The sequence below is a fragment of the Paenibacillus nuruki genome, assembly GCF_001721045.1.
Classification (GTDB): domain Bacteria; phylum Bacillota; class Bacilli; order Paenibacillales; family Paenibacillaceae; genus Saccharibacillus; species Saccharibacillus nuruki.
This window is the reverse complement of the sequence record NZ_MDER01000035.1, coordinates 1-57,671: the sequence shown is the minus strand read 5'-3', so window position 1 is coordinate 57,671 and position 57,671 is coordinate 1. Positions and strand designations below refer to the sequence as shown.

The following is a 57,671-nucleotide window of genomic DNA, read 5'->3' as shown; positions in this document are numbered from 1 at the left end:
ACGTCATGTACTGGGGCAAATGATTGGAACGATCTCTCAAGTACCCCCGATGTACTCTGCGATTAAAGTAGATGGTAAACGTCTGTATGAATTAGCACGAGAAGGCAAAACGATTGAACGCAAAGCACGAGAAGTAACGATCTATGAATTGGAAATCATTGATTTCAAAGCAGGGGATCATCCTGAAGTTTCTTTCCGAGCATTATGTTCAAAAGGAACTTATATTCGTACGCTTTGTGTAGACATTGGACGTGCTCTGCATGTACCTTCGGTGATGGTTGAATTGGTTCGCACACAATCAGCGGGTATTTCACTCGATCAATGTGTAACATTTGAACAAATTGCAGAAGCTGTAGAGCAAGGCGTATTAGAACAACATTTGATCAAGCCAGATCAAGCTATGTCTAATCTACCTTCTTATATAGTAGATGCTTCGGTATATAAGCATACACTACAGGGTAAACGTATCAGCATCGATGCGATTCAGCCACACGATGAATCACAACTTCTAGCTGATATGACAATAGAGTCACCTGTATTTAAATTGTATGCACCAGATGGGATTTTTATCGGTATTTTCCGTTTGGAACAACCCGCACAAGAAATTGTACCTGTTAAAGTATTTTTACCGTAACGAATCCATTGTGGAATTGCAGGTGATATCGTAATGAATACAGTACATTTATCTTATCCATGGCCTGAAGATGTAGTTAAACATGCTTCCAAACCACAAGTACTTGTGATTGGACAGTTTGATGGGCTTCATCTTGGACATGCAAGTGTGATTGATCACGGTATTCGTCTAGCTAGACGACTGGGTGTTCCTGCTTCTGTGATGACTTTCAATCCTCATCCCAAAGAAGTGATGGGAAAAGGCGATTATGAAGGTTATCTTACACCGCTTGCAATGAAGGAAGAATTGTTGCGTGCGATGGGTGTAGATACATTATATATCGCTGAATTCAATCATGCTTTTTCACAGGTCACACCACAGCAATTTTATGAACAAATGTTATGCCCATTACAAGTTCATACAGTAGTGGTCGGCTTTGATTTCCATTTTGGATACAAAGGCGAAGGGAATCCAGATCTACTACGTACATTGGGTGAAAATGTATTGTCTGTAGAAACAGTTCCTGCTTTTTTATTAGAAGGAAACAAAGTAAGCAGTTCGGCTATTCGTGGTGCTTTGCGAGAAGGCAATGTCGCTCATGCGTATAAGCTATTAGGTCGTCCTTACCAGATTCGTGGTAAAGTGGTCGATGGTGATAAGCGTGGACGTACGATTGGATTCCCGACCGCTAATCTAGAACTGGATGGAAATTATGTAGTGCCGTCTTCTGGAGTATATGCAGTTCGTGTACTTGCTGAAGGGGCTTGGCGTGCTGGTGTTATGAATATCGGATACAAGCCTACGTTCCAAACAGGAGAGACACGACCTAGTTTCGAAGCTCATATTCTTGATTTTCAAGGCGATCTCTATGGACAGCATCTAGCTGTGGAATTAATAGATTATATTCGTCCCGAGCAGAAGTTCAGCGGAATTGAAGAGTTAGTTACTCAAATTCGTAAAGATGCAGACGGTGCACGTTTATTATTATCGAATCTTGATTATGAATCATAAGAATACCGTTGATATTTAATATCGACTTATGCTATACTAATCAACGTTGTCATTCTAATAAATGACAGTCTTCAAAACCTTGGCTTGGTTATACGATCTCACCGTCGATAACGAGGCTAACGGTTATTATGAATTACACTATTAGGAGGTGAATAGGATGGCATTAACACAAGAACGCAAGCACCAATTGATCGAAGAGCACAGAACTCACGAATCCGATACAGGATCTGTTGAGGTGCAAGTCGCTATCCTTACTGAGAACATTTTGAATCTGCAAACGCATTTTCGTGCTCACAAGAAGGATCATCATTCCCGTCGTGGATTGTTGAAAATGGTTGGTCAACGTCGTAAGCTTTTGGCTTACATCAAAAAGACTGACGTTAAACGTTATAGTGCATTGATCGAAAAATTAGGTCTTCGTCGCTAAAATTAAAAAGTATGTCCAAAGCAGCCTGGTTGTTCAGCCGTATGGTCTTTTCGGAGCCGACGGTGACGGCCGGGTTGCTTTTTGTAAGTAGAGGTATTTTTGCAATTTTTATACTTATTAGTGATCATATAAGCATAAAGTCTAGCGGTGAGATTTCCTTGAAGCAGGGAATCATCACCTTTTTATAGAATACAAATAATGGACTTAAAAAAGGAGGAATTTCATGGAACAGCGAGTTGAAATGCAGCTCGGAGGAAGAACGCTGACATTTGAAACAGGTCGTTTAGCTAAACAAGCAAATGCAGCAGTTATGGTACGTTACGGTGATACAGCAGTTCTATGTACAGTAACGGCATCATCAGGTCCTAAAGACTTAGACTTTTTCCCACTTACCGTAAACTACGAAGAAAAATTATATGCAGTAGGTAAAATTCCAGGCGGATTTATCAAACGTGAAGGTCGTCCAAGCGAGAAAGCAATCTTGGCAAGCCGTTTGACAGACCGTCCTATTCGTCCGTTATTCCCTGAAGGTTTCCGTAATGATATTCAGATTGCGAATCTTGTTATGAGCGTTGAGCAAGATTGTGAGCCTCAAATTGCAGCAATGATCGGTACTTCAGCAGCATTGAGCATTTCTGATGTTCCTTTTAACGGTCCTGTAGGTAGCGTAGCAGTTGGACGCATCGACGGTCAGTTTATTGTGAACCCAACAGTAGCTCAACAAGAAGTAAGTGATCTTTATCTTGTGGTTGCAGGAACAAGAGAAGCGATCATGATGGTTGAAGCAGAAGCGAACGAAATGCCTGAAGACGTTATGTTAGAAGCGATCATGTTTGGTCATGACGAAATTCAACATATCGTAGCAGCGATTGAAGAACTTGTAAGCAAAGCCGGTAAACCTAAAATGGAAGTTAAACTTCATACGGTGGACAGTGATGTGAATGCAGCAGTACGTGAATATGCTCAAGCTCGTTTGGTTGACGCTGTACGTGTGGCTGAGAAACAAGCTCGTCAAGATGCTATTGATGTAGTTAATGATGAAGCTGTAGCCTTTTTTGAGGAGAAGTACATAGAGACTCCTGACCTCATGAAGGATGTTAAAGAAATATTGCATGATATCGTAAAAGAAGAAGTACGTCGTCTGATTACTCATGAAAAAGTACGTCCAGATGGTCGTGGTTTAGCTGAAATTCGTGCGATTGAATGTGATGTGAACTTACTACCAAGAACTCACGGATCTGGATTGTTTACTCGTGGACAAACTCAAGCATTGAGCATTTGTACATTGGGTGCACTTGGAGACGGACAAATCTTGGATGGTATCGCACCAGAATCTTCTAAACGCTTTATGCATCATTACAACTTCCCTCCATTTAGCGTAGGTGAAGCTCGTCCACTTCGTCCACCAGGTCGTCGTGAAATCGGTCACGGTGCTCTAGGCGAACGTGCATTGATGAAAGTTATTCCTTCTGAAAAAGAATTCCCATATACGATTCGTCTAGTATCTGAAGTATTGGAATCTAATGGTTCAACTTCACAAGCAAGTATCTGTGCAAGTACGCTTGCGATGATGGATGCGGGTGTACCAATTAAAGCTCCTGTAGCCGGTATTGCAATGGGTCTTATTAAAGATCAAGAGCATGTATCGATTCTAAGTGATATCCAAGGTATGGAAGATCATTTAGGAGATATGGACTTTAAAGTAGCAGGTACGGCTGAAGGTGTAACAGCTATTCAAATGGATATCAAAATTGATGGAATCAGCCGTCAAATTTTATCGGATGCATTGTCACAAGCACGTGAAGGACGTTTGTTTATTCTTAGCAAAATGATGGAAATCATTCAAACGCCAAGAACAAGCCTTTCTGCATATGCTCCGAAAATTATGATTATCAATATCAATCCAGACAAAATCCGCGATGTAATCGGACCGGGTGGTAAAATCATCAACAAAATTATTGATGAGACTGGCGTAAAAATTGATATCGAGCAAGATGGTCGCGTATTTATCGGTTCTTCGGATGAAGCGATGATCAAACAAGCTCAAACGATGATCGAAAACTTAGTACGTGAAGTGAAAGTTGGCGAAACGTATTTAGGTAAAGTAAAACGTATTGAGAAATTCGGTGCATTTGTAGAAATTATCCCAGGTAAAGATGGACTGGTACACATTTCTCAACTTTCTACAGAGCGTGTAGCTAACGTAGAAGATGTTATTGCTATCGGTGATTCGATTACGGTTAAAGTAACAGAAATTGATAATCAAGGTCGTGTAAATCTTTCTCGCAAAGCAGTACTTGTTGCTGAAGGAACAGCTAAAACACAATCTTAAGTTCATGTTTTGCTATTTATTTAGTAATACTGAGATAAAGTAAACAATTCAAAGAGCCAGAAGATTTTATTCTGACTCTTTTTTTGTAGCATTTTATTTTAAATACTAAAATGAGTACGTTAAAGATAGATCTACAAGCTCTGCACATATAGTGGAGTCTTGAGCGGTTTTTAAAAGTCTGGTAGGATAGGTATGCATTTATCGAATGGGAGGCCCTCGCATGGAACGAGTTCAACTACACAATGGTCTACGAATAGTTATGGAAAAAATGCCGACCTTCCGTTCTGTCACGATTGGGATCTGGATCAAAACAGGTTCACGTTATGAAAATTTAGTGACCAATGGAATTTCACATTTTATCGAGCATATGTTATTTAAAGGAACAGAGCGCTTTGATGCGCAAAAGATTGCTGAAGTATTTGACGGTATCGGTGGCGATGTGAATGCTTTTACCGCCAAAGAATATACATGTTTTTACGCTAAAGTATTAGATGAGCATTTATCCATCGCTGTCGATATTTTATCGGATATGTTTTTCAACTCATTGCTTGATCCGGAAGAATTGAAAAAAGAAAAAAATGTTATTCTTGAAGAAATTTCAATGTATGAAGATGATCCAGATGATCTGGTACACGATCTAGTCACGATGTCTTCGTATGGGGATCACCCATTAGCTTATCCTATTTTGGGAACCGAAGAACGTCTTCATCCTATGGGTAGTGAAGAGCTTAGAGCCTATATGAAAGAACACTATACAATCGAAAATACAGTGATCAGTGTCGCTGGTAATATAGACGACAGTGTGATTCCTTTGTTGGAGAAACATTTCGGTGCTTTTGATAATCATGGAACCAAGCAAGACTTAACCATACCTGCTTTTGCAGGCGGACAGATTTTTCATAAGAAAAAAACAGAACAAAATCATATCTGTATGAACTTCCCAGGTGGTAAAATAGATGATCCACGGTATTACGCTATGGTGCTTCTGAACAATACACTGGGCGGAGGCATGAGTTCACGTCTTTTCCAAGAGATTCGTGAAAAAAGAGGATTGGCGTATTCGGTCTATTCTTATTATACAGCTCATGCAGATAGTGGATTATTTACGATCTATGCAGGAACAGCACCGAAGCAGACCAAAGACGTTTTTGAATTGACACATGCTCTTTTACATGATGTCAAAGTCAATGGCATTACTGAACAAGAGTTATATCAAGGGAAACAACAACTGAAAGGCAGTCTTGTATTGAGTCTTGAAAGTACAAGCAGTATTATGAATCGTCTGGGCAAAAATGAAATTATGCTTGGCAAACACAATACAGTCGATCAGACATTACAGTATATTGAAGAAGTGACGATGGAAGATATTCGCTCGGTGATTGATGATATGTTTGCAGAGCCTTATGCGCTGGCAATGGTAGGTCATTCTGAACGAAGTCTTGCTCATGTTAGGAGAGATGAACTTGTCTATTAATGTTGAAATTATGGCTTTACCCGGCAGTGAAGGATTAGAATTACCCCGCAAAATGTCTGAACTGGCTTCTGGATTCGATCTGTATGCTGCGGTAACAGAACCGATGGTATTAGAACCAGGCAAAAGAGCATTGGTACCAACAGGACTAGCATTAGCGATGCCTGCTGGACTTGAAGCACAGATTCGCCCACGTAGTGGACTTGCGTATAAGCATGGAATTACATGCCTCAATACACCGGGTACGATTGACGCAGATTACCGCGGAGAGATCAAAGTGTTGTTGATCAATTTGGGTGAAGAAGCTTTTGCGATCGATCGTGGTGAACGTATAGCACAGATGGTATTCCAGATTGTACCTGAAGTGAATTTGATTGAAGTACAACAATTATCAGAAACAGTACGCGGTGCTGGTGGTTTTGGACATACAGGAACGAAGTAAAGCTTTACATGATTAAAATGTTTTTGCGAAAACAGTTGAAAGATGTAACAGGGAATGATATTATTTCTACAATTATTGCAGAACACTGAAATTATAATCCAGTGAAAGCTGGCTAAAAGTTGACGGTAGTCTTTGCGACTGCCGTTTACGTTTACATTCAGATGTAAATGAACTTTTTGAAATCGAAGGGGAGAGATATGCCAGATGTCTAATCAATCGTTTAATGTAGCTGTCGTAGGAGCGACAGGAGCAGTGGGTCAACAAATCGTAAGATTGCTTGAGGAACGAGATTTTCCGGTAAAAACATTGAAGTTATTGTCTTCTGCGCGTTCTGCCGGTAAAAAGGTGCTCTTTAAAGGTCAGGAAGTTACAGTAGAAGAAGCGACACCGGATAGTTTTGACGGTGTACATATCGCTTTATTTAGCGCAGGAGGAGATATCAGTAAGGCACTCGCTCCTCACGCCGTCAGACATGGCGCTGTATGCATTGATAATACAAATGCTTTCCGTATGGACCCTAATACCCCTCTCGTGGTTCCTGAGGTCAATAGTGACCGTATAGCAGATCATAACGGTATTATTGCCAACCCTAACTGCTCTACAATCCAGATGGTTGCAGCACTGAAACCACTTTATGATCGTTATGGTATCGATCGTATTATCGCTTCGACGTATCAAGCGGTATCTGGAGCAGGGAATCAGGCGATTGATGAATTGAAGCGTCAAAGCAAATCGGTACTTGAAGGCGAAGAAGTGACTCCGGATATTTTGCCTGTAGGCTCATTACCGGTCAAACACCAAATTGCTTTTAACGTGATCCCTCAAATCGATAAATTTCAGGACAACGGATATACATTGGAAGAAATGAAAATGGTAAATGAAACGAAAAAAATTATGGAAGATGAGTCGATCCATGTAACGACAACTTGTGTACGTGTGCCTGTTGTCTATGGTCACTCGGAATCTGTATATGTAGAATTAAAACAAGATTATGATCTAGATGAAGTGAAAACATTGTTGCAACATGCGCCAGGTATTACTTTAGTTGATGATCCAGCGAATCAAGCGTATCCACTAGCTACAGAAGCAGCTGGCAAAAATGATGTGTTTGTAGGACGTTTACGTCGTGATCTAGGTCATGAACGTGGTTTGAATATGTGGATTGTATCTGACAACTTGCTTAAAGGTGCAGCTTGGAACGCCGTGCAAATTGCCGAGATTATTGCAGCAAAAACACCAGCAATTAGCTAACGGAGGCGCATAGTTATTATGTCTACTGTGGTAGAAAAGCAAAATATTTTAGTGCAGAAATTTGGAGGAACTTCGCTGTCTACACCTGAAGCGAGAGTCCATGTACTTCGTCATATCAAACGCGAGCTTGCCGAGCAGGTCAAGCTCGTAATCGTAGTTTCAGCGATGGGACGTAGTGGTGATCCTTATGCCACCGATACATTGCTTGAAAGTACTGTGCTTAACGGCAGTATTCCTTCTCCACGTGAACGTGATTTGTTAATGGGATGCGGAGAAATGATTTCGGCAGTCACGTTAAGCGGTATTTTAAACAGTGAAGGAATCGCTTCGATTGTTCTTACTGGAGCACAGGCTGGATTTATTACCGATGATAATTTTGGAAATGCACGTATTCTTGCTGTACGTCCAGATCGTGTGAGTCGTGAACTGGATAGTGGCAAAGTCGTGATCGTTACAGGATTTCAAGGACAAAGTGAAGCAGGAGATCTCACCACATTAGGACGTGGTGGAAGTGATACTTCGGCTACAGCTCTTGGAGCAGCACTACATGCCGATATGGTTGATATCTATACTGATGTTAATGGTATATTGACGGCTGATCCACGTATTGTAGAAGATGCCAAGCCACTTGCTTATGTTAGTTATAACGAGATTTGTAATATGGCACATCAAGGTGCCAAAGTGATTCATCCTCGTGCTGTAGAGATTGCAATGCAAGCTCAAGTGCCTGTACGTGTACGTTCTACATTTGCAGATACAGAAGGCACACTTGTTACACAGTCTGAACGTTTTGCAGATACACCAACAGGTGTTGTTGATCGTCTGGTTACAGGAATCGCTTATGTGAATAACGTTACACAGATTACAGTCGGTCAACAAGAAGGTGTCGAACATCTTCAATTGAAAGTGTTCCAAGCCATGGCTGAAAATAGTATTAGTGTTGATTTTATTAATGTAACGCCATTTGGAGCTGTATATACCGTATTTGATAGCGAAGCAGAACGTGCACTTGCAGTATTAGAAGAAATGGGTCTGCAACCTACAGGATTATCAGGTTGCGCGAAAGTTTCTGTGATCGGTGGCGGAATCAATGGAGTACCTGGAATTATGGCTCGAATTGTAGCTGCTTTGACAGGACAAAATATTCCGATATTGCAATCAGCCGATTCGAATACAACCATATGGGTGCTTGTGAAAAAAGAAGATATGGTGCAAGCTGTTCGCGCACTACATTCTCAATTCCAATTGCATCTATAATCATGTGCTGAATACAGGTCATCGGATAGCTCCGTATTTGAAGGAGGAAATAGAGTGGTAGACTTTGGAAGATTAATGACAGCGATGATTACCCCTTTTAATGAACAAGATGAGATTGATTGGGATGCTACAGCAAGATTAATCGATTATTTAATTGATGTTCAAAAATCAGAATCATTAGTAGTATGTGGTACAACCGGTGAATCGCCTACACTTAGCGATGAAGAAAAACTGCAAATGTTTGAGTTTTCGGTTAAACATGCAGCAGGACGATGTAAAATTATCGCTGGAACAGGTAGTAATGAGACACGTCATTCGATACATTTGACTCGGGAAGCTTCCAAATTAGGCATAGACGGTGTATTGATTGTGGTTCCTTATTACAACAAACCTAATCAAGCTGGTATATATGAGCATTTTAAAGTGATTGCTCAAGCCACAGAACTTCCGGTTATTATGTACAATGTTCCAGGTCGTACAATTACAAGTATGTCTGTAACAACAACACTTAAGCTTGCCGAAATTTCGAATATTGTTGGAACCAAAGAATGTGCTTCAATTGAACAAGTTACACAGATTGTTGCTCATGCGCCAGAAGGCTTCCAAGTCTATTCAGGTGATGATTCTTCAGGTTTACCTGCTCTGGCTGTAGGGGCTCATGGTATTATCAGTGTAGCTAGTCATGTGGTAGGTGCAGAGATGACTGATATGATCGAAGCTTATCTTGCAGGTCGTCCTGTAGAAGCAGCTAAGCTGAATCAAAAGCTGTTCCCTATTTTCAAAGGGTTATTTGAAAGCCCTGAGCCGCTTCCTAATCCATCTGCGGTGAAATATGCACTATCTAAACGTGGCTTTGGTAATGGTAACGTTAGACTGCCATTATTACCGCCTACCGATCAAGAACAACAATTTATCGATCAATTATTTGTATAAAGTAGATGATCGATCATATAATCGTTCTAGACATAAAAAAGTTGCTCTTAATTAGGAGCAACTTTTTTATTTTTAAAGTGATAAATTTTTACGCATACATAAGAAGCTAGAAATAAAATATTGGAAATGAATAGATAAAATTTGAATGAAACAGGGCAGTTTATAAAGGCTTTAGCAGACTCAAGCAAACATGACTTGTGTTTTTGTTTTTTAATCATGTATAATAATCTCAAGTGACTGGGTGCGGTATAAAGAAATAGAGGTTTGCTGAATGGATACTTTGTCAGGCAGAGTATTTGTGCAACTCAGCAGACGGTCAACGAACCGATAAAGCTTTCGGGTGCTGATTCCTTGCGGAATCGAAACGGTTTGATAGATATCCGTTTTGAAAAAGGAACCCACCTTTATCGAAAGTTTTGTAATTATTGTATATACACATTAAATTTGTTTAAAAATATTTAGTAATACGTCCAATACTTATAGGAGGTCTAGATAACATTGTCGAAAAAAACGAATAACGAAAAACTGACGATCTTTGCTTTGGGCGGCGTTGGTGAAATTGGTAAAAATATGTACGTCATTCAATATGGTAATGACATTGTCGTAATTGATTCAGGTCTTAAATTCCCAGAGGAAGATATGCTAGGGATCGATATCGTTATCCCTGATATTTCATACCTTACAGAAAACCGTGACAAAGTACGTGCTATCATTTTGACGCATGGTCACGAAGATCATATCGGTGGTTTGCCATATGTATTGAAACATTTAAATGTACCTGTATACGGTACCAAATTAACGATTGGATTAGTGGAGAACAAGCTGAAAGAAGCAAATCTGCTTGGCGAAACTAAACGTATTCTGATCAATGAAGATTCAGAACTTAAATTAGGTAACACCCTCACTGCTACATTCTTCCGTACGAACCATAGTATTCCTGATTCTGTAGGTGTATGTGTCGCTACTCCAGAAGGTAACGTTGTACACACAGGTGACTTTAAATTTGATCATACGCCTGTAAATGGTGAATTCGCTAACTTGCAACGTATGGCTGAAATTGGTAGTAAAGGTGTTCTTGCACTACTATCCGATAGTACAAATGCTGAAAAACCAGGCTTTACACCTTCAGAACGCAATGTAGGTATTGTGTTAGAAGATATTTTCCGTAAAGCAACACAACGTGTAGTTGTCGCTACATTCGCATCTAACGTTCACCGTATTCAGCAAGTAGTTAACGCTGCTGCTGCAACAGGTCGTAAGATCACAGTTATCGGTAGAAGTATGGTAAATGTAGTAGGAATCGCTTCTGATCTTGGATATCTTGAAATTCCAGATGGGATGATTATCGAGCCAGAAGAAGTCAACAAAATGGCAGCAGATCGTGTAGTTATCCTGTCTACAGGAAGTCAAGGCGAGCCAATGTCAGCACTTACACGTATGGCCCGTTCGACACACCGCAAAGTCGATATTTTACCGGGAGATACTGTTATTATTGCAGCTACACCTGTACCGGGTAATGAAAAATATATCGGACGTACGATTGATGAATTGTTCCGCTTAGGTGCAAATGTTATCTACAGTGGTTCTAACTCAGGCGTCCATGTATCAGGACACGGATCACAAGAAGAGCTTAAATTAATGCTTAACTTGATGAAACCGAAATTCTTTATTCCTATTCATGGTGAACACCGTATGCAACGTAAACATGCTTTACTAGGTGAAGCTGTAGGTATTGCTCCAGAAGATATCTTTATGATTGATATTGGTGATACTGTTGAGATTCAAGGTGGAGTAGCACGTAAAGCCGGTAAAGTCACTTCTGGTAACGTGTTAATCGATGGATTAGGCGTAGGTGATGTAGGAAATATCGTTCTTCGTGATCGTAAACTATTGTCACAAGATGGTATCCTTGTTGTTGTCGTAACGCTTAGCAAGCAAGATGGACAGATTGTATCTGGACCAGACATCATCTCTCGTGGATTCGTATATGTTCGCGAATCTGAAGGATTGCTGGATGAAGCGAACCGCATCGTAACAAGCACATTGCAACGCTTAATGAGCGAACGTGTTAATGAGTGGGCTTCACTTAAAACAAGTGTTAAAGACTCTCTTGGTCGTTTCTTATATGAGCAAACGCGCCGTAGACCTATGATCCTTCCGATCATTATGGAAGTCTGAGTTCATGAAATATAGAATAAACGGGTAAGAGGCAACCAGTCGCCCCCGTTCATCACATGGTATATTGGACGGTCCCATGTGATGAACGGGGGTTTTGCGTTTTTTTTAGAGAGTGAAATCGTCTCAATTTGCTTGGTATATGATATAATAGTGCATCGGAGGTGGTGACAGATGGCGAAGCCTACAACAACCCAGAAATCCAAGTCAGCGCAAAGTTCACCACGAAAAAAAGTGGTGTCCAAAACTTCTTCAGCGACTCGGAAAACAACAACGACAACCAAGCGCAAACCTGTTGCTCGGAAGCGAAATACCAAAGCTAAAGTATCCGCTTGGGCGACATTAAAATATGAAGTCTATGGTATTATTTTGATTACATTTTCGGTGATTGCGTTATCCAGACAAGCCGCAGTGGGTGAATTTCTGCATTACATAACAGCCTTTATTTTAGGCAAAGTCTATTTCGTATTACCTCTGGTAGGTATTTATATTGGACTGGCTATTATGCTAAGACGAAAATGGCCACGAGGATGGAACGGCAGATTATCTGGATTGGTATTATTAACCTGTGCAGCTACACTGATCAGTATTTTAATGTATGTGCCAGCAGAACAATTAACTTCGTTGCCAGCAAGACAAACAGCAGGTGGTTATATTGGTGCTGTCCAGATGTGGTTATTTATGATGTTGTTTGGCGTGATCGGAACGAAACTTATTGCTACGGTTATGGTAATTATCAGTCTGATGCTGATTACTCAGTTGTCGGTCGCTGATCTAGTACAACGTATTCGTTTGCATGTTAGACAATTCTCTTCATGGAGTCAGGAAAAGATAGAACTGATGCAGATTGCCAAAGCAGAACGTCAAGAAGAACGTGAACTGCAAGCAGCAGAAGCAGCAGAGATGGAAGCTTATGAAGATGAGCTAGAAGACGAAGAAGAGGAAGCACCACGTACCAAGTCTAGTCTTTTTCCTTGGAAACGTAAGCGTCAAACCGAAGAAGCGGAAGAAAATCAATATGCTGCGATTGATGCACAGTATGAAGAAGCAGAAGCTAGACTTGCAACCGCATCTGTTGTGACTGCTATGCCTACTCGATCGAAAAGTCGATTATCTGCAAAAACCGAGCTTGATGAACAAGCTAATCTATCGACTTCACTTGCTGTAGCATCTACGCCAGAAAGTGATATTTGGGATAATGTAGATTCTGAAGGATCACTAGCTGAAAAGCCTCCGATTATCCGTGACTTTTTTGCACAAATGCAGTATGAACGTGGAGAGCAGAGTGAAGAAGAATACAATAGCGAACATGCGACTACAGATCATTTATCAACAGATATAGAAACAGAAGCTTTAACAGCTATTCTTCAGGCAGATCAGAATGAACAGGTAGTCACGCCGTTGCATCTGGTAGAAGAAGATCTAACCAATACAGATACAGAATCAATAGAATCTGAGACTAATAACGCTGTAGAAGATCAGCAGAGTTCGGGTATTGCTTCAGGAGCAATAGAAGGTAGCACGATCGTGCCTCCGCCTGTACCACAGCCTAAGCCTTACAAATTGCCTTCATTTGCTTTATTAGCGAAGCCGAAGAATATTAGTACTGCTAATGATCAAAATGACTATATGGTGATTGCACGTAAGCTAGAGACTACACTTGAAAGTTTTGGAGTACGTGCCAAAGTCGTTGAAGTCGTTCGGGGACCAGCAGTAACCCGTTATGAACTTCAACCTGATGTAGGTGTCAAAGTAAGCCGTATCGTAGGATTGACCGATGATATCGCATTAGCACTGGCTGCTAAAGATATTCGGATGGAAGCACCGATTCCAGGTAAAGCCGCTGTAGGGATAGAAGTACCGAATAACGAAGTGGCGATGGTTACTATGCGTGAAGTGATGGAAACTTCGATTTTCCAAGAGTCAGAAGCCAAATTGTCTATTGCTTTCGGACGAGATATCGCAGGACAGACGATTGTAGGGAACTTGGCTAAAATGCCCCATTTACTTGTAGCTGGAGCCACAGGTTCAGGTAAATCTGTATGTATTAATGGTATTATTACAAGCATCTTATACAAAGCGAAGCCAGATGAAGTCAAATTCTTAATGGTCGATCCTAAAATGGTAGAGTTGAATATTTATAATGGGATTCCGCATCTTTTAGCACCGGTCGTGACTGATCCCAAACGTGCTTCATTAGCACTGAAAAAGATCGTTGTCGAAATGGAAAAACGGTATGAGTTATTTTCCAAATCAGGTACCCGTAATATGGAAGGCTACAATAATCTGATGAAAGATAATCCAGCGGCTGTTTTACCCTATATCGTGGTGATTGTCGATGAGTTAGCCGATCTGATGATGGTTGCTGCTGGAGATGTGGAAGATGCAATTGCACGTTTAGCACAGATGGCGCGGGCAGCAGGTATTCATTTGATTATTGCAACTCAGCGTCCTTCAGTCGATGTTATTACAGGGGTCATCAAAGCCAATATTCCTTCACGGATCGCATTCGGTGTGTCTTCACAGATCGACTCACGGACTATTCTGGATATGGGTGGAGCGGAGAAATTGCTTGGTCGCGGGGATATGCTATTTATGCCTGTAGGTTCTTCCAAACCGACTCGTGTACAGGGAGCCTTTATGTCTGACGAAGAAGTAGAAGCGATTGTTGCCTACTGTCGTGGTCAAGGAGATGCCCAGTATGTAGAAGACTTGGTTCCTGAAATCGACGATACGGTGAATAACATGGATGAACAATTGGATGAATTGTATGATCAAGCTGTGCAGATTGTAGTAGAAGGTAAGCAAGCTTCGGTATCTCTATTACAACGACGCATGAGAGTAGGGTATACTCGTGCAGCACGTCTAATCGATTCTTTAGAAGCTCATGGAATTGTAGGTCCTTATGAGGGCAGTAAGCCTCGTGAAGTCTTGATTACGATTGAGCAATATCAGCAGAAGTTAGCTAGCAATTCATAATCGATGTAGAACAGGTAGTGCAAGAGGTGATCTATCCCAGAGTGGATTTATCATCTCATCTACCCTTAATAATAAATAAAAAGAAGCGCCACTCCTAAGTATTAGCGAGTAGCGCTTCTTTTTTATGCGTATTAGATGTTCAACGAACGAAATCTTATGAACCGTTGTAACGCTCTAAAATACTTGTTTTGTTGGAGCTATCATACACAAATCCATAAATCTTTTTGTTCATATTGCTATACGCGCTATCAATTTCTTCAGCAACGCTATTGAACAATGTATTGGTTTGGTATGAAGTTAATGAATTCCAATCACCTTTGTTAGCATAGATACGGAATACGATTTCTTCATCGTTGTCGTTAGACAATTCAATCGACAATTTAACACCTTTGTACGTACCAAAGTCGTTATTCAATGTAGTTTGAACTGTACTTAGATCAACATTTGAACCAATAATGATACTGTTACTGCTATTGGTTGAGAAAGTTAGCAACTTAACAGAGTTTTTGGTAACTACGGTTCCTGTTACTGTAGCTTCATCATAAGTGCTGTTGTCATGAATAGCATCTACGATATTTTGTAACAATGTTCTGCGGTTCGAAGTAGACAAATCGTTCCATACACTTTCAGTGACTTTGATATTCACTTTCAATTTGTCTGAATTACCTGTTAATTCAATATTAGCACTTGTACCTTTGTAATCAGCATAAGAATTGTTAAGTGTTGTTTGTAACTTATTCAATGTTGTGCTGTTTGAATTGGAGCTCGTATTATTGTTTTTCAAATCTGTAATTTGAGTGTTTAAGCTTGTGATTTGCGCTTGCAATTGAGCAATCGTTGTATCTTTTGTAGTGTTTTGCGCTGTTGCTGTATTCAATTGCAATTGTAGATTTTGGATTTGAGAATTTAACGTATCTACAGTTGTTTGAGGCACTTGAGTTGTTTTGTCAGCTACATTTACGATTTTGTTCGTATTGTCCCAAGTTACTTTTTTATCAAATACATCACCCATCATACGAAGTGGAATGTATGTAGTACCGTTAACCATGAATGGTTCTTGGCTAGCATCTACAGTCACTTCTTGGTTGTTGTAAATGACTTTAATGTTGTTGTACATCGCTTTGAGTTGCTTGGTCGCTTGAGAAGCATATGTGCTATTTACAAAAATACTGCCGGAAATAGCAAGAGCGGACACAGTAGCAATCATCACAGGTTTTTTTCTTAGTTTCATGTTGTTCGTCGAGCTCCTTTTTTTCTAGATTTGGAGATATACTTTTTTACTATACGCAATCTAAAGTATGGCCCCTTGATAATACTGCTTGTTTTGCCAGATAGACTGAGCATGACCATTCCTCATATAGTATGACGAAGTGTATCCAAAATATGTTGCTTTAAATCTGCTGATCTCCAGAAATTCGACATCAGACCGTCTATATTCCTTCATCAGAGACTAAATTTTATCACAGATGGAGGGGTGAAAGAAACCCAATGGCTTTTTTGAATACTTTGACTCATATAGCGCTATAACGAAATACCTGTCATCTCGTTTGCTTCTTGTATTTCGATTAGTATAAAATAAGTAGAGTTAGAGTATCACCAAATTGGCTTGATAAAGGAGTTTTGACGTTGAATAAGACCGGATTCGAACGCGGTGAAGTGAATGGAATACGTGTACATGTAATGCCAACGACACGATTCAAAACATTTGCCGTTTCACTTTATATGGGAACCCCCCTTGCAGAAGATACAGTTACTCCTACAGCTTTGATTCCTTTTATTTTGCGTAGAGGAACAGCCAAGTATCCAGAAACAACACAATTTCGTGAAGCTTTAGAAAATATGTATGGTGCAGGCTTTGGATTTGACGTATATAAAAAAGGCGATTATCAAATGGTGCAATTCCGTATGGATACGATCAATGATTCGTTTGTATCCGCAGATGAGTCGCTGTTAAAACAAAGTATTTCGTTTTTAGGCGATGCAGTGACTAATCCTGTGCTTGAAAATAATGCATTCCGTGAAAAATATGTGACTGCTGAGCGTGAGAATGTTCGTAAACGCTTAGAGTCTGTAGTGAATGACAAAATTCGTTATGCAGCTGAACGTTGTATTCAAGAAATGTGTAAAGATGAGCCTTACCGCTTAAATGCACTGGGTCAACTTAGTGATCTAGATCAATTGAACGGTGCTAACGTCTATGAACGCTACCAGCAATGGCTTGAAAATAGCACGATGGATCTGTATGTGGTAGGCGATACTACGTTAGATGAGGTTCTAGAGCTTGTAAGTAGTCAATTTGCTCGCAAAACCAATACCTTACATGCTTACAAAATATCTATTCCACGTTCTGCTGGTGCAGAAGTTAAACATATTGTTGAAAAAATGGAAATCAGTCAAGGTAAACTGAACATGGGATTACGCACACCGATTACTTATGGAGATAACCGTTATGCATCTGCATGGGTAGCAAACGGTATTCTTGGTGGATTCCCTCATTCCAAATTGTTTACCAATGTACGTGAAAAAGAAAGTCTAGCTTACTATGTCGGTTCACGATTTGATCCTTACAAAGGAATTACTACGATCCAATCAGGTATTGAAATACAGAACTTTGATAAAGCACTAAATATTATCAAAGAACAATTGGCTATTCTGCAAGCTGGTGAAATTAGTGAATCAGAGATCAGTCAGACCAAAGCAATGATTCGCAACGATTTGTTAGAATCTCGTGATTCTGCTTATCAAATGATCGGTTATGATTTCAATGGACGTTTTGCAGATAAAGATCGTCCGGTAGAGCAATTGTTGTCTGAAGTAGAATCGGTTACAAAAGAGCAGATCCAGACTGCGGCAAGTGTCTTGACACTGGATACGATTTATTTCCTTACGACAGAACAGAAGGAGGCATAATTATGGAAAGCATCCGCTATGAGCGTTTACAAGAAACATTATATTTCGAAACAATGGATAACGGACTACAAGTATATGTGCTTCCCAAAGAAGGATTTCAAAAAACATATGCTACATTTGCAACTAAATATGGCTCTGTAGATAATCATTTCCAAGTAGAAGGACAAGAAGAAGTTAAAGTACCTGATGGTATTGCTCACTTTTTGGAGCATAAAATGTTTGAAGAACCTGATGGTGTGGATGTATTTTCTAAATTTTCAGTTAAAGGAGCTTCTGCTAACGCATTTACTAGCTTTGAGCAGACTGTATATTTATTTTCAGCAACAGAACAGATTGAAGATAATCTAGAAACATTGTTGAATTATGTACAGAATCCTTATTTTACCAAAGAAAATGTAGATAAAGAAAAAGGTATTATCGGTCAAGAAATTCAAATGTATCAAGATAATGCAGACTGGCGTGTGTATTATGGATTGCTTGAAGCTATGTATCAAAAAAATCCATTACGCATCGATATTGCAGGTACGATTGAATCGATTAGTACGATAACTAAAGATACATTGTATGAGTGTTACAACACGTTTTATCATCCTTCGAATATGATGCTATTCGTAGTAGGTGGAGTTGATCCTGCTACAGTTATGGAGCAAGTACGTTCGAATCAAAAAGCGAAAGATTACCAACCACAAGGTGCAATCAGTCGTTTCTTTGAAGAAGAACCTGTAGCTGTAGGAGAAGCATGGCACGAAGTTCGCTTGCCTGTATCAGAGCCTAAATGTCTACTGGGTCTGAAAGAAGTCAAAAATGGTCTTACAGGTGAAGCTCTACAACGTCGTACATTAACAACCAAGCTTATGCTCGATCTATTGCTAGGAAACAGTACGCAGTTGTATCAGACTTTGTATGACGAAGAATTGATTTCAGATGATTTCGGAAGTGATTATAGCAGTACAACCGAATATGGCTATTCGATGATGGGTGGAGATACCCGTGATCCTAAGCTACTTGTCAAACGTCTGCAAGAAGAGATTAATAAAGTGGTTGCTACTGGCTTTAGTCAAGATGCATTTGATCGAGCTTTACGTAAAAAAATCGGTGGATACTTGCGAATGTTAAATTCTCCAGAAAGTATTGCACATGAATTTACACGTAATCGTTTCCGTGATAGTGACTTCTTTGATATTCTTCCTATCTACGAATCATTAACGGTTGAAGATGTAAATGCTCGTTTGCGTGAACATATGAACTGGGATCAGCTAGCTGTCTCGGTGGTTGTTAGTCCGTGAATCAGCCTCCATCTGTAGCAGCAAGTAGCAAGCCTTTTTCACAAATGACGGTCTTGGTTACAGGGGCAAGTAAAGGGATAGGGGCTGCGACAGCCAAACGGTTTGCGATGGCTGGAATGAATGTCGCTGTTCACTATCGCAGTTCGCATGAAGAAGCGAATGATGTAGCTCGTGTCTGTCTGGATTACGGTGTGAAAGTACTAACTATTGCAGCAGATTTACGTAGCATGGAACAGATTAAGCGGATGCGTGAAAAGTTGGAACAGCATGACATGTTGCCTGATATTCTGGTAAACAATGCAGGTATCGCTCATTATGGAATGTTGACTGATATGACAGAACAAGATTTCGATGATGTGATTGCTACCAATCTCAAAAGTGTTTTTCTTTGTACTCAAGCTTTTATGCCGCATATGATCCATCAACGGTATGGACGCATTATTAATGTGTCCAGTATCTGGGGGATTACAGGCGCTTCTTGTGAAGTGTTGTATTCAGCAAGTAAAGGTGGAATCAATGCTTTTACCAAAGCGTTAGCCAAAGAGCTAGCGCCCTCTGGTGTGACTGTGAATGCGATTGCGCCGGGTGTAGTGCGTACAGAGATGATTGCTCATCTGGAACCTTCGGAAATTGAATCGTTGGAAGAAGAGATTCCAGCAGGACGAATTGCTGAACCAGATGAAATTGCTTCGATGGTTTACTTTTTGGCGTTGCCTGAATCGGGATATATGACGGGACAAGTAGTCAGCCCGAATGGTGGATTTTTGACTTGAGATTGCTAAGAACGTAAGATGTTTAATACGATGAAGGAGCTTCTATATTTAGATATAGAAGCTCCTATTCATATCATGATATAATCGTGTAGTTTGAGTGATGACGAAGTTGTTACTGTCTGCTTCTTGCCTTTCTATTTTATTTTATATATCATTAACGTGTTAATGACTTTGCATTGAACAGCAGAAAAGGGTCGGAGTTCGTACAGACTATCTGCTTTGATGACTATATAGTAGCACCGTTGTAAAAATAAATGTTTGATCCATCGACATAGGATTCGAGCTATAAAGTATTCATGCGATAGAAAGGTTAGAGGTGAACGTGGAACTAAAACAGTGGTATTTGGAGTACAGGATACATAAAAATCGTCCTGGTCTATTGGGAGATGTGGCGTCTTTATTGGGTATGCTGAATGTTAACATTTTGACCATTAATGGTGTAGAGGGTAAGACCCGTGGTATGCTATTGGAGACAGATGATGATGAGAAGATTCGTTTGCTTGGCGATATGCTCGCTAAAGTGAGCAATATTACAGTGACGGCTTTGCGTCAACCCAAGCTTGTTGATATTCTAGCTGTACGTCATGGACGTTATATTGAGCGTGATTCGGATGACAAGAAGACATTCCGTTTTACAAGAGATGAACTGGGCTTGCTGGTTGATTTCCTTGGTGAAATATTTAAGCGTGAAGGCAATCAGATTATCGGTTTACGTGGAATGCCACGTGTCGGCAAAACAGAGTCGATTATCGCAGGTAGCGTATGTGCGATGAAACGGTGGACATTTGTATCTTCGACTTTGCTTAGACAAACGGTACGTAGTCAATTATCTGAAGAGGAGAACAATCCAAACAACATCTTTATTATCGATGGGATTGTGAGTACGATTCGTTCCAATGAACGTCATCACCAATTGCTTCAAGATATCATGGCGATGCCAAGTACTAAAGTGATCGAACATCCCGATATTTTTGTGCGGGAATCTGATTATGAGTACAGTGATTTCAACATTATTATTGAATTGCGCAACAATCCGGGAGAAGAGATCGTCTATGATACATTCACGGAAAGTTATGCGGATGATATATAAAAAAAGTCAAAAACATTATAACCAGGAGGTAATAGTATGTCAGATCTAGGTCGGCAGTTAAGGGATGCCCGCCTTGCGAAAGGTTTATCACTTGATGATGTGCAAGAAATGACCAAAATACGTAAACGCTATTTGGAAGCTATTGAAGCAGGAGATTTTAAAGTACTTCCAGGGAGCTTTTATGTACGTGCATTTATTAAAACGTATGCGGAAGCGGTAGGTCTTAGTGCGGACGAGTTGTTACAAGAGCATCAAGACGATGTTCCAGAGACCGAAACAGAAGCAGTGATGGAACCGGTAGTGCAACAAAGGCGAGCGGCAAGAAGAACATCTTCAGGATCAGGACGAAGCGGTAAATGGTTATCAACAACATTGATGTGGATATTCCCATTATTGATCGTCGTATTGGTCTACATTTTCGTAGTGCGTACAGATAACGGTGCTCCTGAAGTGGCAACAAATAACAAAGGTCAACAACAAGAGACAACACAACCAACGACCACGACACCACCGGCAACAACTAAACCGGAAACAACAACGCCAACAACAACTCCAGAAAGTACAACGACAACACCACCGACTGGAGCAGGTACAGATCAAGAACAATCTACACCTGAAGCAACGGGTACGGATGAAGAAGCTACAGATCCTACAACGACTACAGATACAGCTTCTCAACCTGTGATTACACAAGCAGGTAAAGAAGGCAGAAACACTATTTTTAATGTGAATTACACAGGTACGACACCGCTTAAAGTAAGTATCAAAGCAACGGGTCAAAGTTGGCTTGAAGTATACAAATCAGCAGATTCTAGCGGAGAACGTTTATTTTTCAATAATACGGAAAGTGGACAAGACCTTTCTTACGATCTAGCGGATACAGGATTATATATCAAGTCTGGTAATTCTCCAGCTACCGATATTACAATCAATGGACAACCGATCACAGATGGTAAAGCAACTTCACGTATTGTTTTGAAATTAGTGAAAGAAGCTCCGGCTACAGAAACTACGGATTCTACGGGTACATCGACAGATTCTTCTACAGATGCGACAACAGATGAATCGACGACTACAGAGACAAGCGGAAATTAATGGTTAGTCACACAAAAAAGGACATACCTTCAAGCTGCCATTAGACAGCAGATTAAGGATGTCCTTTTTGTGCCATTAGACTTGTAACAACATATATTCTATAATTTTACCTAAAAGGGGGAAATCACATGGCAGAGAGTTCATTCGATATTGTCTCGAAAATGGATATGCAAGAGATGACAAATGCGATTACGCAAACAGAGAAAGAATTAGCAAGTCGTTTTGATTTTAAAGGAAGTAAAAGTACTCTAACGTTAGAAAAGGAAACATTAGTTGTGGTTTCTGATGATGATTATAAGTTAGGTGCTTTGATTGATATTTTGCAATCCAAAATGCTCAAAAGAGGATTGCCTATCAAAAATATAGACTATGGAACAATAGAGTCTGCGTCGATGGGAACGGTTCGTCAACGACTCAAATTAAAACAAGGTATTGATCAAGAAAACTCCAAAAAAATCAATACGTTAATCCGTGATGCAAAATTGAAAGTGAAAAGTCAGATTCAAGGCGATCAGATTCGGGTTACCGGAAAGAATAGAGATGATTTGCAAGCAGTAATCCAATTGCTTCGCAAAGCAGACCTTACTGTGGATCTTCAATTCACGAATATGAAATAAATCAGGTATCACCATGGTTGTGATCGAATTGATGGAGGCAGTAAAAAGATGAAACAAAAGATGCAGGCGGGAGCAATTACATATCATTGGTTCGCTGTTGAAAATAGATGCAGTAAGGAGGATACACAATGAATTTACCTAACCGCATAACGCTTACCCGTATTTTCTTAGTACCGGTGATGATGTTGTTCCTGCTCGTTAATTTTTCGTTTGGAGAAGGGCTTTTAAAAATTGGAGCATCTTTTGAGGTTAGTTACAACGATCTTATTGCGGCTTTGATCTTTATTATTGCAGCAAGTACAGATGGCATTGATGGACATATTGCACGTAGTCGTAATTTAGTCACCAATCTAGGGAAGTTACTTGATCCTTTGGCTGATAAATTATTGGTATCTGCGGCATTGATCTCATTGGTGGCTCTTGGTAAATGTGAAGCATGGATGGTTGTGATTATCATTAGCCGTGAATTTGCAGTAACAGGACTTCGTCAAATCGCATTATTGGATGGCAAAGTCGTTGCAGCTAGTAATTGGGGCAAAGCCAAAACGATTACACAAATTATAGCGATCTCTGCTTTAATGATCAATAATTTCCCATTTGCTTTACTAGGTATTCCATTTGCGGAGATTATGATCTGGGCAGCTACACTAATCACAATCTATTCCGGTATTGATTATTTTGTCAAAAATAAATCGTTACTTCATTTTTCCAGTTAAAATAACCTGTTTCTGTTCATCAGAAAATAGGTGATATAACAAGTAATATAGTGTAAGCGGCGATAGGGTTTTCTCTATTGCCGCTTACTTTTGCCATAGTCACAGTACTTTGTATTCATTTCGAAGCATTTACATCACAGAGCAACCCTAATAATAAGGAGGCACTTGTAATGAAAGCAGAAATTATCGCAGTAGGTACAGAGCTATTACTAGGTCAGATCACTAATACGAATGCCAGATATTTATCTCAACAATTATCCTATATGGGAATAGATGTTTATTATCAGACTGTAGTAGGAGATAACTTAAATCGACTCAAACAAGCGATTGAACTTGCAAGCAGTCGCGCAGATGTTATTTTATTTTCGGGCGGAATTGGACCCACTCAAGATGATCTGACCAAAGATGCATTAGCTGAAGTTTTAGGAAGATCAATCTATATTGATCCAGCTTCTATGGAGAAAGTCGCTAGCTTTTTTGAAGGCAGAGACATTACAATGACTGAAAATAATCGTCGCCAAGCTCTTGTGATTGAAAACAGTCATGTGCTTGCTAATTCTACAGGATTGGCTGTAGGAATTGCGATTGAAGATAAAGAGAAATATTATATCGTTCTACCAGGACCTCCCAAAGAATTACAACCGATGTTTGAAAATGAAGCGAAACCTTGGCTTCTTGAGCATGTGCTCACAGATGAACATCCTATTTATTCAAAAATGCTTAAATTTGCAGGTATTGGTGAATCTGCTCTTGAAGATGCCTTGATTGATCTGATCAGTGCTCAGAGTGATCCTACGATTGCACCTTATGCCAAAGAAGCAGAAGTGACTATTCGTCTGACCACCAAAGCAGCTACAGAAAAAGAAGCGATGACCAAGCTGAAAAATATGGAAGCTCAGATTCGTGATCGTTTGCCTAATCATATGTATGCTGATCAAAATATAAGTATAGAAGAACAAATTTTATTAATGATGACAGGTATGAAGTTAACCCTAACTGCAGCAGAAAGTTGCACAGGTGGTCTACTGATGCAAAATCTAACTCTTATTCCGGGAAGCGGAAATGTATTTATGGGTGGAGTCGTCTGCTATTCCAATGAAATGAAAGAAAAAATGCTAAATGTCCCTCATGAGTTACTAGAAGGCGAGAATGCTCCAGGAGCAGTTAGCCCAGAAGTAGCAGAAGTGCTAGCGGATGAAGCTAGAAAAACATTAGATACAGACTTTGCTGTATCGATTACAGGTGTAGCGGGTCCAGGTTCTTCGGAACGCAAACCTGTAGGTTTGGTATATGTAGGGCTAGCAGAACGCAATCAACCTACACAGGTATTTGAATTGAATATCCGTGGTAATCGTGAATCGATCCGTGTTCGGGCTGCCAAAAGTATCCTGTACCGTTTGTGGCTTCGTTTAAGTGAACTTCAGAAGGAATCTGTAAAATAGTACACTTTAAATAAAACAACCTGCATCAGACGTACAAGAGCCTATGAAGCTTATTGCAATTCCTACGTCTGTTATGCTAAAATAACCGTAGACGGAAGAACCGCAGCAAATTTATTTGTTGCGGTTTTTTTATGTTTATAGACCCAAAATCAAGCAATACATGCATCTATTTGAAATCATTATTTATTACCAATAAATGTAATTAAGTAATGATTTCATACCAAAAAGACGAATATATGTTCGAAAAAAGCTTGGCAAATGAGAAAAAAAGTAGTATAATTAGAGTATAAATAAGAAGAAGAGGGACGTGAGTTTATTGTCAGATCGTCGTGCAGCGTTAGATATGGCGCTTCGTCAAATAGAGAAGCAATTTGGTAAAGGTTCGGTTATGAAACTTGGAGAATCCACTCATATGCAAGTTGAAGTTATTCCTAGTGGATCTATTGCTTTAGATATTGCTTTGGGAACAGGCGGTATGCCAAGAGGACGTATTATCGAAATATACGGACCAGAATCTTCAGGTAAAACAACAGTAGCACTTCATGCTATTGCTGAAGTTCAAAAAGCTGGAGGACAAGCAGCATTTATCGATGCAGAGCATGCTTTGGATCCTCAATATGCTAAAAACTTGGGTGTTAATATCGATGAGCTATTATTATCTCAACCAGATACAGGTGAGCAAGGTCTAGAGATCGCGGAAGCTCTTGTACGTAGTGGCGCTGTAGATATTATCGTTATCGATTCTGTAGCAGCATTGGTACCAAAAGCAGAGATCGAAGGCGAAATGGGTGACTCTCACGTTGGTTTGCAAGCACGTTTGATGTCTCAAGCATTGCGTAAATTGTCTGGTGCGATCAGCAAATCCAAAACAATCACGATCTTTATCAATCAGCTTCGTGAAAAAGTTGGCGTTATGTTTGGTAACCCTGAGACAACTCCTGGTGGTCGTGCACTTAAATTCTACTCTACTGTACGTCTAGACGTGCGTCGTATTGAAGCAATCAAAAACGGTAACGATGTTGTCGGTAACCGTACACGTATCAAAGTTGTTAAAAACAAAGTGGCTCCTCCATTCAAACAAGCTGAAGTGGATATCATGTACGGAGAAGGTATCTCCAAAGAAGGTAGCTTGATCGATATTGGTGTAGAACACGATATTGTTAACAAAAGTGGCGCTTGGTACTCTTACGAAGGTGAGCGTATGGGTCAAGGTCGCGAGAACTCTAAGCAGTTTTTGAAAGAAAACCCACACATTGCAGATATCATTGAACAAAAAATTCGTGTATCTAGCAATTTAACAACAGTGGTTGAAGAACCATCAGCTGAAGAAAAAGAAAAAGAAAGTCTTGAAGAGCAAGAATTATTCTCTAAAGCAACTGAATAATCACTTTAAGATGATATATGCTTAAATCCTGTAGCGCCCAGGACGTGAAATACGTTCAGGGCGCTTTTTTATTTATATTTCATAAAAGATTCATCTGATCACTATACACTGATTTAAAATATAGATAGACGAAAGGAAACAATTATGGCTGATTATCGTCGTTATGCTAAAAAACCGTCCAATACTAATACTACCTCTGAACCTGAGGCTGATGAAGAATGGGATATCTATGCAGATGAAGGAGAGCGTCTAGATGGGTTCCCTGATGAGGGTGAAGTAGAGATTACGGCTGTAACCCCTCTACGTAAGCCTAGGCATCATTATAAGTTAACCTTCGGTGAGTTGAACCTTATGGTGCATGAAGATGTTATGATCAAGTATCGGCTGTTAAAAGGCATGTCCTTTTCTAAAGAAGAACTAGAAAATATTGTGATCGCCAATGAACGTCAAACGGCTTATGCAGAAGCACTGAATTATTTGAGTCGCAAAGCACGTACTCGAACAGAGATTGCCCGCAAGCTTAAAGAAAAAGAAATTCATCCTGAGATCATTGAGACGACTCTTGTACGATTGCAACAAGAGAAATTAATCGATGATGAGTTATATGCTCAACAGTGGGCCAAACAAAGAGTGAATAGCCAGAAAAAAGGTAAAGTATGGATTAGACAAGAATTACGCCAAAAAGGTGTAAACAAAGAAAATATAGAGCAAGCTTTGGAAGAGATTGATCCTAATGATGAAATCGCAAGTGCTACAATACTAGCAGAAAAAAAATGGAAATCGACTTCGGGAGAAGTTTTTGATAAAAAAAGAAAAACAATGGCTTTTTTAATGAGAAGAGGATATTCTTCGGATATTGTAAGGAAAGCCCTAGATGCTGTTCAACAAAAGCCAGAAGATGATTGGGAATAACCACTAAAATCCAAATATAATAAAACCGAATAACCGCGTCATTTAGGGTAACAAACTTGACATCGTTAAATACGGTTACTGCAATTGCTTGACAATGTCTTTTGGCAAATAATAAAATGTACTTGTGCAGATTGTCATTTTTACGTCATCTTTTCCCGGCAGGTGATTAGATGAAGTGGGTAATGAATTCTGTAGCAAGACATTTCTGAAGAATTTTAGAATGTTTGATCTCCCTATGAAAAGGGAATTAGCACATGTACCCGCATGAGCAATGGAACAAATGTATAAGGGACGAATCATCGATTAACCAAATGAACATGTAATTCCCAGGGAATACCTTGGAGGAATCAGCGAGGAGGTGAACAGAATGGAAGTTCTCTGGACCACAATTCTCGTTGTTGCCGCATTATTCTTTGGGTTCTTGGTCGGATATTTTATTCGCAAGTCTCTTGCAGAAGCTAAAATTTCTAGTGCTGAACAAGCTGCTATCCAAATCGTAGAAAGTGCGAAGAAAGAAGCAGAAGCACAGAAAAAAGAAACAGTTCTGGAAGCAAAAGACGAAGTGCACAAACTCAGAACTGAAGCTGAAAAAGACATTCGTGAGCGTCGTAATGAAAATCAACGCCTGGAAAGACGATTGTTGCAGAAGGAAGAGTCGCTGGATAAAAAAATTGAATCACTAGAACGCAAAGAAGAACAAGTGGCTAACAAAGAGAAACGTATTGAAGAGACTCAGCAACAAATCGAACAACTTCACACCAGTCAGGTTGCGGAACTCGAACGAATTTCTAATCTGTCTATGGAAGATGCTCGAGGTATCATTTTGAGCAACGTGGAGCAGGAAGTTCGCCACGAAACATCACAAATGATCAAGGATATTGAACAACAGGCGAAAAATGAAGCAGACAAACGTTCTCGCGAGATTATTACTCTTGCTATTCAACGTTGTGCTGCGGATCATGTAGCCGAGACTACCGTCTCTGTTGTCACCTTGCCTAATGAAGAAATGAAAGGCAGAATTATCGGTCGTGAAGGTCGTAATATTCGTGCATTGGAGACACTTACAGGTATCGATTTAATTATCGATGATACACCGGAAGCTGTTATCCTTTCTGGATTCGATCCGATTCGCCGTGAAATTGCCCGTACCGCTCTTGAAAAATTGGTAGCAGATGGACGTATACATCCTGCAAGAATTGAAGAAATGGTGGATAAAGCACGTCGTGAAGTGGATGAGCGTATCCGTGAATACGGTGAGCAGTCTACATTTGAAGTTGGCGTACATGGACTTCATCCAGATCTTATCAAGATTTTGGGACGTCTCAAATTCCGTACCAGTTACGGTCAAAACGTACTCAAACATTCCATGGAAGTGGCTTACCTTACAGGTTTGATGGCTTCCGAATTGGGTCAAGATATCACTTTAGCGAAACGCGCAGGATTACTGCATGATATCGGTAAAGCACTCGATCACGAAGTGGAAGGTTCTCATGTAGAGATTGGCGTAGAGTTGGCTAAGAAATACAAAGAACATCCAGTTGTAATTAACAGTATCGCGTCTCACCACGGCGATACGGAAGCGACTTCTATTATTGCGATGCTTGTTGGCGCAGCAGATGCATTGTCTGCCGCAAGACCAGGTGCACGTCGTGAAACATTAGAAACGTACATCCGTCGTCTGGAGAAACTAGAAGAAATCTCTGAATCCTTTGAAGGCGTAGAGAAATCATATGCTATTCAAGCCGGACGTGAAATTCGCGTTATGGTTCAACCGGATAAAGTAGATGATGCAGATAGTTTCCGCTTGGCACGTGATATTACGAAGATGATCGAAAATGAACTGGATTATCCAGGACATATTAAAGTTACTGTTATTCGTGAAACGAGAGCAGTCGATTACGCAAAATAAAGAACGATGCGAAAAGTGACCTGGCAATCAGGTCACTTTTTCTCTTCGTGGACGGAGGAATTATCATTAAAGTTATATTTATTGGAGATATTGTTGGAAGTACAGGTCGTAAAGCGATTAAAGAGACGCTACCTCGGTTAAAATCAAAGTATACCCCGGACATCATCATAGCTAATGCCGAAAACTCAGCTTCAGGTCGGGGCATTACGCGAGGAATCGCTCGTCAACTTTTTGAAATGGGTGTACACGGTATAACGATGGGTAACCATACATGGGACAACAAAGAGATTTTTGAATTTATAGATGATGAACCCCGTATGATTCGTCCCGCTAACTTTCCTCCAGATACGCCTGGACGTGGATATACGATTATCAAAGCCGGCGGTAAGCAGCTAGGTATCGTGAATCTGCAAGGTCGTACATTTCTACCAGCGATCGATTGTCCTTTTCGCAAAGTCGATGAGATTATGGATGAATTGAAAGGGAAAGTGAATTGTGTATTAGTTGATTTCCATGCAGAAGCCACTTCAGAAAAGATTGCGATGGGATGGCATTTGGATGGTAGAGCTTCTATGGTCGTTGGTACACACACTCATGTCCAAAGTAATGATGACACCTTGCTACCTGGCGGAACAGCTTATTTGACCGATACAGGTATGGTAGGTTCATACGAAGGTGTACTCGGTATGCAGCGTGATGCGGTATTGTATAAATTCCAGACACAGTTGCCCGCTCGTTTCCAAGTGTGTGAAGGCAAATGGCATTTTCATGCTGTGTATGTGGATATAGACGATCAGACAGGCAGAGCGAAAAAGATTGAAAAGATTCGTATGTATGAAGACGAATGGCATATGGAATAGTTTCAAGTCCCAGCAGAGTGTTTAAAATCTTTATAAATTTTATGTGAAATATCATTGATTTTTGATTTTATGCAGCAGGAACCAAAAGGATGTTGTCGAATATTATCTACTAATCATGGAATCAAGCCATCATTCATTCCCAGGGGAGGTACTTATCATGGAAGTATTAAAAGTTTCAGCAAAATCCAACCCGAATTCTGTAGCAGGAGCATTGGCAGGGGTATTGCGTGAAAGAGGTGCTGCTGAACTTCAAGCAATTGGAGCAGGTGCACTGAATCAAGCAATCAAAGCAGTCGCTATTGCCCGGGGATTCGTAGCACCAAGTGGAGTTGACCTGATTTGTATTCCAGCCTTTACGGACATTGTGATTGATGGAGAAGACAGAACCGCCATGAAGTTGATTGTAGAACCTAGATAATAATGCTGCTATCCTGAACGTAAGTGGATGCCTATAATGATCCTATTATAGAGTGTAAATCTTGCAACAGAGATGATAGGTAAAAGTAGCAATTCGTTTGGATACTTGGGACCTGTAAGCTTGTTGGTTAAGCTTGGAGGTCTTTTTGCTGAGTTGCTTTTCATTTTTGATATAAAAGATGTATAATAAAGTAGCATGCATTTTGCAAATGTACGAGTATGTGCGTTTTGTTACAAAGTGCAAATGAAATAGAGAATATCGAAGGAGTGAGTGATCACATGAGTAAAACTGTACCTGTAGGCGTGTCTGCACGTCATATTCATCTAACTCAAGAACACATTGAAGTATTATTTGGTGAAGGATACCAATTAACAGAATTTAAAGCGTTGTCCCAACCTGGACAATTTGCTGCTAATGAAACTGTTGCTGTTGTAGGTAGCAAAGGAAGTTTTGAAAAAGTTCGTATTTTAGGACCTGCTCGTCCAGCAACACAATTGGAAATCTCTCGCACGGATTCTTTTGCTATTGGCGTAAAAGCTCCAGTACGTGAATCTGGTAAAATTGATGGTACACCGGGTGTACTTCTTAAAGGACCTGCGGGTGAAGTACAAATCGAAGAAGGCGTGATTGTAGCTGCACGTCATATTCATTTCCATACTTCTGATGCAGCAAAATGGGGAATTAAAGATCAAGAGTTGTTGAAAGTTCGCTTGTCTGGTGAACGTGGTCTTGTTCTAGAAAACGTTATTGCACGTGTATCTGATTCTTTTGCATTAGACATGCATATCGATACAGATGAAGCCAATGCTTCCGGTGCTGCTACTGGCGACACCGCTGAAATTATCGATTAATCATAGCTTTTTATACAGCAAGCCTATTTCGCTCTTTTGAAATAGGCTTTTTTGTTATGCTTTTTTATGATACATTCCTTATTAAAATATAGCGTGCAATGGAGGGAAATAGATGCGATTAAGAAGTATGCTCAAATGGGTATCTTTAGGGATGTTACTCTATACGCTAAGTGTAATGGTAAATACGACAACATCAATGAGTATAGCCTCGTCTAATACCTTAACAGATGAACAAAATGCGCATCAGCAAGCACTTTTTCACAAATTCGATCAACTGCATACAGAACAAGTTATTCTAGTCACAGCTGTGAATAAGAAGACATTCAAAGGCACACTTCAGATATACAATAAGCAAAATGGAAACTGGGAACTGCAAATCGTTGCTTTACCTGTAGTCCTAGGGAAAAACGGAGTAGGCAAAATTAAAGAAGGCGATGGCAAAACACCTCTAGGCACCTATTCATTAGGAACTGCTTTTGGCACAGCGTCCAAGCCTACAGGTCTGAAAGTGAATTATCAACCTCATACTTCTCAAGATTACTGGGTCGATGATGTTAGTTCTAATAACTATAATCAAAAGGTGACTGAATCAGGCAACCCCAATCAACACTGGGCATCCTATGAAAGAATGGATAATCCGCTGTATAAATACGGTATGGTTGTGAATTACAATACCGATCCAATTATTAAAGGCAAAGGCAGTGCGATCTTTATGCATATCTGGCGAGCATCGAATCGACCTACCGATGGCTGTATTGCTTTATCTGAAGCCAATCTATTAAAAGTGTTACAAGCGATCGATCCTGCGAAGTCTCCTAAGATTCGGATCGGTACAGTCAGTGCTCGCTAAATGTATGGTTAACTAGTTAAGAATATTAGCTGTTATACGGGTGGATGAGGTATGATTTGACAGCTTTTTATAATAGAGTAAGCATGATATAATTAGCAGTAATGCTTTTTTGAGATGTTGGAAGAGGCATACAGAACTTTAGAATGATGCTTACAGTGGGGAGTGGCAGCATGTCAAAAGAAATTAAGGATTATTCCAAGTATTTTGATTTTTCGGATGCTAAAGTGATTTCAGAAGATGAAACTGGCAAAAAAATTCGTATCCGAGGTCGGGAAATCCATATTATATCTGAACCGAATCAACGTGAAGAAAAGAAACGTGGTAAACAAGATGTTCAAGTCGTGTACGAAGAAAGCATCCCAGAAGACATGCGTATGATCGGAATTGGTAAGCATTATCTGGTCTATACATTTGGTTGTCAGATGAATGAGCATGATTCGGAGACTATTAAAGGCATGCTAGAACAAATGGGCTACCAAGCGACTGAAAGCAGAGAAGAAGCAGATATTATTTTGTTAAATACGTGTGCTATTCGTGAAAATGCAGAAGATCGTGTATTCGGTGAATTGGGTCATCTCAAAACATTGAAGCTAGAAAACCCGGGCTTGTTACTCGGTGTATGCGGATGTATGTCGCAAGAAGAAGGCGTCGTTAACCGTATTATGCAAAAGCATGGATTTGTAGATATGATCTTCGGTACACATAATATCCACCGTCTGCCTTATTTGATCCAAGAATCGCTATTCAGTAAAGAAATGGTCGTCGAAGTCTGGTCCAAAGAAGGAGACATCGTCGAAAATTTACCGAAAAAGCGGCAGGGTATGCGTGGTTGGGTAAATATTATGTATGGATGCGATAAATTCTGTACGTATTGCATTGTGCCTTTTACACGTGGTAAAGAACGCAGTCGTCTTCCGCAAGATGTTATTGCTGAGGTGCGTGAATTAGCACGTCAAGGATTTAAAGAAATTACACTACTGGGTCAAAATGTAAATGCTTATGGCAAAGATTTGACAGGTATGAATTATACATTTGGCGATCTAATGGATGATATCTCTAAAATTGATATTCCGCGTGTTCGCTTCACAACATCGCATCCAAGAGATTTTGATGATCGCTTGATCGAAGTACTGGCTAAAGGTGGCAATTTAGTCGAGCATATTCATTTGCCTGTGCAATCAGGTAGCAGTGCAGTGCTCAAGAAAATGAGTCGTAAATATACACGCGAGTTGTATCTAGACTTGGTGGGTAGAATCAAAACAGCGATTCCTCATGCGGTGCTGACTACAGATATTATTGTAGGGTTCCCCGGGGAGACTGATGAGCAATTCGAAGAAACATTATCACTTGTGCGTGAAGTAGGATTCGATTCAGCATTTACCTTTATCTATTCACCACGTGAAGGTACACCCGCTGCAGTGATGGAAGACAATGTACCGATGGAAGTGAAAAAAGAACGTTTGCAACGCTTGAACAAAACAATTAAAGATTATAGCTTGATCGGTAGTGAGAAATTCTTAGGTCAAGTTGTTGAAGTATTGGTTGAAGGTGAGAGTAAAAATAATGCTACTGTGCTTGCAGGACGCACACGTTCTAACAAACTGGTGCATTTTGAAGGTTCAGCAGATATGATCGGTCAATTCGTGCATGTACAAATTACCGATTATAAAACATTCTATATCAAAGGCGAGCTGGTTCCAGAACCGGTTATAGCTTATTAATTAAATTTGGAACGTGAACGGAGGATTGTCGATGGAGCATCATGATCGCAATGTTGAGTCAACGACAGGCGGAGCACCACTTGAATTGAATACACAGGGTCTTTTTATTCGTGAAGATATTATGGCAAAAACAAAACAATTAGCTGCATTGATCTCGGAAAGTGAAGAAGTGGATCATTTCAAAAGAGCAGAAAAAATGATTCAAACTCATCCACGGATCGAAGAGTTAATTCGTACCATCAAAAAAAAGCAAAAAGAAGTGGTTGCTTTTGAATCGATGAAAAACGAAAAAATGATTGCTCGAATTGAAGGCGAATTAACAGCGTTACAACAAGAACTGGATGATATTCCTTTAGTATCGGATTATCAAGAAAGTCAGGTCGAAATTAACGATATGTTGCAAATGGTTATTTCCGTTATCCATGATACCGTTTCTGAGAAAATTAATGTAGAGAGCGGTAAGGATTCACCTCCATCGTCCTGCAATGACTAGAACAAATTCAAAGACGCGGAGCCTATAGCCGCGTCTTTTTGTATTCCGATATCTTTTTTCGTTGCAGTGGATAGTCATTGTTAACAATCACTCATTGCTCTTGATTCTACATGCAGAAAGAAGTGAATGGTCATGGAATCTTCTGATTATAGTTATGATTCTGTGTTAATCCGTGCTCAATCCAATTACGAAAGTATACCGATTACCTTGTTAATGCTTGCTGATCCTGATCTAGAAGCTGTAGAACACTACAAAGCCTATTGTCGTTGGTGGACCGCAGAAATAGCGAATCATATCGTAGGCGTCTGTGGAGTGCTTCAACATGCAGCACAAGAATGGGAAATCATGAACATTGCGGTAGAAGTAGATTATGAGAGGCAAGGGATTGGTAGCAAATTACTAGATGAAGTATTACAGCAGTTAAAACAGTACAAAGCTCAAGTGGTTACCGTAGCTACAGGTAATTCGAGTCTAGGAGCACTTGCTTTTTATCAAAAACATGGTTTTCGCATGATACGAATCGAGCATGATCATTTTATAAGACATTACCAGCAACCGATTATCGAAAATGGAATTGTCTGCCGTGATCAAGTGATTTTACAAAAAACATGGGCAGATTCTAACTCTCTGTCTTCTGTATATCCCTATACCAAAGAACCTTATCTAGCAATGTTAGTGTCTGTACGTATTGCGCAGATGAAAGATTCAGGGGCTTTGGTTCGGATGAAGCAGAAATTAGATGAACAGACTACATTTATGCTGCTTGAACCAGGAGAACGAAATCTGAATGAAGCTGAACAACGAGAAATGATTCGCTATGCACTGCGTAGTGCCAATTCTAATATTTTTCTAGCTGAGTACGAAGGTCAGATTATTGGATATTTGGAAGCGATTGGTGGCAAAGTTGCACGTAATCGTCATAGTGTATATATTGTTGTAGGTGTACTTCAAGAGTATGCTAATCGTGGGATTGGACGACGATTATTTCAGACGATGATTCATTGGGCGCAAGATCGACATTTACATCGTCTTGAATTGAATGTACAAAGCAGTAATGAACGCGCTTTACATTTATATCGTTCATTAGGTTTTCGTATCGAAGGGATTCAAAAAAACGCATTAGTGGTTGAACATCAGTATGTAGATTTGATACAAATGGGATTGTTATTGTAACAACCGTTTTGAACAGGAGGAGCATTTTTTGACACATTGGGATGAAATATTAAAAAAAAGCGAACAACTATATTGGGGATTATTGGGGTGCCGTCTAATCGCAAGTGAGCAAGATTATATTACGATTGGACTCACGGCGACTCCACAACATCTTAATCATATGCATATTGTGCATGGTGGTGTGCAGATGTCGATGATGGATCAGGTGATGGGGATGTTGTCGATGGCGATTCAAGATGGGCAACCTTGTGTTACAACAAATATGAATACGCATTTTGTAGAGTCGATGAAAGAAGGCGAATTATTCGCAACAGCTAGAATTCTTCATCTTTCAGGAAGAACAGTAACTTTACAAGCTGAAGTTTCTAACGAACAAGGCGTTGTAGGCGCTATCTCGACAGCTACATTTATCGCAACTCGGAAATAAAGATTGACCTGCCTTAGAGAATCATTCATAATGATATTATCAAAAAGATAAAATGAACAGTGGTGATAACGATGACGGATAACAGCAAACAGCATTCGTATGATGTCAAAAAGTATCGTACGCCCGATGGCGCACCCGCCGATATTGTCATGTTTACTTTGACCAAAAAAGAGCGGAAGACGTTTACCAAAACATTACCTTTGCGTGAACTGAAAGTAATGTTGATTCGTCGTCGCTCATGGCCTTTTGCCGGAAAATGGGCTTTGCCTGGTGGATTTTCACGCGATGATGAGTCTTTATTTGAAGCCGCACAGCGTGAACTCAAAGAAGAGACAGGAGTCGACGGTCGCCATCTTGAGTATTTGGGTGTCTATAGTGAGCCCGGGCGTGATCCTCGTGGTTGGATTATATCGCATGCGTTTTTTGCTTTAGTAGAAGAACAGGTGTTGGAAAAACGGCAAGCTGCTGATGATGCGGAAGAAGTCGGTCTATTTACGATTGAAGAAGCATTAGAAAAGCTAGAACTTGGATTTGATCATCATGATATTATTCGTGATGCGTATATGCGAATTCAAGAACAGATGCTTAGTACAGTGATTGCCAAAAAGTTTTTGCCGCCTGAATTTACGTTAAGCGAATTGTATCAGGTGATCAAAGCGGTTGTACCTGACTTTGAAGAACCGAACTTTATTCGCAAAATCACTTCAACACGTAGCCGTAAAGGTATTATTGAAGAGGTGCATGATGAAGAGGGGAACTTACTAAGTTCGAATCAGTACTCTCAACGCCCAGCACAATTGTATCGTTTTACAGGTCTTGTACCTCGTCTTTCGATTTATTCGTAAGGATATGCTGAATGATTGTTTGTATTTCAATATCTGGAGGTCTATATCATGAAAGCTCTTATTGTGATCGATTATACTCGTGACTTTGTAGATGGTGCTTTACCTGTAGGACAACCTGCAATCGATATTGAACAGCGTATCGTTGAATTGACAGAGAAATTTGTTAGTACTCATGATTATATAGTGATGGCTGTTGATATGCATGAACCGAATGATGCGTACCATCCAGAGACCGCTCTTTTTCCACCACATAATATTCGTGGTACAGCTGGACGAGAATTGTATGGTCGGTTAAGTGAAGTCTATGCAGAACATCAACAGCAGATCGTCTGGATGGATAAAACGAGATACAGCGCGTTTGCCGGAACCGATCTTGAATTGAAATTGCGTGAACGTGAAATAACTGAATTGCATCTCATTGGCGTATGTACCGATATCTGTGTACTGCATACAGCTGTAGATGCTTACAATAAAGGGTTCAAATTAGTGATTCATACCGATGCAATAGCAAGCTTTAATGCACAAGGTCACGTATGGGCAATCGATCATTTTGAGAAAAGTATAGGTGCACAACTTATTCATAGTTATTAATGTGCAATGATTCACAATTCTGCTTGTGCAGCAGAAAGACGTGCAAGCAGAATTGCTTTAGCATGATCAACAATGAAGAGGTGACATGGTGATGAACGAAATGGGACTGGCTTTACATACAGATAAGTATCAAATCAATATGATGTATGCTCATTGGATTAACGGTACACATCATAAGAAAGCAGTATTTGAAGCTTATTTCCGCAGACTTCCTTTCGGTAACGGATATGCCGTCTTTGCAGGTCTGGAACGGATTGTGAATTATATAACCAACTTGAGTTTTCGAGAAGAAGATATTGCTTATCTGGCAGAACAGGAAGAGAACTATGACGCGAAGTTTTTAGAAGAATTGCGCCAGTTCCGTTTTCATGGCAATTTGTTTTCGATGAAAGAAGGAGCCGTTGTTTTTGCAGATGAGCCATTGATTCGTGTAGAAGGTTCGATTATTGAAGCACAGTTGGTAGAGACAGCTTTGCTTAACTTTATGAACTATCAGACGCTAATTGCCACCAAAGCTTCACGGATCAAGCAGGTGGGCGGTACGGATACGTTGCTAGAGTTTGGTACAAGACGTGCTCAAGAAGCCGATGCGGCGATCTGGGGAGCTAGAGCGGCTTATATCGCAGGCTTCCATGCGACTTCAAATATGTTAGCAGGGGCTAGATTCGGTATTCCTACCAAAGGTACACATGCTCATGCTTGGGTACAAAGTTTCGGTAATGAACAAGAAGCTTTTGATCGTTATGCGAATGCGATGCCAGATGGAGTCACTTTGCTAGTCGATACATTTGATACGTTAGGTAGCGGTGTACCTCATGCGATTAAGACCGCCAAAGACTTAGAAGCTCGTGGCAAAAAGATGATTGCTATTCGTCTGGATAGTGGTGACCTTGCATATTTGTCGATTCAAGCTCGCAAAATGTTAGATGATGCAGGATTATCTTACGTCAAAATCGTTGCTTCTAACGATCTCGATGAAAATACAATCTTGGATCTAAAAGCGCAAGGGGCACGAATTGATACATGGGGCGTAGGAACACAGTTAATCACAGCATCAGATCAACCTTCTTTGGGTGGCGTATACAAATTAGTCGAGTGCGAGATTGATGGCGAAATGGTACCTACAATCAAAATCTCGGCTAATCCCGAAAAAGTATCGACACCGGGAACGAAAGAAGTCTACCGGATCATCAATCCAACCAATGGTAAAGCTATTGCGGACTATATCTGTTTCCCAGATGAAAAAGAGCCGCTTGAAGGCAAACGTCTTAAATTGTTTAATCCAGCGCATCCTTATATTCGTAAATATGTATCTGACTATAAAGCGGTTCCTATGTTGGAACCTATTTTTATCGAAGGTAAGCAAGTCTATACGATGCCTAATTTGGAAGAGATTCGGGCGTATCATGTGAGTCAACTGGATGAATTCTGGCCAGAATATTTGCGCAAATTAAATCCTGAGATTTATCGTGTAAATGTGAGCGTCAAAGCTTGGGAAATGAAGCAGAAATTGATTGCACAATATTTACCGGAAGAAGAACTTTAATCAGTACTAAACCAGAATCTGAACCTGCCTTTTTTATAAAGGTGGGTTTTTTGGTTATATTACGTAAGAGAGTACAGTGAACAGAATGTAGCATTTATCGCTGTCAGGCTTTGAAGGAATCCTTATGATAAAGAAGGAAAGATAGAAAGGATGAGTTAGATGGAAGAGACATTTCGTGCGTTTGTATTAGAACAGTCAGATCAAAAAGTAACCGGTGCGGTTCAACAATTACAACTTCATCAATTACCTGAAGGATCTGTCACTATTAAAGTATCATATTCAGATGTCAATTATAAAGATGGACTGGCAAGTATAGCAGAAGGCAAGATTGTGAAGCAGTACCCGTTTGTGCCGGGGATAGATTTGGCAGGAGAAGTAGTAGAGTCAAGCGATAAGCAGTTTCAAGTAGGCGATCAAGTGCTATGTACTGGATATAAGCTGGGTGTCAGTCATTATGGAGGGTACAGTGAATATGCTCGTGTGCCTGCCGAATGGTTGATTAAGCTACCTCAAGGACTAAGTGCTAAAGAAGCAATGATTATTGGTACGGCTGGATTTACGGCTGGAATGTCTGTAGATGCGTTAATTGAACATGGAATCAAACCTGAAGACGGTCCGATCCTTGTCACAGGATCTACAGGTGGGGTGGGAACCATAGCTATTTCGATCTTGAGTGCATTAGGATATGAAGTCTATGCAGCAAGTGGCAAAGCCGATCAAAAGGACTGGTTAACCACACTGGGAGCGTCTCAGATCATTTCAAGAGAAGAAGCGGAGCAGAAAGTAGACGGTCCATTAGGTAAATCCACTTGGGCAGGTATTATCGACCCTACAGGTGGTAAAGGGCTAGGAGAACGGCTGAAATCATTAAAATATCGTGGTGTAGTGGCTGTATCGGGTATGACAGCAGGTAACGATTTTGAAAGTTCAGTCTTTCCCTTTATTCTACGTGGAGCACATCTGATCGGCATTGATTCTGTATTTTGCCCTATTGAGATCAGACAAAGAGTCTGGAAGCACCTAGCAAGCGATTGGAAACCAACTACAGCTATTCATCAAGCGGTTACAGAATATACGTTAGAACAAATACCACAAGCGTTAGAAACGATTCTAGCAGGCAAAGCTGTAGGTCGTCAGTTGATTAAAGTTACATCCTGAGATGTGTTTCATCTGATTACGTTAGGTACAAAATAAAAATCAAAAAGCACACTGCATCGATAAACGGCAGTGTGCTTTTTTGCTATGGCATGATATCGATAGTGTATGACATCTAGGATGGGAGATCATTTATGCTTCTGTGTTGGCATATGATCCTATAGAATCTATTCTATTATTTTTTATAAATTTCTCGCATCACATGTCCCAATTCAGGAATAATAATGCGTTCCATCGCTAACTTCACCGCACCTCGTGAACCGGGCATCGAAAAGACAGCAGTTCCTCCGATAGTACCTGCAATCGCACGGCTCATAATGGCAGCTGAACCAATATCTTCAGTAAAACTCAGAAAGCGAAAAATCTCTCCAAAACCAGGTAATTCTTTCGTCAAAAGACTTTGTACTGCTTCAAACGTTACATCTTGCGGAGCTATCCCTGTGCCACCTGTTAACAAAATAGCTTCGACTTCTGGACGTTCTACGGCATCATGAAGCAATTCACGGATACCAACATAGCTATCTTTAACGATGGTATAATCTATAACCTGATAACCATTCTCTGTTAAAAGGGACTGTAATAATTGTCCACCTGTATCGGTTGCTTCAGTGCGAGTATCTGACACAGTAATGACCATACAACGTACAGTATCTGGTGCTTCTGCGCGATGTTCATCTACGGATCTCATGGTATTTATTCACTCCTTTATTCTCATTCAAGCATCCCTGCCATTGTAACATAGGTTGTGATCGATCATGAACACTTGCCATGTCAGTGTATAATATAAGAGTAGCCCTAAATTAATAAAGCAAAGAACCATGCACGAGGAGGATATCAATGACAACACCTGTATATATTTTGTCTGGATTTCTAGGCAGTGGCAAAACCACCATGCTTCAACATATGATTCAAGAATGGAAATCCCTTGGCAAAACACCTGCTGTGATTATGAATGAGATCGGCGATGTCAATTTGGATGGGATGATGGTCGATCAAGATGTGGCAATGGCTGAATTATTAAGCGGATGTATCTGCTGTTCGATTCGTGCTGATCTAAGTATGGAATTATATAATTTAATGGAAACCGAAAAGCCTGATGTGATTATTATCGAAGCTTCTGGCGTGGCGAATCCAATCGAAATTCTAGATGCGGTTACAGAGACTTCATTGTACAACCGTATGGAATTGAAAAATTTGATAACTGTAGTCGATGCAGCTCATCTATGGGAATTGTATCAAGAGCAGAAAGGCAAAACGTATCGTCTGATGCAAGAGCAGATTCGGTGTGCTTCTGTATTGATTTTGAATAAAAGTGATCGTGTCGATGCAACAACCATTACAAAGTTAGAAGCTATTCTACGTGGATGGAATGCGTATGCACCTATTCATACGACAGTGCGCTGTGAAGTACCGAGTACCATCTATACAGACCTTTCATCGGTCGTTGATGCCAAAAAAACATTAGCGCAAAATAAACAGACTTCAACTTCGACTGCACACAGTCATGATCATACCCATTCCGAGCATATGCACGGTTCACATAGTCATGTGATGGCATATACCCATTATTTTGAGCATCCGATTAATAGTGAAGCTTTTGAGAATGTAATCCGGTCTTTACCGACTGAAGTTTATCGTGCAAAAGGGATTCTAACATTTAACGACACCGCAAGTCGTTTTTTGTTCCAATATGCTTATCGTGAAATGGACTTTATGAAGATTACTCCACAAAAAGCAGTCCCTGATGTCGCTGTTTTTATTGGAGAGCATTTCGACAAAGAGTTGATAAAGGAACAATTGCTAGTACTGGAACAGCAAGCAGCTAAATTATTGTAAGTATGCGGTTTCAATACGAGCATAGCCGGGGTAATAGTTCAATATAACTATTCCAATCTTAACGGAGGTCATGAAAATGATGGCTAATCAAAAATTATACCATGCTCATATTGAAGCTTGTGTCGAGGCTATGAATGCTTGTAATCTTTCGTATGTAGCTAATTTGAAAGAATATAATCTTGAGAAATTGTGTGACTGTATACGTATTACTCGTGAATGTGCAGAGATCTGTTCTTTTACAGCACAATCGCTAAGTCAAGGTAGCCAATTTGCTGGTGAAATTGCTGAATTATGTGCTAAAGTGTGTGAAGCTTGTATTGATGAATGCTCCAAACACGACAATACGCACTCTCGTGAATGTATTGAAGCCTGCCGTCGTTGTGTAGACATGTGTAGAGATTTGATGGTAGCTGTATAATCTACTACTTTATACATAGACAGTAAGGATAACCATAACTATTTTCAGAACCTTTGCATATTTGCGAAGGTTTTTTTATTGCAATTTTTAGGTTGCGTAAACCTAACACCGTATGTATAATACAATCTAAACTTTACATTTATCATTCATGAACGAGAGAGTAGCCATAACGATCACTGTTTAAGCAGCGAGCCGGGAGAGTGAAAGCCGGTAAAACATTCGTAGGTGAACCGCACTCGGGAAATGACTTATTCAAAAGGTGAACACGATCATGGATCTAATTTACCTGTATAGATAAGTCCGGCTGACACCGTTATCGTTATCAAGCGACAGTAATAGGATGATGGAGCAGATACAATGATGGTAGCATCCACATAATACATACTGTACAAAGAGTGGTACCGCGGGAATGCTTATTATAAGCGCTCGTCTCTTAAGTGATAACTCACTTAAGCAGATGAGTGCTTTTTTTGTATTTTGTACATAGTCAAACCAGTACCTAGCAAAGATACAACATGAATCACCACATGAATTTTAAAATATACGTAAAGGAGAATTTACAGATGAAATTAGCTCATTTATTCAAACAACAAGTCGCTTCGATGTTGCAACCTGTAACCTTAATGACTGAAGAAGAATTGATTCAAATGCTTGAAGTTCCGCCAACGATTGATATGGGTGATCTGGCATTTCCTTGTTATACTTTTGCCAAAACATGGAGACGTTCGCCTGACCAGATTGCGACAGAAATAATAACAGCAATAGAACAACCGTTAGCAGATGCTCATATTCAGGCACAAGCTGTAGGTGCTTATATCAATTTGACTTGGGATCGTGCTTATTATGGAACTGAGATATTATCCAGTCTAGAAGAACAACAAAATACAGAACTTCAGATAGGTACAGGTAAGCGGATTGTAATCGATATGTCATCGCCTAATATAGCCAAGCCTTTTGGAGTAGGGCATTTGCGTTCAACCATCATAGGAGCGGCTTTGCATCGGATCTACCAAGCCGTAGGGTATGAAGCGATTCGAGTCAATCATTTAGGAGATTGGGGAACACAATTTGGTAAATTAATAACCGCTTACTTACGGTGGGGCGATCCAGAGCAATTGAAGCTGAATCCTATAGGAGAATCGTTAAGAGTATACATTCAATTTCATGAAGAAGTTGAACAGAATCCTCGGTTAGATGATGAAGCAAGAGATTGGTTCCGCAAATTAGAACAAGGCGATGCTCAAGCTGTAGAACTATGGCATTATTTTGTAGACGTAAGTATGCAGTCGCTTCAGAAAATGTATCAACGGCTAGGGGTAGAGTTCGATGCTGTACTTGGTGAAAGCTTTTATAACGATAAAATGCCTGCTGTGATTGCGCAATTGCAGCGTCAGCAATTACTTGTCGAAAGCGATGGAGCACAGGTAGTGAGATTAGATGAACAGGAATTACCACCATGTTTGATTTTGAAATCAGATGGGACAACGATTTATCCGACCCGTGATCTGGCGACTGCTATTTATCGCAAAGAAATAATGGGTGCAGATCAGTTGATCTATGTGGTCGGCGGAGAGCAGACATTGCATTTCAAACAGGTATTTGAAGTGCTTCGTAAAATGGGACACTCATGGGCAACAGATTGTATTCATGTGCCATTTGGCTTAATGAAAGTTGATGGTAAAAAGATGTCTACCCGTAAAGGAAAAGTGGTCTTTTTGGAAGAAGTATTGGATCAAGCTGTAGAACGAGCAACACAAATTATTGCTGAAAAAAGTCCTGATTTGCCGAATAAAGAACAGGTGGCTGAGCAGATCGGTATTGGTGCGATTATTTTCGGGGATCTCAAAAATAATCGTCAGAATGAGATCGATTTTTCATTGAAAGATGCTGTAACTTTTGAAGGAGAGACAGGTCCCTATCTTCAATACACCTATGCTAGAATCCAAAGCATTTTGCGAAAAGTACAAACAATGAATAATTCACATTATAACCAGACCACGATCGAACTGGAAACAAATACAACGAATAGAGAATGGAGTCATGTGAGCTGGGCTTTGCTGATCCATTTATCAAGATACACATACGAATTGGAACGAGCAGCAACACAACATGAACCTTCTATTATCGCTAGATATACACTAGAAACTGCCAAGTTATTTAACCAATTTTATAACAAAGATCGGATCGTGGATGCTCCGCTGTCTGTGAAGGCTCAGCGTATCTCACTCACTATGCAAACAGGGCTTTATTTGAAAAGGCTAATGACTTTACTTGGACTGCAAACGCCGGAACAGATGTGATTGCTGTATAATTGATGTGCAACAAATGAGAACTTCTATACGTCTAGGGCATTGTAAGGTTGAATAAAAACCAAATTATTCGACAGTAGACCTATTCAATGGAGGGATGATTACAAATGTGGAATCATAAGAAAAAAGCAGTAGCTGTATTAACATTATCATTGGCGATTGCAGGAGCAGGAAGTGCAAGTGCTGCTTCTACATTTACCGATGTGAAAGACAAAGATAATCAAACAATCATCAATATGTTACATGATAAAGGAGTTATTAATGGCGTGACTTCTACTCAATTCAAGCCAGATATGACACTTACACAGCCACAAGCGATTCAAATTTTGGTCAAAGCTTTTGAATTAAAAGGGGATGTAACGAAACCGGGTGATGATCTAGTACGTAAAGCATGGTATACCGACGCTTTACGTATTGCTGAAGCTAACAATATATCGATCCCTTCATTTGATGCTGAGAAAAAAGTAACTCGTGAGCAATTTGCAATCTGGTTACATGAAGCGATTAATGTGACAGGTAATTATCCTACAACCAAAATGTTTGCAGTCTTTACCGATCAAGATCAAATTAGTAAAGAAGCTTCAGGAGCGATTCAAGATTTGGTCAATATGAATGTGATTGATCGTAGCTCTGTAGGTAAAGCATTTATGCCTACCAAAGAAATTACACGTATGCAAGCCGCAGAATGGGTATACCATGGTGTACAAATGGTAGATCGTTATAACAAAGCAAATGATGATACAACTACTCCTGCACCAGGTGAAACGGGTGATGATCAAATGGGTAATGAGCCAGAACTAAGTGTTGCTCCAGCAGAGACAGCGGATCAACAAACAGTAACACTAACTGTACAACTTCCTAACCCGGGTTATTCAGTAGAAATTACTAAAGTACAGTTAACCGATGATAAGCGTGCAGTGGTTAGTTACAATGTGAAAAAACCAGCTCCAGGTGAAATGAATCCTCAAGTGATTACAGAAGGTAAAGTAACAACAACGATCCCTGATGGATATACACCTGAATTGGCTAAATAAGACTCCATTCAATAAGTATAAAGCATAAAGCATAAACAAAAAGACCTGAGCCACTGTATAGGAATGTACAGTTAAACTCAGGTCTTTTTTTATGATGTTCTTTCTGGGGTGTAGGTCATTTTACAGTTTCTACAATATAATCATGCACCGTTTATGGTTTGATAACAGGAGGTTCAGTAATCTTTTTCTTTTCATATAGATTAGAGCTTACTTTGAACCAATCAAATAAATGAGTCACGATTACTTTAAGTACAGCATAACCAGGAACAGCTAACAAAATTCCAATCACTCCGAACAATTTACCTGCTGTCAAAATCACAAAGATAATTGTAATCGGATGAACTTTAAGAGATTTACCCATAATCTGTGGCGAAATGAGCTTGCCTTCTATTAATTGTACAATCGTCCATACAATCACCATTTTCAATAGCATAAATGGAGAAGTCACTAGAGCCACTACCAATGCTGGAGTAATCGCAATAGCAGGTCCCAAATAAGGCACAATACTTGTACAAGAAGCCATAATAGCAAGAATTAACGAATAATCAAGACCGATAATCTGATAGCCAATATAAAGTAAGATCCCGATACATACACTCACAATAATTTGTCCACGAATATACGAACTGATCTGATGATTCATTTCAGACATCACTTTACCGGTCTGACTACGTAAAGTTACAGGAATAAATTTCATAATGAAATTCGGTAATTTAGCGCCATCTTTAAGTAAGTAAAATAAAATAAATGGAACGGTCACAATCGATAATACCGTTTCCGTTAAAGCTCCCAAAAATCCACCAATACCAGTAAACGTCTGGTTAATAATAGAAGATCCTTTTTCCGATAAATTCTGTACCAGATCGTTCGGATTGATACTGAACGTATGTTGTATTTGCTTGGATACATCTCCGCCTAACCAGTATTGAATCTGATTCACAATGCCATCGTAAAAGGATGGAATATTACGAATTAATTCTCGAATCTGCGTCTGAATCACAGGGATGACAAGGCTAACAATTAATACAATCAGACCGATAATAAGAAGATAAAGTAAAATGATGGAATATATTCTTTTTACTTTGCGTTTTTCCAGAAAATTAACTAATGGATTAAATAAGTAAAACAGAATACCGCTCAGAATAATAGGCAAAATTACAGTTTTAATTAAAACGAAAAGCGGGGTAAAGACATAAGGTATTTTGGAAAGTACAAAAATGTTTATTGAGATTAACAACAAGACTAGCAAAAAAATGACAAACCGATTGTTTAGAAAAAATAATTTGAATCGCTCGCTCCAAGGTCGAGTTCGTTCCATGGCCATTCATCCCCTTTAAGACATTATGCTCTAGTTATTTTATTTGAAAAGCATTAAGTTAACAATAGCTTGCTGCAAGCAAGAGAGCAAGTTACATATGTAAGGATATGAAAAAAGACACAAAAACGTTTATTGCGTCGAAAGACTCATAAAATTTACTTTGCTATGACTTTTGTCACAACGATATTGCTTATTATTTGCTAAAATTTAAATTAATAAGTGACTCAATCGTACAAAAGTGAGTATAGGTAGAAGCAAAGTATAACTCATCTCTTTACTCATTATCCAACATATGACCTTATTTATTTCTACTCCAAATCTTAGATCTATGAGGTGTATCATGAAATTATCATTAGGTTCAAAGTTAGTTTTAAGTTTTATCGGTGTATCTATTATTACGTATGGAACAAGTGCCTTTTTTATTTTCTATTTGAAAGCGTATTTAGCAACAGAAATGAGTGATTGGTTATATGTGTCTATTATATTGTTGATGGGCATTACTTGGAGTGGGATATTAGGATTTGCGATTTCTAAATTTTTAACTAAACCAATCGTTAATCTATCCAAAGCAGCCAAGCGTGTATCCGCAGGCGATCTGATGGTAGATATCCCAGAGCGTCGTGAAGAAGATGAAATTAAAGTATTGAATGATGCTTTTCGCGTCATGGTGAACAATATTAAAGATATTATTAACGATATTGCTAGTAATACCACGACCACATCTCATAATGCTGAAAATCTCAGTCATTCGATTACCGAAGCGACCAGCCAGATTGAGTCTATGGCAACGGTAGCAGACGATATTTACCGTGGTGTAGGCAAGCAACGTGAATCTTCAGAGTCTTCACTACAGACCGCTGAACAGATGTTGGAATCTTTTCAAGAAATGAAAGAAAAGTCGTCTCATATGCGTGCTTTGTCTGGTAATATGGAGCAATCAGTAGAAGCAACCAAAAATATCTTTTTATCACTCAAATCAGGCATGAGCACATTATCCGAATCTCAGACACAAGCGGAACAAACGGTACGTCTGTTAGATCATCAAGCTTCTGATATCGGTGCTGTTACAGGAACAGTCAAAGAATTAGCAGAACAGACCCATTTGCTAGCGTTAAATGCTTCTATCGAAGCGGCTCATGCTGGGGAACATGGAGCAGGATTTGCTGTCGTTGCTACAGAAATTCGTAAATTGGCAGAACAAAGTAACGATTCAGCACAGAAAATTCATAGTCTGATTATGGCGGTACAAGCTCAGATTCATGAAACGGTGCAGTTGATTCATAATCAAAATGAATTGGTACAAAATGAAACCTCCAACACGCATAAAGTAGAGTCTACCCTGATCGAATTTTCAAGTGTAGTGTATGAGTTTATGTCTGCGGTTCAATTGATGGAAGACTCTATTACAGAACAAACAGATCGTGTAGAACTCACGTATCAGAATGTGCATACGATTCGTCAAATGGCAGATACCTTTTATGAGGGAGCCAAACAAATTTCAATGGCAACTCACGAAGAGACGGCTATTATGGAAGAAATTTCTTCATCTTCTGATGAGTTAAGCACAATGACCAGTCGCTTATTAGAAAAAACAAAAGCGTTCTCATTGTAAAATTTGAAATAAATTAGTAAAAAAGAAGCCTGCATAATCCATTGATCTGGATCATGCAGGCTTCTTTTTATGTTGTGCGTCCAGCCAGATGAGCAGGGACTTGAACTTCTTTGTCTTTCGCAGACTCGGTACCATCAGCGACCATATTGGAACCGGAACCGACTTGCATCCGGTACATCTGACGATAACGTCCATCTATTTCCATTAATTCATCATGACTACCACGTTCTACAATTTCACCACGATGCAAGACGAGAATCTGATCTGCACTGCGAATCGTAGATAAACGGTGAGCGATAATGAAAGTAGTACGTCCTTTTTTCAAAACATCCAAAGCGGATTGAATCAATGCTTCTGTCTCTGTATCAATATTCGCTGTTGCTTCATCCAGAATAAGAATCGCTGGATCGAAAGCAAGTGCTCTAGCAAATGAGATCAATTGACGTTGCCCCGCAGAGAGTGTGCTTCCTTTTTCCATAACAGGTTCATCATAGCCCTTAGGAAGATCAGACAGAATCTGTTCTGCACCGACATCACGTAAAGCTTGTTCGATACGTTCACGCGAGATCTGTTCATTTTCCAAATTGACATTAGAAGCAATCGTTCCTGTAAATAGATAAGGATCTTGAAGCACGATGCCCATATGCTGACGTAGCCATTGTTTCGGCAATTGTTGTACATTTTGACCATCGATTGTAATCGTGCCTTGCTGTGGATCATAGAAGCGGAAAAGCAGGTTAATGATCGAACTTTTACCAGAACCGGTATGACCGACCAGGGCTACAGTCTGACCTTGCTTCGCTTCAAAGCTAATGTGTTTGAGTACAGGATCTTTTTTGTAAGCAAAAGTTACGTCTTTAAATTCTACATTCCCTTGATAACGAGGCATAGCACCATCGGTCACTTGCTCGCCTTTTTCATCCATTAACTCGAATACACGTCCTGCGGATACCATAGATAAATCGAGTGCAGCTAATTGATTGACCATGCCTGTAACCGGTTGGAACAATCTTCCTAATACATCGACAAAAGCGTACAGTACTCCTAATGAAATGACACCTTCGACTCCGCCTAATGCAGAAGCACCGAAATACCATAACACAATCGCAAAAGTAAGACTGCGCAAAACGTTAACTAGATTATGGGAAGTAAACGCATTTAGATTTAACATTTTATTCTGATAGAACAGGTAATCGTTATTCAAATTCTCAAATTCTTCTTGAGTCTGACGTTGCTTACGGAATACACGAATAATCGACATTCCTTGAATTGATTCATTGATAATAGCATTAATTTCACTCAGTCTGGAACGAATAATCGTATTATATTTGGTTGCTATTTTACGATAAAGTACGATCCATAGAACGAGTAGAGGGATTACAAACAAACAAATCATACCAAGACGCCAGTCTAGTAAAAAGAGTGCGATATAGACACCAATCATATAGACAATCCCTGAACTAAAGTTAGCCAGTACAGCGACAAATAAATCTTTGACAGCTTCAGTATCATTCGTAATACGTGATACTACTTTACCTGCTGGCAGATTATCGAAAAAAGGAATTGGCAATCGCTGAATATGAGCATACAAGTCTAAGCGTAATTGCTGAATGACTTTGTTCGCCGACGATTGGAGCCAGTACGTTTTCCCGAATTCCATAATAATCGTGATCAACAAGAATACAAAGTACCAGCCGATTAGCTTATAAATACCCGGCAATTCAGGTTGATAAAACGAAAATAATTTGTTAGCTGTCAAAGGAACGGCTGGATAAGAGGCTGTACTTTGATTATTTTGAATCGTTAATACACCATCTGTAAATGTTCGTTCACCTTTGGTTGAAGGTACAGAACCTTCGACAAAATAAAAACTGGTTCCACTCTGGATCACATGAGCCTGTGCTCCTTTAGTTTCACCTTCTGTCCAGAAACCTTCACGTTTGTAATAGTTGCCGTTATACAGTACAGCATTCGTACTGGAAGAAGTCTGATAAAAAGGTTGTTCAATCGCGAATAAATGATTATCAATAATATTTTTAGCGATAAAGGGACCTGCAAGTTCAGCCCCTACACCGATCGCTAACATGATCAATGCTATAATAAAAGTTTTTTTCGAGCGTAACGCATATTGGTAAAGCCTTTTGGTAATCGTTTTGTTATCGAGCTTTGTTGTCGGTTGCTCGTTGTAATCTTGAGTCTCCAATGCAGACACCTACCCCTCTAAGGAATCCGCCAATTGCTGACGTTCATATTGCTCACGATACCAGCCATCCGACTGTAGCAATTCAGCATGGGTTCCTTCTTCAATAATTTTTCCGCGATCCAGTACGACGATATGATCTGCATGTTCTACCGCTGAAAGGCGATGGGTAGCGATCAATGTCGTTTTACCTGCACGTTTGGTACGAATATTTTCAATAATTCTAGTTTCTGTACGAGCATCGACAGCGGATAAAGCATCATCGAGAATCAGTACTTCAGGTTCAGAGATAAATGCACGAGCAAGCGATACACGTTGTTTTTGACCGCCTGATAAAGCCACGCCACGTTCACCTACAATCGTATCTAGACCATCAGAAAGCGTATGCAGATCTTTATCAAAAGCTGCTGTATGAATCGCATTCAACACTTCATCATCGGTAGCGTCTGATTTACCGAAGCGAATATTTTCACGCACACTACGAGAGAAAAGGATTTGTTCTTGCGGAACATAACCGATCCAACCGTGTAATTGATCTTTGGCAATATCCTGAATAGGTACATCACCAATCGTAAGATTTCCTGCTCCTGTAGGATATTCATAGAGCAGTTGTTTGAGTAGCGTGGATTTACCACTACCCGTTCTGCCGACTACGCCTAGAGTCTCACCTGCACGAATCTGTAGATTTAGATGCTCTAGATTATCTACAGTGGACGTAGGATAACGGAACGTGACATCTTTAAATTCAATTTTATGAAGGGAAGGAACATGCACAGGTTGAGTAATATCATCTACATCAGGTTTTACATAAAGAACTTCGTTCACACGATCTAGCGAAGCGCTACCACGTTGCATCAGATTGATCAATTCACCAATCGCAAACATCGGCCAGATCATCATTCCTAGATACAAGTTGAAAGAAACCAGATCGCCAAGTGTTAACTCATTATGGAACACCAGATAAATTCCGTACCCGAGTGCAATAATATAACTCAATCCCACAAATAGTCGAATTGTAGGTTCAAATAGCGCATCCACCATAACGACTCGTAAGTTTTTGCGATAGACGTCGTCAGTGATCTTTTCAAATCGATTCTCATCAAAACGTTCTTGTACATACGCACGAATAACACGTACACCAGCAACCGATTCGAGTACCTGATCGTTCATATCACCGAAAGCATCCTGTGCCAGTGTATAACGTGCATGAACCACTTTACCGTAAATCGCCATAGCCAGTGCTATAAAAGGAAGTGGAAGAATAGCCGCAATCGTTAATTTCCAGCTAATTACGAATCCCATCGCTAACAGTATCGTTAATAAAAAGAACGTGGAATCGGTAAGAGTTAACATGCCGAATCCTACAGTCATAGACACCGCACGTAGATCATTGGTGGCACGAGCCATCAAGTCACCTGTACGGTTCCGTTCAAAAAAGGGCGGAGTCATACGTAGCAAATGAGCCATAAAGCGAGTACGTAATAGACGTTCTACCAGATTTGATCCACCGAATAGACTATGCATCCATACATACGTAATTCCATAGATCACAACCAGAATAGCTAATGTGACGGAAATATAATAAACCAATGAAGACACGGTAATCGTACCGCCTGAAATCTCATCAATCGCACTGCCTAGTAACTTAGGAGGTGCTAATTCAAGTACACCGGCAATGATCAATAAAATAATACCGATCAAATACCGCTTTCGTTCGCGGCTGAAAAACCAGCCTAAATTTTTAAAAACAGCAAACATATACTCACTACCTTTCTGTCGAACACTTGTCAAAATCCACATAAAAAGACACGTCGTCTGCAAACGCAAACGACGTGTCTTGTATGGACATCATATAGCGCGATTGCTAAGCAACCGCCATATGACAAATAATTATCATGTTGGATAGAGATCAAGCGTGATTTAAAGTACGCAATCTACTTGAAGGATTCCATCTGCTGGGGTGCTCCGATATTTAATTGTGATAAAGCTACGGGAACATAGGCGTGGTTATGTACATTCATCATTTTATCCATGGAGATTCACCCTTTCTTCTTCAAAGTAGTATGCAGATGGTAATAACTTCTAAATTAGTACCTGTCTGCTGTTGATTGTATCACTGCAATTTTTGCATTGTCAACGTAAAATTCATAAAATCTTCATATTTTTTTAATATATAGCTATTTTGTTGCAAAGAAATGGATCAAAAAGCAATAAAGATATCATGTTATAATAGGATAGAAAATAGGGTAAAGGTAAAAAAGAGAGGTGGTATAAATCATGAGTATAGCCGTATCTGATGAAGCCGCACGCTGGTACAAAAAAGAATTGAGTCTAGCTGAAGGCGATGCTGTTCGCTTTTATGCACGATACAGCAGTAACAGTGAAATTCATCCAGGGTTCTCACTAGGCATTTCTGTTGAACCACCAGTGAGCCCGGCATTAACGCAAGATGTAGAAAATATCCATTTCTATATGGAAGATCAAGATTTGTGGTATATCAACGGATATCGCCTGAATGTTGAATATATTGAGCATGAAGACGATATTCGGTATGCGTACATGCCTGAATCTCAATAAAGCTCGCTGTATTATTGGATCATTGATTCAAAAAAAAGCTTCTTCCTTGTTATGGGAAAGAAGCTTTTTTTACATATTTACTTGGGATAATCTAAATTCATTTAGACAGTAGGTGTGCCTTCAAGAGCAAATGCGAAATCTTCGATATCGTATACTTGCACAGGAATCTTGGCTTCAATAATTCGATGAATCATTTCAAATTGATCAGTCAACATGGGTGCTTCTTTTTTTAGCGCAGAAAGAATCATTTCCGTTTCAATCGGATCAAAAGATTCGCCATAGTGAGCATTATCCATCGCATTAATGATTTTTAATTGGACTTTTTCACTGAGTAAAATAGCCGAACTTTGAGCCCATGGAACCTGAAGAGAACGTTGAATTTTCTTTTTGTTCAAGGGTTCTTCAAAATAAGCAATCAATTGCTGAATTCTTGTTTTGACATACTGATTCTCATTATCTTCATTCATTAAAGGTTCAGTACTTTCCGCAAATTCATATAACTCCATAATACTTGTGTAAGGCACAATATATTCTACCGGTTTTTCCGGATCAAGCAGTTGACCATAGATTGCGATCATGACCGCTTCAATAACAAAAGTTTGAGACATAGGTGTATCCTCCTGGATGATGCTAACACATTCAATATAAGCATTTTATCATCGATTCATATTTAGAAAGTATATCATACCTAAGCCTATCGGATAAGCATAATCGTTGAATGTGGTTGGTTATAGTCATTATAGAGGCTACGATTTGCCAATTAGTAGAGATAATAGACCTGCGGCAATCAATGGACCTACAGGTACACCTTTGAAAAAGGCTACGCCTAACAGTGTTCCTATTAACAATCCAGCCACTACAGTAGGTTGATTAGTCATTAATATCGTGCCCCGTCCACCAAGATAAGCCACGAATAAGCCAATTCCGATCGCAGCAAGCGATTTCCAGCTGAGAAAAGAAGAAAGTATCGTATCCAGTGAAATTTTACCACTGGCAAGTGGGGTCATTACACCAATCGTCAAAATAATAATACCAATTGTTAAGCCATACTTCTGTAACCATGGAAAGGCTTGATGCCAGCCTAATACGCGAATAAGCAATAAGACTAGCATAGCAATCGTTACGGTTGAGTTATTACCAATAATCCCGAGCGCCGCTAGAACTAACAAAATCAGTGCAGGTGTATCGATCGCAGCCATTTTGATAAGATCACTCCTTTCTTGACATCTTTAAATAGCAAAATGCCCGCATAAGCGGACACCTTTACATTTAAATGATTACCTTTTTTATCGTGGATAAATTTTTATTAATGAGCCAGTTGTTTGTGAATATGATTCGCAATTTTGTTACCATGACGACGACCTGTCTCAATAAAGACTTCATTTGCATTACGACCAGAAGCGATAACGCCAGCTACATACAAACCTGGAATATTCGATTCCATCGTTTCCAGATCGAACTTCGGTTTATCCATATCGTCACTCATTTCAATCCCAGCAGATGTGAGTAATTTACGATCAGGATGGAAGCCTGTCATAGCAAGGACGAAATCATTCTCAATCGTTGCTGTTTCGCCATCATTTTGCGTAATGGTAACTTGAGACGAAGTAATCTCTGTGACTTTAGAGTTCAAGTGAAGAGTGACATTGCCTTTTAACACCTGACCTTCAAATACAGGACGTACCCATGATTTGATATTTTGAGAAAGATCGCTACCACGGTAGACCATATCGACATGAGCACCGACACGTACGATTTCAAGAGCAGCATCGACAGCAGAATTACTTCCGCCAATAACAGTTACCCGCATACCCGCATAAGGATGAGCTTCACGGAAATAGTGAGTTACTTTATCTAATTCTTCGCCCGGAATACCTAGATAGTTCGGATGATCAAAATAACCTGTAGCAATAATAACTTTACGTGCTTTATATGTTTTGTCTTCGCCATGACGATTGGTTGTCTGAATCTCAAACGTACCATCTTGTCGTGGTTGTACTTCCAAAGCTTCCGTATAAGGCTGTACACGTAGATCGTAATGACCTGCTGCACGGCGATAATAAGCTAAAGCTTCATGACGGAAAGGCTTGTCATACGGAGTAGAGAACGGCAAATCTCCGATTTCTAACAATTCAGCTGTACTAAAAAATTGCATATTCGTTGGATATAAGTAAATCGAATGTACCATATTATACTTTTCAATCAATAATGTCTTCATGCCTAAACGTGTGCATTCGATTGCAGCAGATAATCCGCAAGGTCCAGCACCAATAATAATTACATCTTCCATCACAGTGGTCTAGCTCCTTCCATAATCTCTTTTCTGTATAGACGATCTTTGTCCGTTCAGATCGTTATTAAAATAGAACCATATTTATCCTACCTTAATATGTTATAAAATTCTAGCTTGCTTAGGCACATAGACACAATTTAAGATGCAAAACGCACAAATTTGTAAAAAATTGAATCAATTCATGTTAAATGAGGTACAATGATAGTAAGCACAGAAAAGTTAGCAACTTTCTTTAGAGGTATCTGAAAACGTTTTCGCACTCGATCGCTTAGTTATCCCAGAATGAGGGAGGAGAGACCGATATGTCTGTACTTGGACTATTTAAAAGAAAAGACAAAGAAGACGTCAACAAGTTCCCGTCGGTTCATGTAACACTAGACGAATTGCGCTGTGCAGTATTGCAATTTGAACGTGAAATGGGTAATGGAATTAATCGTACCGTACTAATGAAAGAAGATAACAGCTTGGACTTGCCACGTATCGCTCGTTATTTAGGTGGAGTGAGTGATCAGAAGTTCTATTTATCCCGAGAAACTTTTGAGATTTTTGCAGAAGAAGACAAGTCTATTCCGTATCATTTGGATCGTGTACAGCTTGCTGTAGATGATTATATGAATGAAACTGGGAAATTACCGATTGTAGAAGACTCTGTGTATTTTGAAGTGGATTCTCGAATGTTGTATCAACAGCATTATTTGCATGAGCTTCCTGAGTTCAAATTGTATATGACCGATCAAGAAATGATGGTAACCCATCGTCAGCCTGTAGCGTTACCCGATGTCAAAGCACAGGAAGATCGTTCTTACGTATTGTTGTAATTTATAATGAAGTTTAACTAGGAACATTCACAGATCAAAGAGAGTAGATTCTCTGCACACTGTATATTGATAAAAACCCGCTGATATCTAAGCGGGTTTTTTGCTGTATTTAATCAAGGTACGGTTCAAGCACTGACACAATCTGCTATACTTTTAGTAAATGATGATGTATAGAGATTACATATAGGAGTGAGAGAGATCATGAAGATTAGTGCCGTTATTTTTGATTTGGACAATACATTAATGGATCGAGATCATACGTTTCGAACTTTTTCACAAAAATTCGTTGCAGATTACTTGGGTCATGTCGATGAACAGAAAGCCAGAGATATTGTAGGGTATATGCGGATTACTGATGCAGACGGCTACCGGGAAAAACAAGGTTTTTTTGAAGAATTAGTTGAGCGTTTGCCCTGGTTAGAAAGACCGAATGCAGATCAATTATTTGCGTACTATAAAGAACATTATATGAAAGAAGCCCGTCTTATGAATCATGCCCTTGAAGCTATTCATGCATGTCAGGCTCAAGGATACAAATTAGGCATATTAACCAATGGACACCATGAAATACAATACGGCAAAGTAGAACACTTGGAATTGGAATCTTACTTCGATGTGATCCTGACTTCAGGTGAAGCAGGGATCCAAAAGCCACATCCGAAAATTTACGAGATGATACTGGAAAAGTTAGGCACGACAGGGGAAGAAACGGTATTTGTAGGCGATCATCCTACGAATGATATCTGGGGAGCTTCTCAATCAGGGATGAGAGGCATTTTCCTACGACGAAGTTTTGAATGGGATCAGCAGTTAGGGATAGAACCGTGGCATGTGATTAATGAGTTGAATGAGTTGGAAGAGATTTGGCAGGGAATTAGGAGATAGTATCAAGATAATGGAAATTAAATTAGCATCAAAAATTAGAACTAAAGACCTTCTAAATAAGGTCTTTTTTTGTTTTAAATGAAGAAATTACTATTTTTTGAAAATAAGATATGGTACTATAGTCTTGTTTGTTAGATTGCACCTTATTTTACAATTAAATGGGTTGAACATTAAAATGAAGTAAACACCAAATAACTATGAATTATTTGGAGGTCTTTTAATGTGTGAAATAAATTAAATTCCATGATTACATAGCAAAAGGAGAAATTTATGATATTTTTTTGTTTTTCAAGCAAGGATCGCCATAATATAGTAGAAGCCATCCTATACCATATTAGAAATTACCGAATTCCTGTATGGTATGATCGAGCTCAGATGCTTCGCGTTGACGCACGCAGTTATAAAAATTATGGCGA

The 57,671-nt window shown here is 39.6% G+C and carries 50 protein-coding genes (1 of these 50 running past the window's edge); 42 read left to right on the top strand and 8 right to left on the bottom strand.

The genetic code is table 11. The features are described from left to right. The 11 genes from truB to PTI45_RS09520 all read left to right on the top strand — a co-directional run. Positions 1-634: the 3' portion of a tRNA pseudouridine(55) synthase TruB gene (gene truB, locus PTI45_RS09570; RefSeq protein WP_069327336.1), read on the top strand. Its footprint begins 305 nt before the window's first position; only the last 634 of its 939 coding nucleotides appear in the window; the start codon falls outside the window, past its left edge; the stop codon is at positions 632-634. A 33-nt stretch (positions 635-667) separates the two neighbouring features. Continuing rightward, positions 668-1,624, top strand: coding sequence for a bifunctional riboflavin kinase/FAD synthetase (locus PTI45_RS09565; RefSeq protein ID WP_069327335.1), 957 nt, complete (start codon positions 668-670; stop codon positions 1,622-1,624). A 157-nt stretch (positions 1,625-1,781) separates the two neighbouring features. After that, a complete protein-coding gene (gene rpsO / locus PTI45_RS09560) occupies positions 1,782-2,051 on the top strand; it encodes a 30S ribosomal protein S15 (RefSeq protein ID WP_069327334.1) in 270 nt (89 codons plus the stop codon). 223 nt (positions 2,052-2,274) lie between these two features. Beyond that, on the top strand, positions 2,275-4,383 hold the full coding sequence (gene pnp / locus PTI45_RS09555; RefSeq protein ID WP_069327333.1) for a polyribonucleotide nucleotidyltransferase: 2,109 nt from the start codon (positions 2,275-2,277) through the stop codon (positions 4,381-4,383). A gap of 220 nt (positions 4,384-4,603) precedes the next feature. Next, on the top strand, positions 4,604-5,857 hold the full coding sequence (locus PTI45_RS09550; protein ID WP_069327332.1) for a M16 family metallopeptidase: 1,254 nt from the start codon (positions 4,604-4,606) through the stop codon (positions 5,855-5,857). Continuing rightward, a complete protein-coding gene (gene dut / locus PTI45_RS09545) occupies positions 5,841-6,296 on the top strand; it encodes a dUTP diphosphatase (protein WP_069327331.1) in 456 nt (151 codons plus the stop codon). Before PTI45_RS09550 ends, dut begins: the two co-directional genes overlap by 17 nt. A gap of 204 nt (positions 6,297-6,500) precedes the next feature. Further along, entirely contained in the window at positions 6,501-7,547 is a 1,047-nt protein-coding gene (locus PTI45_RS09540; RefSeq protein WP_069327330.1) for an aspartate-semialdehyde dehydrogenase, read from the top strand. A gap of 18 nt (positions 7,548-7,565) precedes the next feature. After that, a complete protein-coding gene (dapG, locus tag PTI45_RS09535) occupies positions 7,566-8,804 on the top strand; it encodes an aspartate kinase (RefSeq protein ID WP_069327329.1) in 1,239 nt (412 codons plus the stop codon). A 54-nt stretch (positions 8,805-8,858) separates the two neighbouring features. Then, positions 8,859-9,737, top strand: a complete 879-nt coding sequence (gene dapA / locus PTI45_RS09530; protein WP_083243445.1) for a 4-hydroxy-tetrahydrodipicolinate synthase — start codon at positions 8,859-8,861, stop codon at positions 9,735-9,737. 498 nt (positions 9,738-10,235) lie between these two features. After that, positions 10,236-11,915, top strand: coding sequence for a ribonuclease J (locus PTI45_RS09525; RefSeq protein WP_069327328.1), 1,680 nt, complete (start codon positions 10,236-10,238; stop codon positions 11,913-11,915). Positions 11,916-12,086: 171 nt separating this feature from the next. After that, positions 12,087-14,891 carry an FtsK/SpoIIIE family DNA translocase gene (locus tag PTI45_RS09520; RefSeq protein WP_083243444.1) on the top strand — a complete coding sequence of 935 codons (2,805 nt, stop codon included), beginning with the start codon at positions 12,087-12,089 and terminating at the stop codon, positions 14,889-14,891. Positions 14,892-15,045: 154 nt separating this feature from the next. On the opposite strand, the gene PTI45_RS09515 is transcribed toward PTI45_RS09520, so the two are convergent. Further along, complete coding sequence (locus tag PTI45_RS09515) at positions 15,046-16,122, bottom strand: stalk domain-containing protein (protein WP_069327327.1); 1,077 nt, start codon at positions 16,120-16,122, stop codon at positions 15,046-15,048. 395 nt (positions 16,123-16,517) lie between these two features. Between PTI45_RS09515 and yfmF the strand changes: the two genes are divergently transcribed. The 23 genes from yfmF (at position 16,518) to PTI45_RS09400 (ending at position 39,958) form a co-directional block, all read left to right on the top strand. Next, positions 16,518-17,801 (top strand): EF-P 5-aminopentanol modification-associated protein YfmF, encoded by a 1,284-nt coding sequence (gene yfmF / locus PTI45_RS09510; protein WP_069327326.1) that lies wholly within the window; start codon positions 16,518-16,520, stop codon positions 17,799-17,801. Between the two features lie 2 nt (positions 17,802-17,803). Beyond that, the gene (gene yfmH, locus PTI45_RS09505) at positions 17,804-19,087 is read left to right on the top strand and encodes an EF-P 5-aminopentanol modification-associated protein YfmH (protein WP_069327325.1); all 1,284 of its coding nucleotides are present in this window, start codon (positions 17,804-17,806) and stop codon (positions 19,085-19,087) included. Positions 19,088-19,131: 44 nt separating this feature from the next. Then, a complete protein-coding gene (gene ymfI / locus PTI45_RS09500) occupies positions 19,132-19,860 on the top strand; it encodes an elongation factor P 5-aminopentanone reductase (protein ID WP_069327451.1) in 729 nt (242 codons plus the stop codon). A 322-nt stretch (positions 19,861-20,182) separates the two neighbouring features. Next, positions 20,183-20,950 carry a DUF3388 domain-containing protein gene (locus tag PTI45_RS09495; RefSeq protein WP_069327324.1) on the top strand — a complete coding sequence of 256 codons (768 nt, stop codon included), beginning with the start codon at positions 20,183-20,185 and terminating at the stop codon, positions 20,948-20,950. A gap of 36 nt (positions 20,951-20,986) precedes the next feature. Continuing rightward, positions 20,987-22,045, top strand: a complete 1,059-nt coding sequence (locus PTI45_RS09490; protein WP_069327323.1) for a helix-turn-helix domain-containing protein — start codon at positions 20,987-20,989, stop codon at positions 22,043-22,045. Positions 22,046-22,173: 128 nt separating this feature from the next. Further along, positions 22,174-22,662 (top strand): YajQ family cyclic di-GMP-binding protein, encoded by a 489-nt coding sequence (locus tag PTI45_RS09485; protein ID WP_069327322.1) that lies wholly within the window; start codon positions 22,174-22,176, stop codon positions 22,660-22,662. 128 nt (positions 22,663-22,790) lie between these two features. Further along, positions 22,791-23,378 (top strand): CDP-diacylglycerol--glycerol-3-phosphate 3-phosphatidyltransferase, encoded by a 588-nt coding sequence (gene pgsA, locus PTI45_RS09480; RefSeq protein WP_069327321.1) that lies wholly within the window; start codon positions 22,791-22,793, stop codon positions 23,376-23,378. 170 nt (positions 23,379-23,548) lie between these two features. Then, positions 23,549-24,820 (top strand): competence/damage-inducible protein A, encoded by a 1,272-nt coding sequence (locus PTI45_RS09475; RefSeq protein WP_069327320.1) that lies wholly within the window; start codon positions 23,549-23,551, stop codon positions 24,818-24,820. Positions 24,821-25,136: 316 nt separating this feature from the next. Continuing rightward, positions 25,137-26,204 carry a recombinase RecA gene (recA, locus tag PTI45_RS09470; protein WP_069327319.1) on the top strand — a complete coding sequence of 356 codons (1,068 nt, stop codon included), beginning with the start codon at positions 25,137-25,139 and terminating at the stop codon, positions 26,202-26,204. 144 nt (positions 26,205-26,348) lie between these two features. Next, positions 26,349-27,116, top strand: a complete 768-nt coding sequence (locus tag PTI45_RS09465; RefSeq protein WP_083243443.1) for a regulatory protein RecX — start codon at positions 26,349-26,351, stop codon at positions 27,114-27,116. A gap of 367 nt (positions 27,117-27,483) precedes the next feature. Continuing rightward, a complete protein-coding gene (rny, locus tag PTI45_RS09460; RefSeq protein ID WP_069327318.1) occupies positions 27,484-29,025 on the top strand; it encodes a ribonuclease Y in 1,542 nt (513 codons plus the stop codon). A 65-nt stretch (positions 29,026-29,090) separates the two neighbouring features. Further along, complete coding sequence (locus PTI45_RS09455) at positions 29,091-29,885, top strand: TIGR00282 family metallophosphoesterase (protein WP_153226900.1); 795 nt, start codon at positions 29,091-29,093, stop codon at positions 29,883-29,885. A 157-nt stretch (positions 29,886-30,042) separates the two neighbouring features. Continuing rightward, a complete protein-coding gene (locus PTI45_RS09450; RefSeq protein WP_017813748.1) occupies positions 30,043-30,303 on the top strand; it encodes a stage V sporulation protein S in 261 nt (86 codons plus the stop codon). Between the two features lie 278 nt (positions 30,304-30,581). Continuing rightward, entirely contained in the window at positions 30,582-31,154 is a 573-nt protein-coding gene (gene pduL, locus PTI45_RS09445; RefSeq protein WP_069327317.1) for a phosphate propanoyltransferase, read from the top strand. A gap of 112 nt (positions 31,155-31,266) precedes the next feature. Beyond that, on the top strand, positions 31,267-32,004 hold the full coding sequence (locus PTI45_RS09440) for a L,D-transpeptidase family protein (protein WP_245703466.1): 738 nt from the start codon (positions 31,267-31,269) through the stop codon (positions 32,002-32,004). Between the two features lie 170 nt (positions 32,005-32,174). Further along, a complete protein-coding gene (gene miaB / locus PTI45_RS09435) occupies positions 32,175-33,725 on the top strand; it encodes a tRNA (N6-isopentenyl adenosine(37)-C2)-methylthiotransferase MiaB (RefSeq protein ID WP_069327316.1) in 1,551 nt (516 codons plus the stop codon). A 31-nt stretch (positions 33,726-33,756) separates the two neighbouring features. Then, positions 33,757-34,218, top strand: coding sequence for a YlbF/YmcA family competence regulator (locus PTI45_RS09430; protein ID WP_069327315.1), 462 nt, complete (start codon positions 33,757-33,759; stop codon positions 34,216-34,218). Positions 34,219-34,350: 132 nt separating this feature from the next. Beyond that, on the top strand, positions 34,351-35,391 hold the full coding sequence (locus PTI45_RS23640) for a GNAT family N-acetyltransferase (protein ID WP_175425158.1): 1,041 nt from the start codon (positions 34,351-34,353) through the stop codon (positions 35,389-35,391). Positions 35,392-35,419: 28 nt separating this feature from the next. Further along, positions 35,420-35,818: a PaaI family thioesterase gene (locus PTI45_RS09420; RefSeq protein WP_069327314.1), complete on the top strand. Its 399-nt coding sequence runs from the start codon at positions 35,420-35,422 to the stop codon at positions 35,816-35,818. A 71-nt stretch (positions 35,819-35,889) separates the two neighbouring features. Continuing rightward, complete coding sequence (locus tag PTI45_RS09415; protein WP_175425157.1) at positions 35,890-36,663, top strand: NUDIX domain-containing protein; 774 nt, start codon at positions 35,890-35,892, stop codon at positions 36,661-36,663. Between the two features lie 48 nt (positions 36,664-36,711). Continuing rightward, on the top strand, positions 36,712-37,254 hold the full coding sequence (locus tag PTI45_RS09410; protein WP_069327312.1) for a cysteine hydrolase family protein: 543 nt from the start codon (positions 36,712-36,714) through the stop codon (positions 37,252-37,254). 91 nt (positions 37,255-37,345) lie between these two features. Continuing rightward, positions 37,346-38,800 carry a nicotinate phosphoribosyltransferase gene (locus PTI45_RS09405; RefSeq protein ID WP_069327311.1) on the top strand — a complete coding sequence of 485 codons (1,455 nt, stop codon included), beginning with the start codon at positions 37,346-37,348 and terminating at the stop codon, positions 38,798-38,800. A gap of 159 nt (positions 38,801-38,959) precedes the next feature. Then, on the top strand, positions 38,960-39,958 hold the full coding sequence (locus PTI45_RS09400) for an acrylyl-CoA reductase family protein (protein WP_069327310.1): 999 nt from the start codon (positions 38,960-38,962) through the stop codon (positions 39,956-39,958). A gap of 172 nt (positions 39,959-40,130) precedes the next feature. Here PTI45_RS09400 and PTI45_RS09395 read toward each other — a convergent pair whose 3' ends face one another. Then, entirely contained in the window at positions 40,131-40,643 is a 513-nt protein-coding gene (locus PTI45_RS09395) for a MogA/MoaB family molybdenum cofactor biosynthesis protein (protein ID WP_069327309.1), read from the bottom strand. A gap of 149 nt (positions 40,644-40,792) precedes the next feature. Here PTI45_RS09395 and PTI45_RS09390 point away from each other — a divergent pair, with 149 nt between their 5' ends. From PTI45_RS09390 to PTI45_RS09375, 4 genes are all read left to right on the top strand, one after another. Continuing rightward, positions 40,793-41,791, top strand: coding sequence for a CobW family GTP-binding protein (locus PTI45_RS09390; RefSeq protein WP_069327308.1), 999 nt, complete (start codon positions 40,793-40,795; stop codon positions 41,789-41,791). A 76-nt stretch (positions 41,792-41,867) separates the two neighbouring features. Then, positions 41,868-42,209: a four-helix bundle copper-binding protein gene (locus PTI45_RS09385; RefSeq protein WP_425415575.1), complete on the top strand. Its 342-nt coding sequence runs from the start codon at positions 41,868-41,870 to the stop codon at positions 42,207-42,209. A gap of 563 nt (positions 42,210-42,772) precedes the next feature. Beyond that, on the top strand, positions 42,773-44,509 hold the full coding sequence (gene argS, locus PTI45_RS09380) for an arginine--tRNA ligase (RefSeq protein WP_083243440.1): 1,737 nt from the start codon (positions 42,773-42,775) through the stop codon (positions 44,507-44,509). A gap of 116 nt (positions 44,510-44,625) precedes the next feature. Further along, entirely contained in the window at positions 44,626-45,552 is a 927-nt protein-coding gene (locus PTI45_RS09375; protein ID WP_069327307.1) for a protease complex subunit PrcB family protein, read from the top strand. 151 nt (positions 45,553-45,703) lie between these two features. On the opposite strand, the gene PTI45_RS09370 is transcribed toward PTI45_RS09375, so the two are convergent. After that, positions 45,704-46,870: an AI-2E family transporter gene (locus PTI45_RS09370; RefSeq protein ID WP_069327306.1), complete on the bottom strand. Its 1,167-nt coding sequence runs from the start codon at positions 46,868-46,870 to the stop codon at positions 45,704-45,706. 340 nt (positions 46,871-47,210) lie between these two features. On the opposite strand from PTI45_RS09370, the gene PTI45_RS09365 reads away from it, so the two are divergent. Continuing rightward, positions 47,211-48,482 carry a methyl-accepting chemotaxis protein gene (locus tag PTI45_RS09365; RefSeq protein WP_069327305.1) on the top strand — a complete coding sequence of 424 codons (1,272 nt, stop codon included), beginning with the start codon at positions 47,211-47,213 and terminating at the stop codon, positions 48,480-48,482. A 67-nt stretch (positions 48,483-48,549) separates the two neighbouring features. On the opposite strand, the gene PTI45_RS09360 is transcribed toward PTI45_RS09365, so the two are convergent. Beyond that, complete coding sequence (locus PTI45_RS09360; protein ID WP_083243451.1) at positions 48,550-50,685, bottom strand: ABC transporter ATP-binding protein; 2,136 nt, start codon at positions 50,683-50,685, stop codon at positions 48,550-48,552. Positions 50,686-50,694: 9 nt separating this feature from the next. Then, a complete protein-coding gene (locus PTI45_RS09355; RefSeq protein WP_069327304.1) occupies positions 50,695-52,440 on the bottom strand; it encodes an ABC transporter ATP-binding protein in 1,746 nt (581 codons plus the stop codon). A 519-nt stretch (positions 52,441-52,959) separates the two neighbouring features. On the opposite strand from PTI45_RS09355, the gene PTI45_RS09350 reads away from it, so the two are divergent. Beyond that, on the top strand, positions 52,960-53,259 hold the full coding sequence (locus PTI45_RS09350; RefSeq protein WP_069327303.1) for a HesB/YadR/YfhF family protein: 300 nt from the start codon (positions 52,960-52,962) through the stop codon (positions 53,257-53,259). 101 nt (positions 53,260-53,360) lie between these two features. Here PTI45_RS09350 and PTI45_RS09345 read toward each other — a convergent pair whose 3' ends face one another. The 3 genes from PTI45_RS09345 to PTI45_RS09335 form a co-directional block, all read right to left on the bottom strand. Further along, positions 53,361-53,867, bottom strand: a complete 507-nt coding sequence (locus tag PTI45_RS09345) for an ADP-heptose synthase (RefSeq protein WP_069327302.1) — start codon at positions 53,865-53,867, stop codon at positions 53,361-53,363. A 138-nt stretch (positions 53,868-54,005) separates the two neighbouring features. Further along, entirely contained in the window at positions 54,006-54,449 is a 444-nt protein-coding gene (locus PTI45_RS09340) for a DUF441 domain-containing protein (RefSeq protein ID WP_069327443.1), read from the bottom strand. A 116-nt stretch (positions 54,450-54,565) separates the two neighbouring features. Next, on the bottom strand, positions 54,566-55,549 hold the full coding sequence (locus PTI45_RS09335; RefSeq protein ID WP_069327301.1) for a YpdA family putative bacillithiol disulfide reductase: 984 nt from the start codon (positions 55,547-55,549) through the stop codon (positions 54,566-54,568). 305 nt (positions 55,550-55,854) lie between these two features. On the opposite strand from PTI45_RS09335, the gene PTI45_RS09330 reads away from it, so the two are divergent. Beyond that, positions 55,855-56,370 carry a DUF3939 domain-containing protein gene (locus tag PTI45_RS09330; RefSeq protein ID WP_069327300.1) on the top strand — a complete coding sequence of 172 codons (516 nt, stop codon included), beginning with the start codon at positions 55,855-55,857 and terminating at the stop codon, positions 56,368-56,370. Between the two features lie 201 nt (positions 56,371-56,571). Next, the gene (locus PTI45_RS09325; RefSeq protein ID WP_069327299.1) at positions 56,572-57,255 is read left to right on the top strand and encodes an HAD family hydrolase; all 684 of its coding nucleotides are present in this window, start codon (positions 56,572-56,574) and stop codon (positions 57,253-57,255) included. Positions 57,256-57,671 lie beyond the last annotated feature (416 nt).

Excerpts from the sequence above, each read along its gene's own strand:
- PTI45_RS09565 (WP_069327335.1), top strand. The coding sequence starts at position 668 with ATGAATACAGTACATTTATCTTATCCATGGCCTGAAGATGTAGTTAAA.
- rpsO (WP_069327334.1), top strand. The coding sequence starts at position 1,782 with ATGGCATTAACACAAGAACGCAAGCACCAATTGATCGAAGAGCACAGA.
- pnp (WP_069327333.1), top strand. The coding sequence starts at position 2,275 with ATGGAACAGCGAGTTGAAATGCAGCTCGGAGGAAGAACGCTGACATTT.
- PTI45_RS09550 (WP_069327332.1), top strand. The coding sequence starts at position 4,604 with ATGGAACGAGTTCAACTACACAATGGTCTACGAATAGTTATGGAAAAA.
- dut (WP_069327331.1), top strand. The coding sequence starts at position 5,841 with ATGAACTTGTCTATTAATGTTGAAATTATGGCTTTACCCGGCAGTGAA.
- PTI45_RS09540 (WP_069327330.1), top strand. The coding sequence starts at position 6,501 with ATGTCTAATCAATCGTTTAATGTAGCTGTCGTAGGAGCGACAGGAGCA.
- dapG (WP_069327329.1), top strand. The coding sequence starts at position 7,566 with ATGTCTACTGTGGTAGAAAAGCAAAATATTTTAGTGCAGAAATTTGGA.
- PTI45_RS09520 (WP_083243444.1), top strand. The coding sequence starts at position 12,087 with ATGGCGAAGCCTACAACAACCCAGAAATCCAAGTCAGCGCAAAGTTCA.
- PTI45_RS09515 (WP_069327327.1), bottom strand. The coding sequence starts at position 16,122 with ATGAAACTAAGAAAAAAACCTGTGATGATTGCTACTGTGTCCGCTCTT.
- yfmH (WP_069327325.1), top strand. The coding sequence starts at position 17,804 with ATGGAAAGCATCCGCTATGAGCGTTTACAAGAAACATTATATTTCGAA.
- ymfI (WP_069327451.1), top strand. The coding sequence starts at position 19,132 with ATGACGGTCTTGGTTACAGGGGCAAGTAAAGGGATAGGGGCTGCGACA.
- PTI45_RS09490 (WP_069327323.1), top strand. The coding sequence starts at position 20,987 with ATGTCAGATCTAGGTCGGCAGTTAAGGGATGCCCGCCTTGCGAAAGGT.
- PTI45_RS09485 (WP_069327322.1), top strand. The coding sequence starts at position 22,174 with ATGGCAGAGAGTTCATTCGATATTGTCTCGAAAATGGATATGCAAGAG.
- pgsA (WP_069327321.1), top strand. The coding sequence starts at position 22,791 with ATGAATTTACCTAACCGCATAACGCTTACCCGTATTTTCTTAGTACCG.
- PTI45_RS09475 (WP_069327320.1), top strand. The coding sequence starts at position 23,549 with ATGAAAGCAGAAATTATCGCAGTAGGTACAGAGCTATTACTAGGTCAG.
- PTI45_RS09465 (WP_083243443.1), top strand. The coding sequence starts at position 26,349 with ATGGCTGATTATCGTCGTTATGCTAAAAAACCGTCCAATACTAATACT.
- rny (WP_069327318.1), top strand. The coding sequence starts at position 27,484 with ATGGAAGTTCTCTGGACCACAATTCTCGTTGTTGCCGCATTATTCTTT.
- PTI45_RS09450 (WP_017813748.1), top strand. The coding sequence starts at position 30,043 with ATGGAAGTATTAAAAGTTTCAGCAAAATCCAACCCGAATTCTGTAGCA.
- pduL (WP_069327317.1), top strand. The coding sequence starts at position 30,582 with ATGAGTAAAACTGTACCTGTAGGCGTGTCTGCACGTCATATTCATCTA.
- PTI45_RS09440 (WP_245703466.1), top strand. The coding sequence starts at position 31,267 with ATGCGATTAAGAAGTATGCTCAAATGGGTATCTTTAGGGATGTTACTC.
- miaB (WP_069327316.1), top strand. The coding sequence starts at position 32,175 with ATGTCAAAAGAAATTAAGGATTATTCCAAGTATTTTGATTTTTCGGAT.
- PTI45_RS09430 (WP_069327315.1), top strand. The coding sequence starts at position 33,757 with ATGGAGCATCATGATCGCAATGTTGAGTCAACGACAGGCGGAGCACCA.
- PTI45_RS23640 (WP_175425158.1), top strand. The coding sequence starts at position 34,351 with ATGGAATCTTCTGATTATAGTTATGATTCTGTGTTAATCCGTGCTCAA.
- PTI45_RS09415 (WP_175425157.1), top strand. The coding sequence starts at position 35,890 with ATGACGGATAACAGCAAACAGCATTCGTATGATGTCAAAAAGTATCGT.
- PTI45_RS09410 (WP_069327312.1), top strand. The coding sequence starts at position 36,712 with ATGAAAGCTCTTATTGTGATCGATTATACTCGTGACTTTGTAGATGGT.
- PTI45_RS09405 (WP_069327311.1), top strand. The coding sequence starts at position 37,346 with ATGAACGAAATGGGACTGGCTTTACATACAGATAAGTATCAAATCAAT.
- PTI45_RS09400 (WP_069327310.1), top strand. The coding sequence starts at position 38,960 with ATGGAAGAGACATTTCGTGCGTTTGTATTAGAACAGTCAGATCAAAAA.
- PTI45_RS09395 (WP_069327309.1), bottom strand. The coding sequence starts at position 40,643 with ATGAGATCCGTAGATGAACATCGCGCAGAAGCACCAGATACTGTACGT.
- PTI45_RS09390 (WP_069327308.1), top strand. The coding sequence starts at position 40,793 with ATGACAACACCTGTATATATTTTGTCTGGATTTCTAGGCAGTGGCAAA.
- PTI45_RS09385 (WP_425415575.1), top strand. The coding sequence starts at position 41,868 with ATGATGGCTAATCAAAAATTATACCATGCTCATATTGAAGCTTGTGTC.
- argS (WP_083243440.1), top strand. The coding sequence starts at position 42,773 with ATGAAATTAGCTCATTTATTCAAACAACAAGTCGCTTCGATGTTGCAA.
- PTI45_RS09375 (WP_069327307.1), top strand. The coding sequence starts at position 44,626 with ATGTGGAATCATAAGAAAAAAGCAGTAGCTGTATTAACATTATCATTG.
- PTI45_RS09370 (WP_069327306.1), bottom strand. The coding sequence starts at position 46,870 with ATGGAACGAACTCGACCTTGGAGCGAGCGATTCAAATTATTTTTTCTA.
- PTI45_RS09365 (WP_069327305.1), top strand. The coding sequence starts at position 47,211 with ATGAAATTATCATTAGGTTCAAAGTTAGTTTTAAGTTTTATCGGTGTA.
- PTI45_RS09355 (WP_069327304.1), bottom strand. The coding sequence starts at position 52,440 with ATGTTTGCTGTTTTTAAAAATTTAGGCTGGTTTTTCAGCCGCGAACGA.
- PTI45_RS09350 (WP_069327303.1), top strand. The coding sequence starts at position 52,960 with ATGAGTATAGCCGTATCTGATGAAGCCGCACGCTGGTACAAAAAAGAA.
- PTI45_RS09345 (WP_069327302.1), bottom strand. The coding sequence starts at position 53,867 with ATGTCTCAAACTTTTGTTATTGAAGCGGTCATGATCGCAATCTATGGT.
- PTI45_RS09335 (WP_069327301.1), bottom strand. The coding sequence starts at position 55,549 with ATGGAAGATGTAATTATTATTGGTGCTGGACCTTGCGGATTATCTGCT.
- PTI45_RS09330 (WP_069327300.1), top strand. The coding sequence starts at position 55,855 with ATGTCTGTACTTGGACTATTTAAAAGAAAAGACAAAGAAGACGTCAAC.
- PTI45_RS09325 (WP_069327299.1), top strand. The coding sequence starts at position 56,572 with ATGAAGATTAGTGCCGTTATTTTTGATTTGGACAATACATTAATGGAT.